Genomic DNA, 57,671 nt, shown 5'->3' with positions numbered 1-57,671 from the left:
GGTCGTAGCCGAGCAGGTACAGAGCGATCACCGAGTACACGGCCGGCGGCTGGATGCCGCCCCAGCAGCCGTCGTTCTCCTGCCGCTCGATGATCCAGCGCGCGGCGGTGTTCATCGCCGCCTGGCGCAGCCGCTTCGGCGCGACCTTGCGGAAGGCGTGCAGGGCCTTGTCCATCCGCTGGAACGCGCCCTCCCAACTGGTGGCCGGGGCAAGGGGTCTGGGCGGATTGGGCACGGCGGGGTCGGTGTGCAGCTCGTCCAGGGCGAAGGGGGCCGGACGCACCGGGCGCTTGGCGGACACGACGGTCAGCGGCACGATGGTCTGCCGGGCCCAGCAGCCGAAGTCGTAGATGTTGAGGGGGAACCACGAGGGGAAGTAGATGAGCTCCGGCGGGAGTTCGGGCAGGTCGTCCCACTTCCACCAGCCGAACAGGGCCAGCCAGATCCGGGTGAAGACGCGGGCGGCGGCGATGCCGCCCTGGTCGCGGATCCAGGCCGAGGCCTTCGCCATGTGCGGTGCCTCGGGCGCGTCGCCGGCCAGGCGCAGGGCGACGTAGGCCTCGACGGTGGCCGACAGGTCGCCGGGACCGCCGTAGAAGGTGGCCCAGGTGCCGTCCTCGCGCTGCTCGCCCCGGATGAACAGCGCGGAGGCGCGCGTGGTGGCCTCGTCGCGGACTCCCAGGAACTGGCGGAGCAGCAGGTCCTCGGCGTCCATCGTCACGTTCGTCTCGAGGTCGCCCTTCCACCAGCCCTGGGCGTCCTGCTGCGCGAGCAGGAACTCGGTGGCGTGCGTCACCGCGCGTCGGGCGGCCTCGGTCGCCCCGGCCGCTTCTTCGGTGTCGGTGTCGCTGGCCGCGGCAGCGCGGGACGGCAGTGCCCCGGTGCTTCCGTCGGTCGTCGCTGTCATGGCTTCCCCTTCATGCAGTCGTGCGAGTCGTGCTGCTACGGGTCCGCCGTCGGCCGGTACCTGTCCGCCGTGGCACCGGCCGGCGACTAAGCGTGGGCTGTTCGACCGATAGTGATCATCTCTTCCGGACGACGACGAAGTCGGCGAGCGCCGTGAACCGTTCCCGCACCTGCTCGGGCATGTCGACCGCGTCCAGGGCCTCGAGGGCGACGGTGTACTGGCGGCGGGCCTCCTCGGCCGTCCACTCGCGGCCGCCGGCCTCCTCGATGAGACGGGCGCGGGTCGCGAACTCCTCCTCGGAGAAGTTCTCGACGTCGCTGCTCCTGACGTCGGCGGCGAGCAGCTCGCCGAGCCGTGCGGCGGCGGGCCCGTCCGCGGCGAGCGCGGCCACCACCGGCAGGGACTTCTTGCGCTGTCGCAGGTCGCTCCAGGTCTGCTTGCCGGTGGACTCCGGGTCCCCCCAGATGCCCAGGAGGTCGTCGACGGCCTGGAAGGCGAGGCCGAGGTGGTAGCCGTACCGTTCCAGCGCGTCGGCGGTGGCGGTGTCGGTGCCGCCGAGCACCGCGCCGATGGAGCTGGCGCAGGCCAGCAGCGCGCCGGTCTTGTTGCCCTCCATCTCCAGGCACTCCTCGACGCTGACGCGGTCGCGGTGCTCGTAGGAGATGTCCTGGGCCTGGCCGTCGATCAGCGCGCGGGTGGCGGATGTCAGACGGCGGGCCGCACGCCCGGCCTCGACGGTGCCGAGCTCCAGCAGCACCTCGTTGGCCAGGGCGAACAGGGCGTCGCCGACCAGGATGGCCTGGGCGGGGCCGTGCACCTTCCACACGGTGTCGCGGTGGCGGCGCTGCTCGTCGCCGTCCATCAGGTCGTCGTGCAGCAGCGAGAAGTTGTGGACGAGCTCGACGGCGACCGCGCCGGGGACACCGGTCTCGGGCCGGGCACCGGTGACCTCGGCGGAGAGCACTGCCAGTGCCGGGCGCACGGCCTTGCCGCCGTCGCCGGAGGTGGGGTTGCCCTGTGCGTCGATCCATCCGAAGTGGTAGGCGGCAACGGTGTCCATGGGAGGCGCCAGGCGGCCGACCGCCGCCCGCAGCACCGGCGTGGCAAGTGTCCGGCCGCGCTCCAGAAGCGCGGTCACGTCCACCGCGGTCCGAGCGGCCGTCGAGGCCGGGGGCACAGTGGGCACAGTCTCTCCTCTTGTTGCGGTACCGGGGGTGCGGAAGCCTGCCGCGCGCGGCTCGTCGAGCATCACGCCGCCTCCTCGAGCGCGAAGAGGTGCCGGGGGCGGGGCCGGCCCAGGGCGCCGAGGGCGGCCTCCGCCGCGCTCACACCGCTGCGGACCGCACTCTCCATGGTCGCGGGCCACCCTGTGGCGGTCCACGCTCCGGCCAGGTACAGGCCGGGGGACTTGGTACGGGCGCCGGGCCGAAGGCGCCCGACGCCGGGGGTGGGGGCGAACGTCGCGGTGCGCTCCCGGGTGACGAAGAAGTCCTTCACCTCGGCACCGCGTGCCCGCGGCAGCAGCCGCCGGAGCTCCGGCAGGTAGCGCTCGCGCAGGACGGCGACCGGGGTGTCGATCTCGTCCTGTGCCGCCGACTGGGACAGGGCCAGGTACTGCCCGCTCGTGAGCCCGGACGCCTCGGTGCGGTCGAACACCCACTGCACGGGGGTGCCGAGGGCGGCGAGGAAGGGGCCGGCCAGCACGGTGCGGTCGTACACGACGTGCACGTTGAGGATCGGCGCGGTGCCGATCTCCAGGAGCCGGCCGGGGGTGTCGAGCGCGCCGGGCGGCAGCAGGTCGTGGGCCTCGCGCTGGGCCACGGCGAGCACGACGGCGTCGGCGGTCAGCGTTTCGCCGGGAACCTGAACGCTCCACCGCCCGTTTTCGTCAAGGGAGAGGGAGGTGGCGCGTGTACGGAGTTCGGTACGGACGCCCGCGGAGTCGAGCGCCTTGCGGGCCAGCCGGTCGTGCAGTTCACCCAGCGGGACGCGCGCCCAGCCGATGTCGGCCGCGCCCGGGTCGGACAGCAGACCGGTCTTGAACACCATCGCGGCGAGCCCCAGCGAGGCGTCGGAGGCGAACGCGTTGAGGGTGGCGACCCCGACCAGGTCCCACAGGGCTTCGACGGCACGCGCCGACTGGCCGTGCGCGGCCAGCCAGCTGCCGAAGTCCTGGGTGTCCAGCGTCGGATCGGCGAGGTCGAGCGCCTTCAGCGCGAGTGCGGCGCGACCGACTCGGGCGCGCTCGGCGAGCGAGAGGTGCGGATAGGTGGCGAGGCTGCGTCCCAGGTGCAGGGGGACGGGCAGCGCGTCGCGCCGCAGCCGGCCCAGCCGGTGCCCCTCGGGCTTGCCGGCGTCCAGAACGGGCACGTCGAGACGGTTCTGCACGGGCGCCAGCGCGGTGCCCTCGATGCGGTCGAGGAACCAGCGGTAGGCGGTGCAGCACCGCAGGTGGACGTGCTGCCCGTTGTCGACGGTCAGGCCGCCGCGCTGGAAGGAGAAGGCCAGGCCGCCCAGCCTGGGCCTGCCCTCCAGCAGGGTGACACGGACGCCGGCGTCCGCGAGGGCCAGTGCGGCGGTGACGCCGGCGAGGCCACCGCCGACCACGACCGCGTCCCGGCCGGAACCTTCCGGGATGCCTGCGAGCGGCCCGTCGGACCGCGTCCCGTCGGTCATCGCGCACCCTCCCCTGCCGGTCCGCCGCGGGACACGAACGCCGCACGGCGGGCCATTGCAGTCAGGGACGCCACGGTACGGCGGAGGGTTGCGTGCCGCATCCCGTCGGGGTCTCCGCCTCGCTCCCGGTCCTCCATCAGGCGCGCCTCCTGAGGGTCTGCCGGGACACGTGCCGGGCGTCCAGCCCCGACAGACCGCGCACGGCAACGTACGCCTTCTCGCGTCCGGGCAGCGAGACCCGGCCGCGCAGCACGGCCTCCGGGTCGCGCTCGATGCGGTCGAGCAGGCGCCGGTAGATGCCGGCCATGGCCGCGACGCAGGCGCCGCTGCGGCGGTCGAGCAGGGGGAGCAGCCGGTAGCCCTCGGCGAAAAGAGCGCGGGCCCGACGCACTTCGAAGTGCACGAGGCCCGCGAAGTCGGAGCCCTCCGGTGGGGTCGGCGCGCCGAAGCCGGCCGAGCAGCCGAATTTGGCCAGGTCGTCGGCGGGCAGATAGGTGCGTCCGCCCTCGGCGTCCTCGCGGACGTCCCGCAGGATGTTGGTCAGCTGCAGCGCGAGCCCGAGGGTGTCGGCGTACTCCGGGGCCCGCTCGGCGCCGCGCGCCCCCGGTTCGGTACCGAACACGCCGAGTGACAGCCTGCCGATGGCGCCGGCGACGCAGCGGCAGTAGACCTTCAGGTCGTCCCAGGTCTCGTAGGTCTCGCCGCGTACGTCCATGAGGACGCCGTCGATCAGCTCGTCCAGCCCGCCCAGCGGGATGGGGAAGTGCTCGGCGGCATGGGCGAGGGCCACCGCGACCGGGTCGGTGTCGTCCTCCTCGACCTCGCCCTGGCGGATCCGGGTCAGTACGGCCCGGGTGCCCTCCAGCCTGGCGATCTTGACCGCGTCGTCCAGCCCGCCGTCGCCGATGTCGTCGACGCGGCGCGAGAACGCGTACAGCGCCGACATCGCGCGGCGCTTGTGCGTGGGCAGCAGCCTGATGCCGTAGGCGAAATTTCGAGCCTGCTGTCCGGTCACGGCCTCGCAGTAGCTGTAGGCGGCGAGTACCGGTGCGGACGCGGGTGGTGGAAGCTCCACGGTCCGGATCACCCCTCTCCTCGCAGAGTCACGCCCACCATGCGCAGCAACTTGATCCTGCCGGGCTTGGGCGGGCCGGGAAGTACGTCGTGTTCAGCGGCGGCGATCGCGTCGACGGCCGCCCTTCCCCCCGCCACGAACCCTGCGAGCAGCAGCTTCAACCTGCCGTGGACGCTACCCACCAGGGGGGCGCCTTCATTCAGCAGATCGCTTGCGCGTTGCGCTTCGTAGGCAACCAGTGCACGTACCGATGCGCTCGCGGTGCTCGCGGCGAGGTCCGCCTCCCGGACGTGAAAGCGCTTCATGTCCGCGGCGGGCAGGTAGACGCGGTCGCGGCGCAGGTCCTCGGCCACGTCCTGGAGGTGCTCGACGATCTGCAGGGCGGTGCAGATCGCGTCGGAGCGGCGGATCCGCTCCGGAGTCGAGGTGCCGGTGACGGCGAGGACGAGGCGGCCGACGGGGTTGGCGGACAGCTCGCAGTAGGCGAGGAGGTCGTCGTAGGTCTCGTAGCGCCGCACGAGCTGGTCCTGCCGGTTGGCCGCGATCAGGCCGAGGAACGGCTCGGGGGTGAGGGCGTGGCGGCGGACGGTGGGCTGCATGCGGCGCAGCAGCGGGTGGCGCGGGGCGCCGTCGAACACCCGCGCGAGGTCGGCCTCGAAGGCGTCCAGGAGGGCGAGCCGGTCTCCGGCCTGCGCGGGGTCCACGCCGAGCAGACGGGCATCGGCCCCGCCGGGCGCGAGGTCGCCGTCGCCGATGTCGTCGACGAGGCGGGCGAAGCCGTAGATCGCCATGAGGTCGGCGCGCCAGGCCCGGGGCAGGAAGAAGGGGGCCACGGGGAAGTTCTCGTCCGCGGCCTTGGCGAGCGTGCCGCGCTCGAGGTCACCGGCGTGCGGCGGCCGGGTCCCTGTCGTTCCCGTCACCGCGCGCTGCCCGGGGCGGGGACGGCACATGCTGCGTTGAGCTGGGGAGTTTCCGTAGCCATTGCCGTCACATCTCCCGTTCTACACTGCCTACGCAATACACTCTATTTCGGACACGCCGCCCGGCGGCTCCGAGGGCTGCGCCGACCAAGGGTGTCGCGCATTATCACCCCACTTGCCGCCTTTGGGGACCGCTACAGCTTACGTTGTACAACGCAGCGTGGTCCGCATGGGTGTCCTGGACATCACAACAACACACCAATCGACTTCAAGATTCCTCACTGAAGCCGGAGTTGACGTTTCCTTTGCAGACGCGGGGCCCCGCCGGAGCAGTTCCGGCGGGGCCCCGGGCGTGTCGGGTCATCTGCCCGTGAACTTCTCGTACTCCCTGAGCACCTCGTCGGTCGGGCCGTCCATGCGCAGCTCGCCCCGCTCCAGCCACAGCACGCGGTCGCAGGTGTCGCGGATGGACTTGTTGCTGTGGCTGACCAGAAACACCGTGCCCGCCTCCTTGCGCAGCTCGCGGATGCGCTCCTCGGACCGCTTCTGGAACTTGGCGTCCCCGGTGGCCAGCGCCTCGTCGATCATCAGGACGTCGTGGTCCTTGGCTGCGGCGATGGAGAACCGCAGGCGGGCGGACATGCCGGAGGAGTACGTGCGCATCGGAAGGGTGATGAAGTCGCCCTTGTCGTTGATCCCGGAGAAGTCGACGATGTCCTGGTAGCGCTCCTTGACCTGCTCTCGGGACATGCCCATGGCGAGGCCGCCGAGGATGACGTTGCGCTCGCCTGTGAGGTCGGTCATCAAGGCCGCGTTGACGCCCAGCAGCGAGGGCTGGCCGTCGGTGTAGACCTTGCCGCTCTCCGGGGGCAGCAGGCCGGCGATGGCCCGCAGCAGGGTGGACTTGCCCGAGCCGTTGGAGCCGATCAGGCCGATGGCCTCGCCGCGGTGGGCGACGAAGGAGACGCCGCGCACGGCGTGGACCTTGCGCACGCCGCGGTCCGCCTCGCCCGAGCCCCGCCTGAGCATGCGGCTCAGGGCCGCGGTGGCGCTGCCCCTGCCGGTCTTGGCACCGTTGACCCGGTAGACGATGTGCACGTCGTCGGCGATGACGGTGGGCACCCGCGGCTCGACGCTCGGCTCAGCCACGGCCGTACCTCTCCTCCGCCTGCCAGAAGTACACGAACCCGCCGACGGCGAAGAGCACGGCCCAGCCGGCGCCGACCGCCCACACGTGCGGGGGGAGGTTCTCGGAGCCGTAGCCCTCGATGAGGGCGAAGCGCATCAGGTCCATGTAGACGGCGGCCGGGTTCCACTGCAGGACGTCCGAGATCCACTGCGGCTTGCCCTCCAGCATGACCCGGATGGAGAACATGACCCCGGAGGCGTACATCCAGGTGCGCATCACGAACGGCATCAGCTGCGCGAGGTCGGGGGTCTTCGCCCCGGCCCGGGCGAAGATCAGCGCCAGGCCCATGTTGAAGAGGAACTGCAGGGCCAGCACGGGGACGGCCAGCGCCCAGGACGCGTCCGGGTAGCTGCCGAAGCCGACCACGATGACGACGAGGACGATCATCGAGTACAGCAGCTGCTGGAGTTGCTGGAAGGCGAAGGAGACCGGCAGTGCCGCGCGTGGGAAGTGCAGGGCCCGCACCAGGCCGAGGTTGCCGGAGATCGCCCGGACCCCGCTCATCACGGAGCTCTGCGTGAACGTGAAGACGAAGATCCCGGTGACCAGGAACGGGATGTAGACGCCCTTGCTCATGCCGCGGTCGGCGCCCAGGATCAGCCCGAAGATCATGAAGTACACGCCCGCGTTCAGCAGCGGCGTGGCGACCTGCCAGAGCTGGCCCAGCCGGGCCTGGCTGTACTGGGCCGTGAGCTTCGCCGAGGAGAAGGCGAGGATGAAGTGGCGCCGGCCCCACAGCTGGCGGACGTACTCCCCGAGGGAGGGCCTGGCGCCGCTCACCGCCAGCCCGTACTTGGCGGCGAGCTCCGCAGCCGCGAGGCCCTCGTCGGGTGACGCGGGAGGACTCAGCAGGACTCCGCCGTCATGGCTTCTCTCACTCACAAGCGGAAACTTTCGTCTACGGTCTGCGGCAGGTGGGGCGGGCACGCCCCGGGGCCACTGTACGGACCCGGACGCCCCAGGGAGGAGCTTGTCAGACGACCGGGGGACGGCCCAGACGGGTCAGCCGCCACACCGTACGCCACTTCATGGGCCGGCGCGGCCCGCACGGCGTCGTCCAGCCCTCCCGGAACCCGCCGAACCACGCCTTCAGCGCGGGCCCCGAGGGCCGGCGCAGCAGTGTGAGCAGCAGCCAGACGCCCAGGTAGGCCGGGACGAGCGGGGCGGGCAGGTTGCGGCGGGCCAGCCAGACGCGGTTGCGGGCGACCAGGCGGTGGTAGACCGCGTGCCGCGAGGGCGCGGTCGTGGGGTGGTGGAGCACCATGTCGGACCGGTAGTCGATCAGCCAGCCCGCGTCGAGGGCCCGCCAGGCCAGGTCGGTCTCCTCGTGGGCGTAGAAGAACGCCTCCGGCAGCCCGCCGACCTCGGTGAAGACCGTCGTCCGGGTGGCGTTGGCCCCGCCGAGGAACGTGGTGACCCGTGAGGAGCGCATCGGGTCGGCGGCACGCAGCCGCGGCACGTGGCGGCGCTGGGTGGCACCGGTGTCCGGGTCGGCGATGCGGAAGCTGATGATGCCCAGTCGCGGGTCGGCGGCGAACGCCGCCCGGCACAGCTCCGCGGTGTCGGTGCGGGCGAGCAGACCGTCGTCGTCGAGGAACAGCAGGAGGTCGACGTCCCGGCCGCCGGGCCCGAACGCCTCGATGCCGACGTTGCGGCCCCCGGGGATGCCGAGGTTCTCCGGCAGTTCGATGGTGCGCACGCCGTCCGGTACGTCGGGGACCGGGGAGCCGTTGCCGACGACGACCACCTCGACGGGGTCGCCGTCCTGCTTGGCGACGGAGTCGAGCAGTGCCCTGAGCTCGTCCGGGCGGTTGCCCATGGTGATGACGACCGCGCCGACCTTCATGCTGCTCACTTCAGCCTGCTGGAGGCGAGGATGGACACCAGGTGCAGCAGTGTCTGCACCATCGCGATCCCGGCGAGCACGGCCGTGCCCAGCCGGGTGAAGAACAGGTCGCCCCGGGCCTGGTCCGCTATCGCGAGGACCAGGATGAGCAGGGACGCCTCGATCCCGAGGATCAGCCGGTGGAACTTCAGCGCCGACGCGGCCCGCCGGGCCAGCGCCATGCCGGAGGACCGCGGCTCCGACGCGGCCTCCTTCACCGGCGGCAGTCCGCCCTGGTGCCGGGCGACCCCGACCAGGTCGGTCTCGGCCTTGATCAGGATCGCGCCGAGGGCGGCCAGGGTGCCGAGGAAGGCCCACAGCCAGTCGATGCGCCCGCTGCCCCACAGGTCGGCGGCGCGCAGCCCGAGACCCACGAGGACCGCCGCGTCGGTCAGGTAGGCACCCACCCGGTCCAGGTAGACCCCGCCGAGCGAGAACTGCTTCTTCCAGCGCGCGACCTCGCCGTCGACGCAGTCGAGCAGCAGGTACAGCTGGACCATGACCACGCCGAGCACGGCCCCCCAGATCCCCGGCACCAGCAGGGCCGGGGCCGCGAGGACGCCGCAGAGGGTCATCAGGTAGGTGAGCTGGTTGGGCGTGACCCGGGTGGTCACCAGGTAGCGGTCGACGCGCAGGGACACCTCGCGCATGTAGAGGCGTCCCGCCCAGTGCTCACCGCTGCGCCGGTCCTTCACCCCGGCGGGGTGGACGACCGGACGGAGTTCAGCTACCGATGGCCTTGACATAGTCGGCGTACGTGTCCTTGATCTGTTCGGTCGTGAGGTCGAGGTGTTCGAGGATGGTGTAGCGGCCGGGCCGGGTCTGCGGGGCGAACTCGACGACCTCGACGAACTCCTGCGCGGTGAAGCCGATGTCCTCGGCCAGCACCGGCAGCCCGTGCCGGCGCAGCACCTCGGCCATGAACGCCGACTCCTCCGGGGCGCCGCGCAGCCACATCGCGAACGCCGCGCCGAGACCGCACTGCTCGCCGTGGGCGGCCGCCCGCTTGGGGTGCAGCAGGTCGAAGGCGTGGTTGATCTCGTGGCAGGCGCCGGAGGACGGCCGGGAGTCACCGGAGACCGACATGGCGATGCCACTGAGCACCAGGGCCTCGGCGAGCACCTGGAGGAAACCGTTGTCGCCGATGCCGCCCGGGTGCCGGAGGACCGCCTCGCCGGCCTGCCGGGCCATCGCCGCGGCCAGTCCGTCGATCTTCTCCCCGTTGACCCTGTTGGCCAGCTCCCAGTCGCGGATCGCTGAGATGTTGGAGATCGCGTCGCCGATCCCGGCCCGTACGAAGCGCACCGGCGCCTCGCGGATGACGTCGAGGTCGATCACCACGGCGATCGGGTTGGGCACGCCGTAGGAGCCTCGGCCCGCGTCGTTGTCCAGGGTGGCCACCGGGGAGCACAGGCCGTCGTGGGCCAGGTTGGTGGGAACCGCGACCAGCGGCAGGCCGACGCGCGCCGAGGCGAACTTGGCGCAGTCGATGATCTTCCCGCCCCCCAGACCGACCACGGCGTCGTAGTGACCGGCCTTCATCTCGCCGGCCAGCCTGATCGCGTCGTCGAGCGTGCCGCCGCCGACCTCGTACCAGGTGGCGCCGGGCAGCGAGGGGGCGATCCGCTCGCGCAGCCGGGCGCCGGAGCCGCCGCTGACGGCCACGGCGAGCTTGCCCGAGTGCGAGATCCGCTCGTCGGCCAGCACGTGGCCGAGGTCGTCCAGGGCGCCGGGACGGATGTCCACGACGACCGGCGACGGGATGAGGCGGGTCAGTAGAGGCACGCGATCTCCCGTCCGCGTGCGAGGTCGTCGTGGTTGTCGATCTCGACCCACCGGACGTCACCGATCGGGGCGACGTCGATCCGGAAGCCGCGGTTGACCAGCTCCTGGTAGCCGTGCTCGTAGAACTGCTGCGGGTCGGCCTCCCACACCGTCTTCAGCGCGTCCACGAGCTCGGGCGCGGCGTCGCCCTCGATGAGCGTGACGCCGATGTACTCGCCGGTGGCCTCGGTGGGGTCCATCAGCTTGGTGATCTTCTGGACGCCCTTGCCGGAGTCGACGACGACCTTCATCTCCTCGTCGGCAAGGTTCTTCACCGTGTCGAGGGCGAGGATGATGCGCTTGCCGTCGCCGCGGGCGGCCAGCAGCGTCTTCTCGACGGAGACCGGGTGGACGGTGTCGCCGTTGGCGAGGATCACGCCGTCCTTGAGGGCGTCACGGCCGCACCACAGGGAGTAGGCGTTGTTCCACTCCTCGGCCTTGTCGTTGTCGATGAGGGTGAGCTTGAGACCGTACTTCTGCTCCAGGGCCTCCTTGCGCTCGTACACGGCCTCCTTGCGGTAGCCGACGATGACCGCGACCTCCGTCAGCCCGATCTCGGCGAAGTTGCCGAGGGTGAGGTCGAGCACGGTGATGCTGTCCTCCATGCCTGCGGGCCCCACCGGCACCAGCGCCTTGGGCAGGGTGTCGGTGTAGGGGCGCAGGCGCCGTCCGGCGCCTGCCGCCAGCACGAGGCCGATCATGCGGTTTCTCCTTCGTCGTGTACGGCGGGCGCGCCGCCCTTGTGGGCGGCCACCCAGAAGCGGATGCTCTCGGCGAGCACCAGCAGGCCGACGGCCACGGCCAGGACCGTGAGCGCGACCTTGAACTGCGAGGCGGTGAGCAGTGCGGCCAGGACGGTGACGAGCAGCGTCCGGCCCTCGTGCCCCCCGGTGGCGCGGATGAGCCAGGCGGGGGGTGCTCCGGCGTTGCCGCGGATGCGGTACACCGTGTCGTAGTGATGGTAGGCGACTGCGGCCACCAGCCCGAAAGCCGCCGGAAGCACACCGTTCACGCCGGAGTCGGCGCTCGCCTTCGCGGCCAGCAGCAGCACGGTGCCGTACTCGGCGGCCCGGAAGAGCGGCGGCACCAGCCAGTCCAGGACGCCCTTGAGCGGGCGGGCCACGGCGAGGCCGGAAAGGGCGGTGTAGAGGGCGGCGCCGGCTGCGGTGGCCCAGGCGGGGCCCCACAGAGCGGCGGGGAGCAGCACCACGAGCGCGCCGGTCGCGGCGGCGAGCAGTGCGGGGACGCGGAACCGTTCGCCCAGGTCTCGGGCGGCGGCCTGGGCGAGGGGCCCACTGTCGGCGAGGTCGGCGAGCGCCCCGGCGGCGCGGTCGGTGCGGCGCGCGCGACGGGTGACGGAACGCAGGACGCGCCCCGCGGTGGTGTAGGCGGTGGCGAAGGCCATCCAGACCAGCAGCGCGACGAAGGTGACGCGGGGGGTGGCCACCGCGGTCAGGACGGCGATCATGGCCCAGCGCTCGCCGATCGGCAGGATGATCACGCGTCGCACCCACACGGTCCAGCCGACGCCGTCGAGGCGGTCGGACAGGGCGGCGGTGGGCTCCGCGGAGGAGCCGGCGGCGGCGTCCTGCTGGGCCTCGATGAAGGCGAAGTCCACCATGTGCCGGCAGGTCTGCAGGATCATCGCGCCGAGGGCGAGCGCCCACACGTCGTCCCCGCCGCGGGCGGCGCCGAGGGCGAGTCCGGCGTAGAACGCGAACTCCTTGGCCCGGTCGAAGGTGGCGTCCAGCCAGGCGCCGAGCGTGGAGTACTGCAGGGAGTAGCGGGCGAGCTGCCCGTCGGCGCAGTCCAGCACGAAGGAGGCGATGAGCAGCACGCCCGCGGCGACGAACCCGACCCGGGTGCCGGTGGCCGCGCAGGCCGCCGCGACGAGGGCGGTGAGCAGGGAGGCGGTGGTGACGAGGTTCGGGGTCAGGCCGCGCCGCGCGCACCAGCGGGCGACATAGCGCGAATAGGGGCTGATGCAGTACGTGGTGAACAGGCCGTCGCCGGACTTCACGGCCGACTTCAGGCGGACGGCTTCCTCGTCCACGGAGGCGACGGCCTGCCGTGCCTCGTTGCGGGCCTGGGGGTCGGCGGGGACGGCGGCGACGAGGCTGCCGAGGGCGGGGCGGTGGACGTCGGCGCCGTCGGCGTCGAGGGCGGCCGTGACGCGGTCGGCGAGGTCGTCGACGACCACGGCGCTGCCGCCGCCGGCGGCGGCGGCGGCGGGGTTCTCATGGCTGCCGTTCTCGCGGGCCATCGCGCGCGAGAGGGCCGCGCGGCCGGCCGCGCGCGCCGACACGGCGCCGGGGATCGCCGCGAGGGCGAAGCGCGGGTCGGCCAGGCCCAGCCGGAGGGCGTGCAGATGGCCGACGAAGCGGGCGTCGACCACGGCGACCCGCTGGTCCGCGGGCACCTGGGCGAGCAGCGTCTCGGCGTGCGCGGTGTCGGTGGCGACGTGCACCTCGAATCCCAGTGCCCGCAGATCGCCCTCGATCGACGAGCCGGGGACCGGCTGACCGGTCAGGATGGCGGTCGACAACCGAACTCACTTCCCTGGGTGCCGGCGCGCTGCGCGCCGGTCATGAGCATGGTGGGACGCCCCCTTGGCTGCGCCAGTCGGGCGGCATGTCGGCAGAGGCTATCCGATGCCGGGAGGGCGGCGTTCACCGCCCGTTCACGGGCCGATCGGCGGGACTGCACCCGCCTTCGCCGAGATCATCATCGGCGATGCCCCGTCCCCGGGACAAACCGCGTCCCGCACAGCCGACATCCAGGACATCCCGTCCGGTCCGACCGGTCCGGGCGCGGCGTACGGCGGATGGGCGCCGGATCGGCCGTACCGACGAGCCGGACCCGTCGGGTGCGCACGCACGCTGACCTGCGCAACGCCTCCGCATCGCACGACGGGTCGCGTTTCCGCAGCTCACAGCAGATGACAACGGTGTTCAGTGCCGCGTTGCCCCATACCCCCCACCCGTAGTTCACTGAGGCCCGGAGGGGTACCGGACACACGACGGAAAGGCGGGGCATGGGGGCTGGGCACGATCACGGGCACGCGCACGCGGCACCGGTGGGCGGTACCGCCGCGGCGGCCCACCGCGGCCGACTGCGGACGGCTCTGGGGATCACCATCGGCATCATGCTGCTGGAGATCGTCGGCGGGCTGCTCGCCGACTCGCTCGCGCTGATCGCGGACGCGGCCCACATGGCGACGGACGCCCTCGGCCTGGGGATGGCGCTGCTCGCCATCCACTTCGCCAACCGCCCGGCCGGCGCGAACCGCACCTTCGGCTACGCCCGCGCGGAGATCCTCGCCGCCCTGGCGAACTGCATGCTGCTGCTCGGAGTGGGCGGCTACGTCCTGTACGAGGCGGTGCAGCGATTCCTCTCCCCCGCTTCCACCGAGGGCGGGCTGATGATCGTCTTCGGTGCCATCGGCCTGGCCGCCAACACCGTCTCGCTGCTCCTGCTGATGCGGGGCCAGCAGGAGAGCCTGAACGTGCGCGGGGCGTTCCTGGAGGTCGCGGCGGACGCGCTGGGGTCGGTGGCGGTGATCGTCTCCGCCACGGTGATCCTGACCACCGGCTGGCAGGCCGCGGACCCGATCGCCTCGATCCTGATCGGCCTGATGATCGTGCCCCGGACGCTGAAACTGCTGCGCGAGACCCTCGACGTGCTGCTGGAGGCGGCACCCAAGGGGGTCGACATGGACGAGGTACGGGCGCACATCCTCGCCCTGGACGGCGTCGAGGACGTGCACGACCTGCACGCCTGGACCATCACCTCCGGCATGCCGGTGCTGTCGGCGCACGTCGTGGTGCGCTCGGACGTCCTGAGCGCCATCGGGCACGAGAAGATGCTGCACGAGCTCCAGGAGTGCCTGGGCGGCCACTTCGACGTGGAGCACTGCACCTTCCAGCTCGAACCGGGCGGGCACGCGGAACACGAGGCGCGACTCTGCTACTGACACCCGGCGCGGCGGCGCGCGGCCGTCCGGCCCCATACGGCGTCCTCGCCGGTGCGGGCCCGCCGTTCGCACGATTGTCCGGAGATTCCCGGCTCACGGCACGGGGGACGATCACCTATCGGGCCCCGCTTCCGGCCGCCGTGGCGTGCCGGGAGTGTCTGAGGTGTACGGCAGACTTGGGGGGCGAGGACCGATGCGAAGGATGGGTATGCCGATCACACCTGCCACCGCGGCGCACAGTTCGTCGTCGAACGGCACCGCGGAAGCGATTTTGCTGGAACTGGTCGACGAGAACGGCGTGACGATCGGCACCGCGGAGAAGCTCGCCGCCCACCAGCCTCCGGGGCAGCTGCACCGGGCGTTCTCGGTGTTCCTCTTCGACGCCCACGGCCGACTGCTGCTGCAGCAGCGGGCCCTGGGCAAGTACCACTCGCCCGGTGTGTGGTCCAACACCTGCTGCGGCCACCCGTACCCGGGCGAGGCGCCGTTCGCCGCGGCGGCCCGCCGGACGTACGAGGAGCTGGGTGTCTCGCCGTCCCTCCTCGCGGAGGCCGGGACCGTCCGCTACAACCACCCCGACCCGGCCTCGGGTCTGGTGGAGCAGGAGTTCAACCACCTCTTCGTGGGCCTGGTCCAGACACCGCCGCGGCCCGATCCCGAGGAGGTCGGGGCGACCGCGTTCGTGACCGCCGCCGAACTGGCGGAGCGGCACGCGCGGGACACCTTCTCGTCGTGGTTCATGACCGTGCTGGACGCCGCCCGCCCGGCGGTCAGGGAGCTGACGGGCCCGTCGGCCGGCTGGTGAGCACGATGACGGCCGTCCGCGGGACCCCGACGGCGCGCGGGACCGCCGCCCGCTCCGGGGACGCGGCCGGGTCCGGGGCCGTCACCCCGAGCGGGGCCGCCACCGTCCCGCCGTCCCCCGCTACGACAGCAGGGCGGGCTTGAGCGGCACGGCGACCCAGACGATCTTCCCGCCGCCGGCGGTGTGCTCGACGTCGCACACCCCGCCCGCCTCCCTGGCGATCTCGCGGACGAGCAGCAGTCCGCGGCCGCCGACCTGTCCGTGGTCGGCCTCCAGGGCGGTAGGGCGGTAGGGGTGGTTGTCCTCGACCGACACCCGCACCCACTCGGCGCCGACGGCCACCTCCACGGCGACCGTGGGCGAGAGCAGCGCCGCGTGCTTGACCGCGTTCGTCACCAGCTCGGACACGATCAGCAGCAGCCCCTGCACCAGGTCGTCCGACACCGGTACACCCTGGTGGTACAGCAGGTCCCGCACGGCGTGCCGTGCCTGCGGGACGGAGGAGTCGGCGGCGGGAGCGGTGAACCGCCAGACGCCCTCGTACGGCAGCGGCTCCGGCGTGTCGGCCTCGTACGATGCGTCGGCTCCGCCCGCTGGGCGTGGGCCGGGCCCGCGCCCGTGGTTGTCCATGGTCCGGTCGCCACCCTCGCGCTCGATTGTCACCACAGGACGAGTGTTGGTAACGAAGCGCTCCACCCCGGATGACTGAACACAAGTCAGCAACTATCGAGCGTTTCCGACCGTTGGCGTATGACACGGTCAGATGTGGGACTGCTCCTGTCCCGGCCGCACCGTCTTCGCGAACTCTTCGGGTTGTACGGGTTCGGTGAGGTCGCCGCCCGGCGCACTCCCCGTCCCGCCCGGGCGCGGGAGAAGCGACGCGGGCGCTGGACTGGAGCAGAGGCGTGGCGAAGCCGATCCGGTCGGCGCTCCCGCCCGGTGCGGTACGGCTTCCCCAGCCGGTGCCACCACCCGGGGCCGCTCCGCGCCGGGGGCCTCCGCGCCCCGTGCCGTGGGTCTCACCCGCCCGGTGCCGTGGGTCTCACCCCGGTCGCCGGGTGATCGGCAGGATGTGCGGGGCGGATAGCATCCGCCGCATGGAACCGCAGCTGCTGCACAGCGTGACCGACTCGGTCGCCACGGTCGTCGTACGCCATCCGGCCCGGCGCAATGCGATGACGGCCGCGATGTGGCGGGCGCTGCCTCCGCTGCTGGGCGCGCTGGCCGCCGACGGCGGTGTGCGGGCGCTGGTCCTGACCGGGGACGGCGGCACGTTCTGCGCCGGAGCCGACATCACCACGCTGCGCGAGTCGCCGGAGCGGGCGCAGCACCTGGCGGTGCGCGCGGAGGAGGCGCTGGCAGCGTTCCCGAAGCCGACGCTGGCCGCTGTGCGCGGGCACTGCGTGGGCGGGGGCACGCAGCTGGCCGCAGCCTGCGACCTGCGGTTCGCCGAGGAGGACGCGCTGTTCGGAGTGACACCGGCGAAGCTCGGGATCGTCTACCCGGCCGCCTCCACCCGGCGGCTCGTGTCGCTGGTCGGCCCGGCCACCACCAAGTACCTGCTCTTCTCGGGCGAGCTGATCGACGCGGGCCGGGCACTGCGCAGCGGACTGGCCGACGAGGTGCTGCCGCGGGGCGAGCTCGGCAAGCGCGTCGCGGAGTTCACCCGCATCCTGGTCTCCCGCTCGCAGCTGACGCAGGCCGCGGCCAAGGAGTTCGCCGACGGGCGCACCGACCGGGAAGCCCACTGGACCGGGCAGGCACGCGCCAGCGGCGACACCGCCGAGGGCGTCGCCGCGTTCCTGGAGCGCAGGCAGCCCCGCTTCACCTGGACCGTGCAGGGGTGAACCGGGCACGCATCCGGTCGACCAGGTCGCCGGGCGCCTTGTGCGGCGCGCCGGCGTCGTAGGGCGGCTGCGGATCGTACTCGGTCATCAGCTGGACGGCCCGGGCGTACGCGTCGCCGGCGATGCGGCCGAGCAGGGTGAGCCCCATGTCGATGCCGGCGGACACCCCGGCGGCGGTGACGTACTTTCCGTCGAGGACGACGCGGTCGCCGGTGGGCCGGGCCCCGTACGGCGTGAGGCCGTCCAGGGACAGCCAGTGGGAGGCGGCACGGCGGCCCCGCAGGAGTCCTGCGGCGGCCAGCAGCAGCGAGCCGGTGCACACCGATGTCGTCCAGGTGCTTGCGGCGTCGGCGGTGCGCAGCCACTCCAGCAGGGCCTCGTTCCGTGTCGGCAGGGTCTGCTCGGGTCCGCCCGGGACGACCACGATGTCGGGCCGGGGCACGTCCGCGAGGGTCCGGTCGGCGATGAGGGCGAGCTGCCCGGTGTCGGCGCGCACGGGCCCGGTCCGCTCCGCGACGAAGACGGTCTCGGCGCCCGGCAGGCGGCCCAGCATCTCGTAGGGGCCGACGGCGTCGAGGGCGGTGAACCGGTCATGAAGGACGATCGCTGTCTGCACGGTGTTCCCTTTCGCGGGTGGGTTGTGGGCGGGTGACGGATGTCGGGGGCAGGGGGCGGCTGTCAGCCGGCGGCTGCGGGGCGGAACCGGCTGCGGTACTCCGCCGGCGAGGCTCCCAGGGCCCTGAGGAAGGCGCGGCGCATGGCCTCCGGGGTGCCGTAGCCGCTGGCGCGGGAGACCTCCTCCACTCCGGCCGGAGTCCTCCAGCAGGCGGCGCGCGTGCTCCAGGCGGACCTGGTCGACATAGCGGCCCGGGGTCGTGCCGGTCTCGGCCCGGAAGGCGCGGGCGAAGTGGCGGGGCGAGAGCAGGGCACGGGCGGCCAGCGCCTCGATCGTCAGGTCCTCGGCCGGGTGCTCGGTGATCCACCGCTGGACCTCGCGCAGGGGCTCGCGGCGCGCGGTCTGGGCGGCGAGCTGCGCGCTGAACTGGGCCTGGTTGCCCGGCCGCCGCAGGAACACCACCAGATGGCGGGCGACGGCGAGGGCAGTCTCCCGGTCCAGGTCCTCCTCGACGAGGGCGAGTGCCAGGTCGATGCCGCTGGTCACTCCGGCGGAGGTGACGACGGGCCCGTCGCGGACGTAGATCGGGTCGGGATCCACCTCGACGGTCTCGTACCGGCGGGCGAGGGTGTCGCAGTACGCCCAGTGGGTCGTCGCGCGCCGCCCGTCCAGCAGGCCCGCCTCCGCCAGCCGGAAGGCGCCGGTGCAGACCGAGACGAGCCGTTCGGCGCGCGGGCCGTGGCCGCGCAGCCAGTCGGTCAGGGCCGGATCGGGGTCGCGGGTGCCGTCCCCGCCCGGGACGATCAGGGTGTGCGGGTGGGCCTCGCCGGTGAGGGCCCCGTCCGGGGTCAGGGTGAGCCCGGACGAGGTGCGCACCGGCGTGCCGTCCACGGAAGCGGTGCGGGTCCGGTACGACCCCGGGGTGTGCCGCTCGGCACCGGCGAAGACCTCCAGGGGGCCGGTGACGTCGAGGCTCTGGACGCCGTCGAAGAGCACGAGGAGAACGGTTCGCTGCGCCATGCTGCGATTCTTCGCGCCTGGTACCGAGGCAGCAATGACCGGTTCCCCACCTTTCCTGCCACTCCGGGAGCCCGTCCCACCGGGGCCTGGAGTCAGTACCGACCGGTCGGTAACGTGCGGGCATGACTACTGCCGTCCTTGAGCCGCGCGCCGGGCGCCGCTGCCACAACGCGCTCAACTCCCTGCACGCCACCCACTACTTCGCGCCCGAGCTGGGCAAGGAGCTGGGTGCGATCGGGATCGCCGACCCCCGTGCCGTCAACTTCGCGGTGCGGTCCGCCGCACTGGGGCCGGTCGGTGCCGGTACCGTCGCGGCGGCCTTCTACAACTACACGTACGAGCTGGTGGCACGGCACGTGCCCGCCGTGTGGGAGATCGCGGGGCCCGCGGACGTCCTCGCGGCACGCACGCGTGCCGTCGACGCCTCGCTGCGGCGGCTGCTGGGGGCCGAGCTGCTCGCGTCGGCCGAGATGGCCGAGGCCGCGGGTCTTGCGCTGAAGGCCTCCGAGGCCTGCTCGCGGGCCGGACGGCCGCTGTACGCGGGACACGCCGACCTGCCGGTGCCCGAGGAGCCGCACCTGGCGTACTGGCATGCCGCGACGCTGCTGCGCGAACACCGCGGCGACGGGCACGTCGCCATGCTGGTGTCGGCCGGCCTCGACGGGCTGGAGGCCCTGGTGACGCACACCGCCACCGGCAAGGGCATGACGCCCAAGTGGGTGTTCACCACCCGCGGCTGGACCCGGCAGGAGTGGGACGCGGCGGTCGCACGACTGCACGAGCGCGGCCTGCTGGACGCCGACGGCGAGCTGACCGAGCAGGGCGCCGCCCTGCGCCAGGAGATCGAGGCCGAGACCGACCGCCTGGACCGGGCGCCGTACGAGCACCTGGGTGCCGAGGACGTCGCCCGGCTGACCGAGCTCGCCGGCGGGTTCGCCCGCACCGCCCTGTCGGCCGGCGCCTTCCCGGCGGATCTGCTCGGCAAGCAGTGAAGCGGTCGCCCGGGACGGACGGATCCGCCGGCGCGGCGGACTCCGGCGGCAACGGCCCGGGACCCGGACACCGGAGGGCCGGGCTCGGCGGACGGACCCGGGGGCGCCGGGCACCGGAGCCGGTCGAGGACCGCACCGCCGTCGGCCCGTGACCCCCGGCCGCGAGCCGGGGGGGGCCGAGCGGACCGGCGGCCGTCGTCCGGTGGGGCGGCGGTGCCGGTCGTGCGGGCCGTCCCCGGGACCCGCCGCGGGCGGCGTCCGCCTCGCCGGGGCCGTGCCCTGATCCCCGGATGTCGGCACCACCTGCCACAATTGCCGCGCAACCCGATGTGGAGAAGGCGGTACGGCTCGTGACGACACCCGGGTCCCTCGAAGCAGGGTCCATCGAAGGCAGGATCGCCGCAGAGCTCGGCGTACGGGAGCGGCAGGTGAAGGCCGCGGTCGACTTGCTCGACGGCGGTTCGACGGTGCCCTTCATCGCCCGCTACCGCAAGGAGGCGACCGAGACGCTCGACGACGCGCAGCTGCGCACGATCGAGGAGCGGCTGCGCTACCTGCGGGAGCTGGAGGAGCGTCGGACGGCGATCCTGGAGTCGGTGCGCGAACAGGGCAAGCTCACCGACGAGCTGGAGGCGCGGATCCGCGGCGCCGAGACCAAGGCGCGGCTGGAGGACATCTACCTGCCGTACAAGCCCAAGCGGCGGACCAAGGCGCAGATCGCGCGCGAGGCGGGGCTGGAGCCGCTGGCGGAGGGGCTCCTCGGCGACCCGACCGTCGAACCGGCGGCTGCCGCCGCGGCCTTCGTCGACGCGGACAAGGGGGTCGCCGACGCGCAGGCCGCGCTCGACGGCGCCCGCGCGATCCTCACCGAGCGTTTCTCGGAGGACGCCGACCTGATCGGCGAGCTGCGCGAGCGCATGTGGGTGCGCGGCCGACTGGCCGCCAAGGTCCGGGAGGGCAAGGAGGAGGCGGGGGCCAAGTTCGCCGACTACTTCGACTTCGCCGAGCCGTTCACCGACCTGCCCTCGCACCGCGTGCTGGCGATGCTGCGCGGCGAGAAGGAGGAGGTCCTCGACCTGGTCCTGGAGCCCGAGGAGCCGACGGAGGGCCCGTCGTCGTACGAGGCGATCGTCGCCGGGAGGTTCGGCATCGCCGAGCGCGGGCGCCCGGCGGACAAGTGGCTGTCGGACACGGTGCGCTGGGCGTGGCGGACCCGGCTCCTCGTGCACCTCGGCATCGATCTGCGGCTGCGGCTGCGCACGGCCGCCGAGGACGACGCGGTCGGCGTCTTCGCCGCCAACCTCCGCGATCTGCTGCTCGCGGCTCCGGCCGGCACCCGGACGACGCTGGGCCTCGACCCCGGTTTCCGCACCGGCGTGAAGGTGGCCGTCGTGGACGCCACCGGCAAGGTCGTCGCCACCGACACGATCTACCCGCACGTCCCGCAGAACCGCTGGGACGAGGCGATCGCAGGGCTGGCCCGCCTCGCCCGGGAGCACGCCGTCGAGCTGATCGCCATCGGCAACGGCACCGCCTCCCGCGAGACGGACCGGCTCGCCGCTGAACTGATCGCCAAGCACCCCGAGTTGAAGCTGACGAAGGTGATGGTGTCGGAGGCGGGCGCCTCCGTGTACTCGGCCTCCGCATTCGCCTCGCAGGAGCTGCCCGGCCTGGACGTGTCGCTGCGCGGCGCCGTCTCCATCGCTCGGCGGCTGCAGGATCCGCTGGCCGAGCTGGTGAAGATCGACCCGAAGTCGATCGGGGTCGGCCAGTATCAGCACGACCTGTCCGAGGTGAAGCTGTCGCGCTCGCTGGACGCGGTGGTGGAGGACTGCGTGAACGGCGTCGGGGTCGACGTGAACACCGCGTCAGCACCACTGCTGGCCCGGGTCTCCGGCATCACCTCCGGGCTCGCCGAGAACATCGTGGCGCACCGGGACGCCAACGGGCCGTTCCGGTCCCGGACGGGGCTGAAGAAGGTGCAGCGGCTCGGCCCGAAGGCCTACGAGCAGTGCGCGGGCTTCCTGCGGATCCGGGGCGGGGACGACCCGCTGGACGCGTCCAGCGTGCACCCGGAGGCGTACCCGGTGGTCCGCCGCATGGTGACGACCAGCGGGCAGGAGGTCGGCGCGCTCATCGGCAACTCCGGCGCGCTGCGCTCGCTGAGGCCGCAGGACTTCGTCGACGACACCTTCGGCCTGCCGACCGTGACGGACATCCTCAAGGAGTTGGAGAAGCCGGGACGCGACCCGCGGCCGGCGTTCCGCACCGCGACCTTCAAGGACGGCGTGGAGAAGATCTCCGATCTGTCCTCCGGGATGGTCCTGGAGGGCGTCGTGACGAATGTGGCGGCGTTCGGCGCCTTCGTCGACGTCGGTGTGCACCAGGACGGCCTGGTCCATGTCTCGGCGATGTCGAAGAACTTCGTCAAGGACCCGCGGGAGGTCGTCAAGCCCGGCGACATCGTGAAGGTGAAGGTCCTCGACGTCGACATCCCGCGCAAGCGGATCTCGCTGACGCTGCGTCTGGACGACGAGGCCGCGCCGCAGGAGCGGTCCGCGTCCGGCGGGGGCCGGCAGCGCGGCGGGCGCCCGCCGCAGCAGCGGCAGGGTCGCGGAGGCGGCGGAGGTCGGCAGGCTCCGCCCCCGGCCAACAGTGCCATGGCCGACGCGCTGCGCCGCGCCGGCCTGCTCGACCCGAAGAAGGGCGGCCGGCGCTGACCGGCGGGGCCCGGCCCCGGCCCGGGTCGGGCTCCGGACCGCTTCCGCGAGGAGTGGTCCGCTCGTCCGCCCTTCCCGTCCGCGGCATCGCCGTCCACGGCCTCGCCGGTCGAGACGACGGGGCAGGTCGGGCGACGTCGACCGCGGTTCGGCAGCGCCACCGAGGGGCGCGGGGAGCCGCGCGGCCGGCCACGACGGCGCCGCGGTCGGCCGACGTCGCACCGCGGCACTTCCGGCGGAGCGCTCAGCGCTCGGTCAGCTTGCCGTCGGCGACCTCCAGGCGACGGGTGACGCGGACCGCGTCGAGCATGCGGCGGTCGTGGCTGACCAGCAGCAATGTGCCGTCGTAGGCGTCGAGGGCGGACTCCAACTGCTCGATCGCGGGAAGGTCGAGGTGGTTGGTCGGCTCGTCGAGGACGAGGAGGTTGACGCCGCGGCCCTGGAGAAGCGCCAGGGCCGCGCGGGTCCGCTCGCCCGGTGACAGGGTCGCCGCCGGGCGCAGCACATGGGCCGCCTTCAGGCCGAACTTGGCGAGCAGGGTGCGCACGTCGGCCGGCTCGCTGTCCCGGACCGCCGCGCAGAACGCGTCCAGGAGGGTCTCGGGGCCGTGGAACAGGCCGCGTGCCTGGTCCACCTCGCCGACCAGCACGCCCGGACCGAGCGCGGCATGCCCGGCGTCCAGCGGCACCCGGCCGAGCAGCGCGCCCAGCAGGGTCGACTTGCCCGCGCCGTTCGCGCCGGTGACCGCGACCCGATCGGCCCAGTCGATCTGGAGGGAGACGGGACCGAGGCGGAAGTCGCCGCGGTGGACCTCGGCGTCGCGCAGGGTGGCAACGACCGCGCCGGAACGCGGGGCCGCCGCGATCTCCATGCGCAGCTCCCACTCCTTGCGCGGTTCCTCGACGACGTCCAGGCGTTCGATCATGCGCTGGGTCTGCCGCGCCTTGGCGGCCTGCTTCTCGCTGGACTCGCTGCGGAACTTGCGGCCGATCTTGTCGTTGTCGCCGGCCTTGCGGCGGGCGTTCTTCACGCCCTTGTCCATCCAGCCCCGCTGCATCCGGGCGCGGTCCTCCAGCGCGGCCCGCTTGTCGGCGAACTCCTCGTACTCGTCCCGCGCGTGCCGGCGGGCGACCGCGCGCTCCTCCAGGTAGGCCTCGTAGCCGCCGCCGTAGAGGTTGGTCTGCCGCTGTGCGAGGTCGAGTTCGAGGACCTTGGTGACGGTGCGGGTGAGGAACTCGCGGTCGTGGCTGACGACGACGGTGCCGGCGCGCAGGCCGGTCACGAAGCGCTCCAGGCGCTCCAGTCCGTCCAGGTCGAGGTCGTTGGTCGGTTCGTCGAGGAGGAAGACGTCGTACCGGGACAGCAGCAGGGAGGCGAGTCCGGCGCGGGCCGCCTGGCCGCCGGACAGGGAGGTCGTCGGCTGGTCGAGGCCGACGGCGAGGCCGAGCGAGTCGGTGACCTCCTCGGCTCGCTCCTCCAGGTCGGCGCCGCCCAGGTCCAGCCAGCGCTCCAGGCTGACCGCATAGGCGTCGTCGGCGCCCGGGGCCCCGTCGACGAGCGCCTGGGTGGCTTCGTCCATGGCTCGCTGGGCGGCGGCGACGCCCGTACGGCGGGCGAGGAAGGCGCGGACGGTCTCGCCCGGCCTGCGCTCCGGCTCCTGGGGGAGATGGCCGACGGCCGCGGTCGGCGGGGAGAACCTGATCTCCCCCTGCTCCGGTGCGGTGAGTCCTGCGAGCAGCTTCAGCAGGGTGGACTTGCCGGCGCCGTTGGCGCCGACCAGCCCGATCACGTCACCGGGTGCGACGACGAGATCGAGCCCGCCGAACAGGGTGCGGTCGCCGTGCCCGGCGCAGAGGTTCTTGGCGACGAGGGTTGCAGTCATCAGAGCGCCGATTCTAGGGGGCTCCGCCATCGGTCCGTGCCGCCCTTCCTCAGGGGTCCGCCGTCTCCACCAGCACCTCCGAGGACGTCCTGGCGACGAGGTGGGAGCGGCCCCTGACCACCCGGGCGTCCAGGGGGATGCGGTGGAGTCCCGCGTCGAGGACGCCGTCGAAGACGTCCCGCGCCCGGGTGCGGGAGAGCCGGTCGAGTCGGTAGGCGGTGAGGCGGACCCGGCAGGGCGCGACGACCTCGATCCGCGCCTCGCCGTCCGCGGTCACCAGCCGGGCCAGCCGGCGCTGCTCCGTGGGGCTGCGGTCCAGGGCGTGCTCGATCCGGGCGACCAGGAGCGGCACGATGGGGACGCGCGCGTCGACGTAGCCGACCTCCAGGCCGGCCCCGTCGAACGCCGCGCGCACGGCGGCGCGTTCGGCCTCGCCGACCGTGTGGCCGAAGGCGACGGCACCGTAGCGGCGCAGTTCGTCGGCGGGCACGCCGTGCGCGTCCCGGGTGATGTCGGCGCCGACGCCGATGGTCCGCAGGGCGGCGGCGAGCCGGGCGAGCAGGGCGACGCGTGCACCGATCAGCAGGACCCGGCGGCGCGCCGGTCCCGGTTCGGGTCCCTCCAGCAGCGAGCGCAGCACGGCCCGGTACTCCTCGCCGCGGAAGCGGAAGGGCCCGGTGCCGCGGTAGCCGTTGCGCTCCAGGTCGACGTCCTCGGACGTCTGCCAGGCGAAGTCCCGCCAGACATAGTCGTCGCCGTCCCGCTCGATGAGCGCGGTGACCGCCCCGCAGCCGGGGTCGGCGCACTCGGGGCAGCCGTAGAGTACGTACCGCCCGCCGGGCAGGGGCGCCTCGCCTTCCAGCAGCAGGCTGTGGACCTGCTCGGTGAATATGGTGGGCGGCAGGTCGGAGGCGAGCGGGGAGACGGCGTCCAGGTCGGACAGTTGCAGCAGCAGTGGACGGCCGTCCACGACGAAGTCGAGGAAGTCCCGGTGGATCTGGTAGCCACCGTCGGCGAGCACCGAACCGGCGCGCATCGCCGGGGCGAGGCCGAAGGTCGCATACGCGGCAGACATACGGTGAGTATCCCCGGCAAAGGGAAAGATGAGCACGGCACGGCTCGAGGGGTCGGGGGCCGGTGCGTGCGGGGCGCGCGGGCGCGGGTGCGCTCCTGCGCCGGTCTTCCGCCGGTCTCCCCCACGGTCTTCCTCGGCCGACCCCCGGGCGCTCCCCCAGAACCCGCCTCGGCGGACTCGGCAGGCCGGCTCCGGCGGGCGCCGCGGGCGGCGCACTGATGGTCGAAGGGGCACGGCCGGTACGGCGCTGGACGGGTGCGTGGAACGAGGGGACCGGAGCGCGTCGGGCCGGTGGCGGAGCGGGCCGCCTCCGGCGGGGCGGCAGGGGCGTATGCGCGAGGTTCGGTCACGGCGGCCGGATGACGATCGTGTGGCCGAGGGGGCCGTGGACATGCTCCGGGGCACAGGGATTCCATAGGCGCCGACGGACACCGTGCTTCTACCCCTTGGAGCTCTCGTGCACCGCAGAATCATCGCGCCGGGCGCACTCGCCGCGGCATCGGTCCTGCTGGCGATCCCGGCATCGGCCGCGAGTTACTCCCCCGGCGCGCCGGGCATCGGCGACCCCTACTACCCGGCGTACGGCAACGGCGGATACGACGTCTCCCACTACGACCTGCGGCTGAAGTACCAGCCGGCCACGGACGAGCTGGAGGGCACGGCGACGATCCTGGCGAGGACCACGCAGGATCTGTCGCGCTTCGACCTGGACTTCCTGCTCGACGTGAGCGAGGTCCGCGTCAACGGCGCCGCCGCGTCGTTCGCGTCGTCCGGCGAGCACGAGCTGGCGATCACCCCGAAGAGGCCGCTGCCCAAGGGCACGGCCGTCACCGTCGTCGTCCGCTATCGCGGCGTGCCCTCCGCGAAGCAGGCGTACGGGTTCACCAGTTGGCACCGCACGCCGGACGGCGGCATCGGCGCCAACGAGCCCGAGGCCGCCTGGTGGTGGTTCCCCAGCAACGACCACCCCCTGGACAAAGCCACCTACGACGTGTCGGTGCTGGTGCCCGACGGTGTTCAGGCCCTCTCCAACGGCGTTCTGAGGTCGACGCGTTCGCGGCTCGGCTGGACGCGCTGGAACTGGCGGCAGGACAAACCGCAGACCACGTATCTGGCCACGCTGGCGGTGGGCCGGTTCGACATCACGCGCAGCACGTCCGAGGGCGGCATCCCCGTCATCAACGCCTACAGCCGGGATCTGGGCGAGAACGACGGGGCGGCCCGGGCGAGCGTCGAACGCACCGGCGAGATCGTGGACTGGCTCAGCACGTACTTCGGGCCCTATCCGTTCGCCACGGCGGGCGGCTACGTGCCCGACACCACCACCGGGTACGCCCTGGAGACGCAGACCCGCGTGTACTACAGCCCGCGGCAGTTCTCGAACGGCTCCAACACCTCGGTGGTGGTGCACGAGTTGGCCCACCAGTGGTGGGGCGACAGCGTCTCGGTCAAGGGCTGGAAGGACATCTGGATCAACGAGGGCTTCGCGCGGTACGCGCAGTGGCTGTGGTCCGAGCACGAGGGGGAGGGCACGGCACAGCAGCTCGCCGACTACGTGTACGCCTCGCACCCGGCCGGCGACCCCTTCTGGACGGTGCTGCCCGGTGATCCGGGCCCGGACCACCAGTTCGACATCGCCGTGTACGACCGGGGCGCCCTCGCCATCCAGGCGCTGCGCAACGAGATCGGCGACAAGGCCTTCTTCGCGCTCCTGAAGGACTGGACGCGACGGTACCGGTACGGCAACGCCTCCGTCGCCGACTTCCGGCGTCTGGCGGAGAAGGTCTCCGGCAAGCCGCTGGCCGCGCTGTTCGACACCTGGCTGTTCCAGCCGGTCAGGCCGGGCGCCCCGGCGGCGCACGCGGCGTCCGTGGCGGTGCGGGCGGCGGGTGCCCCGGTGCCGCCGAGGTCCTGGAAGAAGATCGCGGCGACGAACGGGGTGCACGGGCACTCCGGCTGACCGGCCCTCAGGGCACCGGCGGCGCCGACTGCGCCCCGGCCGCGCGGGCGAGCAACTCGGCGCGGCCGATGGCGGCGGTCCGGGTCGACGGCACCGTGCAGGCGTGGGCGCCGGCGATCGCGCCCTGACGGGCGCACCGCGCGGGCGGTTCCCCGTGCAGCAGACCGTGGAGGAAGGCCGCCGCGAAGGCGTCGCCGGCCCCGTTGGAGTCCACCACCGGGGCGGGCGGCGCCACCGCCGGTATGCCGGTCAGCTCACCGTCGGCCAGCAGATGCGCGCCCTCGGCGCCGGCCGTGGCGACGACGATGCGGGCCCGGCCCCGTGCGGCGATGCGGCGCATCGCCGGTTCGGGGTCGCCCAGCCCGGCGGCCGACAGGAAGACGACGTCCGCGTCGTGGGCGAACGGCTCGTGATAGGGGTTCTCGCCGTCCCAGTCGTGGAGGTCGGTGGAGACCGTGACGCCGGCCTCCCGCAGCAGGGGCAGCGCCTGGGCGCACGGCTGGGTGATGCAGACGTGGACGTGCCGGGCACGCGCGGCGAGCGCGCGCACGGTGTCCTCGGGCAGCCGGTCGTCGTCGCGGGTGCGGCTGGTGTCGTACAGGGACAGGCGCCGGCCGTCGGGCCCCACCAGGTTGACCGCGCGTCTGGTGCCGGCCGGCTGCGGGACCGTGGTGAGGCCGATGCCGTGGTCGCGGTGGAGCGCGCGGACCAGGTCGCCCTCGGGGTCGTCGCCGAGCAGGTCCAGGTGGTGGGTACGCAGGCCGAGCGCGGCCAGGCCCACGGCGACGAAGTCGCCGGTCTGCCCGGCGCGGGTGCGGATCCCGGAGTCGATCATGTAGCTGTCGGCGTACGGGAGCGGCAGCCGCGGCACGTACACGATGGTGTCCACGCCCGCCCCGCCCAGGACGAGGACGTCGATGTCCCGGCTCACCGCTGCTCCTCCCCGTGGTCGTACACCGTCACGGGGATCCCCCTCGCGACCGGTCTGCCCACGACGAGCGGCTGGATCGAGGACCATCGGCCGCCCGCCGGTCGATCACCTGGACGCCCCGTCCCGACGGCGCGGTGGCGTCACCCCGAACGTACGTGATCTCAGGCATGACGTCACCGTAGGCGATGCCACCGACAGTGGCCCCGGACCGCCTGCACGGCCGCCGCGCGGGCTCGCCCGGCTCGTCCTCGTCGTGCCGAGTGCCCCGGCGCCCTCACACAGTGCCACCTGCCGGTTTCCCAGGGTCTTCCGCCGGCGTTCCGGTGTCACAGCATCGGTGAGACAGCGATACTGCTGCACATGACGACCGACACCGAGCAGCCGACGGGGCCGACCCTCACCATCGACGAGCTGGCCGCGCACGCGGGCGTCACGGTGCGCACCGTGCGGTTCTACGGGACGAAGGGGCTGCTGCCGCCGCCGGTCATCGGTCCTCGGCGGGTGGGTCGCTACGGGCCGGAGCATCTGGCGCGGCTCGCGCTCATCGAGGAGCTCCAGCACCAGGGGATGACCCTGGCCGCGATCGAGCGGTACCTCGGGCAGCTGCCGCCGGATCTGGGTGCCCGGGAACTCGCGCTGCACCGGGCGGTGGTGGCGTCGTGGGCACCGGACACGGTCGAGGCGCTGACCCGTGAGGAGCTGGGACGGCGCGCCGGCCGGCCGCTCACCGACGCGGACGTGGAACGGCTGGCGGCCATGGACGTCGTCGTGCCGGAGGGCGGCGCGTTCCGCGTGGACGCCGGGTTGCTGCGGCTCGGCGTCGAACTGCTGGACGTACCGCTGTCGCAGGAGACGGTCCTGGCGGCCCGTTCCGCCCTGATCGAACACTCGCGGGCCGCCGCGCACGCGCTGTCGGACCTGCTGCGTGCCGCGGTCGGCGACCGCGGCACGCGGGATGTGAAGTCCCTGTCCGCCCATATGCACCCACTGGTCGTGCAGGCCCTGCTCACCACGTTCCAGCGGTCGCTGCGGGACGAGCTGCGCCAGTGGCTCGACGCCGAAGCCGACCGGACCGCCGCACAGGCCGCCTCGGGCGGCGCGGAGCGGTCCGGCGCGCGGCCGGACCGCTGAGCGGCGCGTCGGCCTCCTCCCCGAGCGGCCGGCGGCTCAGCGCGCGTCGGTGAAGGTCTCGCCCTTCTCCGCCTTCTCCACCAGCAGCGCGGGCGGGGTGAAGCGGTCACCGTAGCGGTCGGCGAGTTCCCGGGCACGTGCCACGAAGCCGGCCGGGCCGCCGTCGTAGCCGTTGATGTACTGCAGGACACCGCCGGTCCAGCCGGGGAAGCCGATCCCGAGGATCGAGCCGATGTTGGCGTCGGCGACGGAGGTCAGCACGCCTTCCTCCAGCAGCCGGACGGTGTCCAGCGCCTCGGAGAAGAGCATGCGCTCCTGCATGTCCTCGAACGGGATCCGGTGGCCCGGCCGCGTGAAGTGCTCGCGCAGGCCCGGCCACAGACCCAGGCGCTTGCCGTCGTCACCGTACTCGTAGAAGCCCGCGCCGCCGCTGCGGCCGGTGCGGCCGAACTCGTCGACCATGCGGTCCACGACGGCCTCGGCCGGGTGCGGCGTCCAGGTGCCGCCGGACTCCTCCACAGCCCGCTTCGACTCGCCCCGGATCTTGCGCGGCAGGGTGAGCGTGAGGTCGTCCATCAGGGAGAGGACCTTGGCCGGGTAGCCGGCCTGGGCTGCGGCCTGCTCCACCGAGGCGGGCTCGACGCCCTCGCCGACCATCGCGACGCCCTCGTTGATGAAGTGCCCGATGACGCGGGAGGTGAAGAAGCCGCGCGAGTCGTTGACGACGATCGGCGTCTTGTTGATCTGCCGCACCAGGTCGAAGGCGCGTGCCAGGGCCTCGTCGCCGGTGCGCTCGCCCTTGATGATCTCCACCAGGGGCATCTTGTCGACGGGCGAGAAGAAGTGCAGCCCGATGAAGTCGGTCTGCCTCCGGACGCCCTCGGCGAGCACGGTGATCGGCAGCGTGGAGGTGTTGGAGCACAGCAGCGCGTCCGGCGCGACGACGTCCTGGATCTCCTGGAACACCTTGTGCTTGAGCGCGGTGTCCTCGAAGACGGCCTCGATGACGGCGTCGCAGCCCGCGAGGTCGGCGGCCTCGGCGGTGGGCGTGATGCGGGCGAGGAGCGCGTCGGCCTTCTCCTGGGACGTGCGGCCCTTGGCGACGGCCTTGGCACACAGCTTCTCGGAGTAGCCCTTGCCCTTGGCGGCGGCCTCGGCGGAGACGTCCTTCAGGACGACGTCGATGCCGGCGCGGGCGCAGGAGTAGGCGATGCCCGCGCCCATCATCCCGGCGCCGAGCACGGCCACCTTGCGGACCGGACGGGGCTCTATGCCCTTCGGCCGGTTTGCGCCGGAGTTGACCGCCTGGAGGTCGAAGAAGAAGGCCTGGATCATGTTCTTCGAGGTCTGGCCCGCCGCCAGCTCCACGAAGTAACGGGCCTCGATGACCTGGGCGGTCTCGAAGTCGACCTGGGCGCCCTCGACGGCGGCGGCGAGGATGCTGCGCGGCGCGGGGTAGGGGGCGCCGTGGGTCTGCTTGCGCAGGGTGGCCGGGAAGGCGGGCAGGTTGGCCGCGAACTTCGGGTTCGACGGCGTGCCGCCCGGGATCCGGTACCCGGGCCGGTCCCAGGGCTGCTGCGACTCGGGGTGGGCGTCGATGAAGGCACGCGCCCGGGCGATCAGTTCCTCCCGGGTCGTGACGACCTCGTCGACCAGGCCGTTGTCCAGCGCGCGCCGCGGGTTGTACTGGGTGCCCTGGAGGAGGACCTTCAGCAGGGCGTCGGCGATGCCGAGCAGGCGGACCGTGCGCACGACGCCGCCGCCCCCGGGCAGCAGGCCGAGGGTGACCTCCGGGCAGCCGATCTTCGAACCGGGGGCGTCGAGCGCGATGCGGTGGTGACAGGCCAGCGCGATCTCGTAGCCGCCGCCCAGGGCGGCGCCGTTCAGCGCGGCGACGACCGGCTTGCCGAGGGTCTCGATGCGGCGCAGGTTGCGCTTGATGGCGAGGCCGCCGGCGAACAGGTCCTGCGCGGTCTCGGGGGCCGCGCGGATGAGGTCGCGCAGGTCGCCGCCGGCGAAGAAGGTCTTCTTGGCCGAGGTGACGATGATGCCGCGGATGCCGTCCTTCTCGGCCTCCAGGCGGTCGGTGACCGCGGCGAGGGAGTCGCGGAACGCCTGGTTCATGGTGTTCGCGGACTGGTCGGGGTCGTCCAGTACGAGGGTGACGACACCGGTGTCGTCCTGCTCCCAGCGGATGGCGGTGGGCTCAGTGCTCATGGAATGTGGCTCCGTGGGTGATCCGTGGTGATCCGTTGGGAGGAGGTCAGATGCGCTCGACGACGGTGGCGATGCCCATGCCGCCGCCGACGCACAGCGTGGCGAGTCCGTAGCGCTTGTCCTGGCGCTCCAGTTCGTCGACGAGCGTGCCGAGGATCATCGCGCCGGTGGCGCCCAGCGGGTGCCCCAGGGCGATGGCGCCGCCGTTGACGTTGACCTTGTCCAGGCTGAGGCCCATGTCCTTGACGAAGCGCAGGACGACCGCGGCGAACGCCTCGTTGATCTCGACGAGGTCGATGTCGTCGATGGTCAGCCCGGCCTTGGCGAGGGCCTTGCGGGTGGCGGGCGCGGGCCCGGTGAGCATGATGGTCGGCTCGGAGCCGGAGACGGCGGCGGAGACGATCCGCGCGCGGGGGGTCAGCCCGTGTCGCTCGCCGACCTCCTTGGAGCCGATCGCGACGAGGGAGGCACCGTCGACGATGCCGGAGGAGTTGCCGGCGTGGTGGACGTGGTCGATCTTCTCGACCCAGTGGTACTGCTGCAGGGCGACGGCGTCGAAGCCGCCGAGTTCGCCGATGTCCGCGAACGACGGCTTGAGTCCGGCCAGGGAGTCGGCGGTGGTGCCGGGGCGCGGGTGCTCGTCGTGGTCGAGGACGACCAGGCCGCTGCGGTCCTTCACGGGGACCACGGACCGCTCGAAGCGGCCTTCCTTCCAGGCGGTGGCCGCCCGCTCCTGGGACAGCGCCGCGTACTCGTCGACGTCCCGCCGGGAGAAGCCCTCGATGGTGGCGATGAGGTCGGCGCCGATGCCCTGCGGGACGAAGTTGACCGCGAGGTTGGTCATGGGGTCGTTGAACCAGGCACCGCCGTCGGAGGCCATGGGCACCCGCGACATCGACTCGACGCCGCCCGCGAGGATCAGGTCCTCCCAGCCGGAACGGACCTTGGCGGCGGCCAGGTTGACGGCCTCCAGGCCCGAGGCACAGAAGCGGTTCTCCTGCACACCCGCGACCGAGTCCGGCAGGCCGGCGGCGATCGCGGCGATGCGGGCGATGTCGGAGCCCTGGTCGCCCACGGGGCCGACGACACCGAGCACGATGTCGTCGATCGCCGCCGGGTCCAGGCCCGGGAAGCGGTCGCGCAGTTCGTGGATCAGGCCGACGACCAGGTCGATGGGCTTGGTGCCGTGCAGGGCGCCGTCTGCCTTGCCGCGTCCGCGCGGGGTGCGGATCGCGTCGTACACGTACGCTTCGGTGCTCACGAGGAGGCCTTTCGCTGAGGGTGACCGGGCGTGGTTCCCGGGTCGGGGTTCGCGGCCGGGTTTCCGGGCGGGGGAAGCAGGTGGGGTACGTCCCAGTCGCGGGCCACGTCCGCCGTGTCGGCGCCGGGCCGGGCGGGACCGGTCCGGACGGCGGTCGGGGTCGCGGAGAAGCGGGGTGCGGGGGCCGGCTGGGTGAGGCCGCCGTGGTCGGTGAAGGTGCCGCGGGCCGCCAGGTGCGGGTGGTGCGGGGCCTCCCGCAGGGACAGTACGGGGGCCACGCACGCGTCGGATCCCTCGAACAGGACGGTCCACTCGTCCCGGGTGCGGGTCCTGAACCGGGCGGCGACCTCCTCGCGCAGGGCGCCCCAGCGGGAGAGGTCCCCGTGGGCCCGGGCCCGGTCCCCGATGCCGAGGATGCGGACGAATTCCTCGTAGAACTGCGGTTCCAGCGCACCGACGGCCATGTACTGCCCGTCGGAGGTGGCGTAGGTGCCGTAGTACGGGCAGCCGCCGTCCAGGAGGTTGGCGCCGCGCCGGTCCTGCCAGGCGCCGGCCCCGAGCATGCCGTGGATCATGGAGGCGAGGTGGGCGGCGCCGTCGACGATGGCGGCGTCGACGACCTGCCCGGTGCCGCCCGCGCGTGCGTGGTGGAGGGCGGCGAGGACGCCGACGACGAGGTAGAGGGAGCCGCCCGCGTAGTCGCCGACCAGGTTGGCGGGGACGGCCGGCGGCTGGTCGGCGCGGCCGATCATGCCGAGGGTTCCGGTGACGGCGAGGTAGCCGATGTCGTGGCCGGCCCGCTGGGCGAGCGGCCCCTGCTGGCCCCATCCGGTCATGCGGCCGTAGACGAGGCGGGGGTTGCGGGCGTGGCAGTCGGCGGGGCCGACGCCGAGGCGTTCGGCGACGCCGGGGCGGTAGCCCTCGACGAGGATGTCGGCGCGGGCGGCGAGGTCGAGGACCCGCGCCGCGCCGTCGGCGGCCTTCAGGTCGACCACCACCGAGCGCTTGTTGCGGTTGGTGACGTCGAAGGCGGGGTCGATGCCGAGTCCGGGTCCGCCGGGGCGGTCCACACGGACGACGTCGGCGCCGAGATCCGCCAGCAGCATGGCGGCGAAGGGGCCCGGACCGATCCCGGCCAGCTCCACCACACGCACGCCGCTGAGGGGGCCCTGCCCCGCTGTCGGTGCCGCTGTCATCCAGCCCCCTTGCCGTGACACAAACGATGTAACACCAGTGATGCTAAGAACGTGTTCCAGCGGGCACAAGACCCGGACGAGCAAGCGCTTAGCCAATTATGGATGCGGGGACGGCCGCCCGGGGAGCGCCGGGCCGGGCGTGGCGCGGTGCGGTCGCAGCGGGGGCGCCCGCAGCGCGGCCGTGCCCCCGCGCTAGCCTCGGCCCCCGACAGCGGCCGGCGCAGGAGCGAGAGGTGTCATGAGCAGGCTGAAAAAAACGGATCGCCCGTACGACATCGTGCTCTTCGGGGCCACCGGCTTCGTCGGGACACTGACCGCGGAGTACCTCGCCGCGCACGCGCCCGAGGACCTGCGCTGGGCGATCGCCGGCCGCAGCGAGCGGAAGCTTGCGGAACTGCGGGAGCGGCTGCCCGGCGGCGAGAGGGCGGGGGTGCTGACGGCGGACGTCTCCGACCCCGCCTCCGTACGCGCGCTCGCCGAGCAGGCGCGTGTGGTGGCGACGACCGTCGGTCCCTACATCCGGTACGGCGAGCAACTCGTCGCCGCCTGCGCCGACACCGGCGCGGACTACGTCGACCTGACCGGCGAGCCGGAGTTCGTGGACCTGATGTACGTCCGCCACGACGCACGCGCACGTGAGACGGGCGCCCGCCTGGTGCACGCCTGCGGGTTCGACTCCGTCCCCCACGACCTGGGCGCCCTGTACACCGTGCGGCACCTGCCCGAGGGGGTGCCGCTGACGGTGGACGGCTTCGTGAGCGTCGACGCGACGTTCTCCGGCGGCACCTTCGCCTCGGCGCTGAACCAGTTCGCGCGCGGCCCGCAGCTCCTGGCCGCGGCGCGGGAGCGCAGGCGGCACGAGCCGCGGCTGCTCGGCCGCCGGGCGCAGGCCCCGTCGGGGGTGCCCCGGTTCGCCAAGGAGGTGGGCGCCTGGGCGCTGCCCCTGCCGACCATCGACCCGAAGATCGTGCGCCGCTCGGCCAAGGCGCTCACGGCCTACGGCCCCGACTTCCGCTACCGCCACTACGCCGCGGTACGGCATCTGCCCATGGCCCTGGGCGGGGTCGCGGCCGTCGGGGCGCTGTTCGCCGCGGCGCAGGTGCCGCCCGCCCGGCGCTGGCTGTCGGACCGGCTGAAGCCGGGCGAGGGGCCGGACGCCGAGAAGCGGGCGCGGAGCCGGTTCGCGGTGCGCTTCGTCGGAGAGGGCGGCGGCCGGCGGGTCCTCACCGAGGTCTCTGGCGGCGACCCCGGCTACGGCGAGACGGCGAAGATGCTCGCCGAGTCGGCGCTCTGCCTGGCCTTCGACGACCTGCCGCCGACAGCGGGGCAGGTGACCACGGCGGTGGCGATGGGCGGCGTGCTCATCGAGCGGCTGCGGGCGGCCGGCATCCGGTTCCGGGTGGCGGCGCAGCGCTGACGAAGTCACCCCGGAAGAAGGTACGTCGGGAGCCGTCCCGGCGAGCGGGCCCGGCGGGGGCCGGCGGATGCGGGGCGGCGGCACCCGTCCGCACCCGCCGCCACGGGTGGTGACGCGGAGAGCTATCCGCCGGCTCCCCTGGGCGCGGGCGCGTGGCGGGTCGTCGTCTCCTGGAGGGCGCGGCGGCACAGGGAGTCCGCCCGGCGGGTCGTCTCCGGCAGCCGGTAGGCCGGGGTGAGCGCGAGGACATGGGCGCAGGCGTTGTCGAGGGCGACGCGGTGCCCCACGGACACGAAGACCGGCTTGACCCCGTCCCGGGTGCGCAGCGCCCGGCCGACCTCCTCCTCGCCCGCGAGCAGCGGCGCGGAGGAGCCGCGCCGGGGACCGGGATCGTCGTACGTGAAGGTGAACGGGTTCTTGGCCACCCCGATCACCGGCAGGCCGGTGAGGACGCCGAGGTGGCTGGCCAGGCCGAAGCGGCGCGGGTGGGCGAGGCCGTAGCCGTCGCACACGACCAGGCCGGGCGGGCAGGGCAGGGCGTCCAGCGCCGCGAGCACCGCGGGAATCTCCCGGAAGGCGAGCAGGCCGGGCACGTAGGGGAAGGACACCCGGCCGGCGGCGGTGGCCTCGGCCACGACGTCGAGGCTCGCCGCGTCCAGGACGACGGCCGCCGCCACGACGACGTCCCGTTCGTCGTCGTAGGCGACGTCGACACCGGTGACGTGCCCCGTCCCCGGTACCGGTCCCGGCTCGTCGATCACCACTCGGGCCCGCAGCTCGTCCTGGACGGCGCGGGCCTCCTCCTCGGTCGCGGGCCATCCCGCGGGAGTGCGTACGGTCGTCATGATGGAACGAGCGTACGGGGCGCCGCCCGGACGCCGTAAGCTCGCGATCATGTTCGTACTGGAGCTGAACTACACCGCCCCGCTCGACGCCGTGGACGCTCTGCTCGACGCGCATGTGGCCTGGCTCGACGGGCACTACACCCGGGGTACCTTCCTGGCCTCGGGCCGCAAGGAGCCCCGCGAGGGCGGGATCGTCCTCGCCGTCGCCGAGAGCCGGGCACAGGTCGAGGAGCTCACCGCCGGCGACCCGTTCGTCGTCGCGGGGGTCTGCACCTACCGGATCACCGAGTTCATCGCCACCAGGACGGCCCCCGAGCTGGCCGCCTTCCGGGAGACGCTCGCCTGAGACCGACGGGCCGCGGGCCGGGGCCTGCCGGGCCGCCGCGGCTGACGCGCGCTCAGGCCGCTCCGCCCTCCGGTGCCGCGCCCCGCTCGCGCGGCCGCTCGTCTCGCCCCGCCGCCGTCGTCCGAGGGGGCCGGCGCTTTCCGGGATCCCCCGGAACCCTCACGGGCCACGCCGGAATGAGCCGCCCTGCCACGGCTGTGCATGAATGCGGTGACAGAGGTCACTCGGCTCCGGGGTGCACGCGGGGGCCGGTTCCTACGTCTGTGGAAGTGCCGGTGCCATCCACCCGTTCATGGCCGAGCCGTCACAAGGGAGCAAGGCGTTGTCCACCGTCATCGCGCAGCCCGTCGAGGCGCGGCTCGTCGCCGCCGCGCCACGCATGCCGACCATCCCCGCCACACTGCACTACGACCGGCGGGACCCCTTCGCGGTCCGCATGACCTTCCCCGCCCCGGCCACCCTGGAGGGTGTGGAGGTCTGCTGGACCTTCGCCCGTGAGCTGCTCGCGGCCGGCCTCGACGGCCCGGAGGGCCAGGGCGACGTCCGGGTCTGGCCGTACGGGTTCGACCGCACGGTCCTGGAGTTCCACGCACCGGAGGGCACCGCGGTCGTCCACGTCCACTCCTCCGACATCCGCCGGTTCCTCGAAGCGACCGGCGCCCTGGTGCCCGCCGGTCTGGAGCACGTCCAGCTCGACCTGGACCACCACCTAGCGGAGTTGATGCGCGACGCCCGCTGACGGGCCGCGTCGAGCTCGCCGTGGTCGAGGCCACCGGCCAGGGCCCGCACGGCCCCGCGTCCGGCAGCTCCCCTGTGACGCGACACCCCAGACGTCGGGCAGGACCGGCGGGCGGCCGGGAACGCGCGGCACGCGGACGGCGTGGCCGGGGGGCGATGCCGTGTTCGTGTGCGTCATGCGGAACACCTGAGCATTCCATGACCGTTCGGCAGCCGGCTGAGATCCGCCGCGCGCGTACGCCCTCGCCGGGCCCGCGCAGCACGGCCCGGTGGGCCCGTCCGAAAATGCTTTGACGCCCCACGGGGCCCTTCGTACGGTGATCCCGGTCCTGTTGCCGTCGATTGGAGAAGGACGTTGCTCGTCTGAGGTCCTGAGACACCGCGTCACACACGTGCAGTGTGTCTACGTGGCGTGCGACCTCGGCGTCCGAGCCGTCCTCCGGCGCAGGGCCTTTCCGTGCCCTCTGCCTCCAGGACCCGCCTCCCTCGTGGTGGCCGCCGTGCGGTGTCTCGACATGCGTTCGCCCCCCGACCCGCACCGAGGCACCTGCGAGGCCCTATGTCCGCGTCTCCGTCCCTGTCCATCATCTGCACGTCCCTGTCCTTCGCCTGGCCCGACGGCACCGCCGTCTTCGACGGCCTCGACACCGCCTTCGGCCCCGGCCGGACCGGACTGGTCGGCGTCAACGGCTCCGGCAAGTCGACCCTGTTGAAGCTGATCGCCGGGGAACTCACGCCGACCGGAGGCACCGTCCGGGTCACCGGAGAGGTCGGGTGGCTGCCGCAGAACGTCACGCTCGACACCGCCCTCCGGGTCGACGAGGCGCTCGGCATCGCCGCGCAGCGGGCCGCCCTGCATGCCATCGAGTCCGGCGACGTCGGCGAGGAGCACTTCGAGATCGTCGGCGACGACTGGGACGTGGAGGAGCGAGCCCTGGCCGCCCTGGGCGAACTCGGCCTCGGCCACGTCGGCCTGGACCGCACCATCGGCGAGCTGTCGGGGGGCGAGTCCGTGCTGCTGCGGCTGGCCGCGCTGCTGCTGCGCCGTCCGGACGTGCTGCTCCTCGACGAGCCCACCAACAACCTCGACCTGTACGCCCGCAGGCGGCTGTACGCCGCGCTGGAGGCGTGGTCCGGGGTCCTCGTCGTGGTCAGCCACGACCGCGAACTGCTCGGCCTGGTCGACCAGATCGCCGACCTGCGCACCGGGGAGATCACCTGGTACGGCGGCAACCTCCCCGACTACGAGGAGACACTCGCCGTCGAACAGGACGCGGCCGAGCGGATGGTCCGGGTCGCCGAGGCGGACCTGAGGAAGCAGAAGCGCGAACTGGTCGAGGCCCACTCCAGGCTGGCGCAGCGCAGGCGCTACGCCGACAAGATGTACGAGACCAAGCGTGAGCCCCGGGCCGTGATGAAGCTGAAGAGACGCGCGGCCCAGGTCTCCGCCGGCAAGCACCGCCTGCTGCACGAGGACCGGCTGGCGGGGGCCAGGCAACGGCTCGACGAGGCGGTGGAGGCGGTCCGGGACGACGACGAGATCCGCGTCGACCTGCCGTACACCGCGGTGCCGCCGGGCCGATCGGTCCTCACGCTGCAGGATCTGTCCCTGGTGCACGGCGGCCGTCTCCGCGGCGGGCTGGAACTGCGCGGCCCGGAACGGATCGCGCTGATCGGCCGCAACGGGGCGGGCAAGACGACCCTGCTGCGCACGATCGCCGGGGAGTTGGAGCCGGTGTCGGGCGAGGTGGAGGTGCACGTCCCGCTGCGTTTCCTGCCGCAGCGGCTCGACATCCTCGACGGTGAGCTGACCGTCGCGGAGAACGTGGCCCGGTTCGCGCCGGACGCCACCGACAACCGGATCCGGGCGCGCCTCGCCCGGTTCCTGTTCCGGGGCGCCCGCGCCGACCGGACGGCGGCCACGCTGTCGGGCGGGGAGCGTTTCCGGGCGGCGCTGGCGGCGCTGATGCTGGCGGAGCCGGCCCCGCAGCTGCTGATGCTGGACGAGCCGACGAACAACCTCGACATGGCCAGCGTCCGGCAGCTGACCACGGCTCTGGAGTCGTACGAGGGGGCGCTGATCGTGGCCGGCCACGACCTGCCGTTCCTGGAGTCGATCGGCATCACCCGCTGGCTGGTGCTGGAGGAGGGCGAGCTGAGGCAGGCGGACGAGGACCATCTCGGCAGGGCCACGGGCTGACCGTGCAGGCCGACGGCGTCGGCCGGGCCCCCGCGGGCCCGGCCTGCGCGCCGGCCCACCGGTGCCGCATCATGGGTGCGGAGACCTGCCCGCCGATCCGGAGGCCACCTCGTGCCCAGCAAGAAGGCCCTCGTCCGCCGCCCCGGCCCCCGCCTCGCCGAAGGCCTGGTGACGCACAGGGAGCGGGAGAAGGTCGATGCGGAGCTGGCCGCCGAGCAGTGGGAGGCCTACGTCGCCGCTCTGCACGGGCACGGCTGGGAGACCTTCGAGGTGGAGCCCGCCGACGACTGCCCGGACTCCGTGTTCGTCGAGGACACGGTGGTCATGTACCGGAACGTGGCGCTGATCACCCGGCCGGGCGCCGAGTCCCGGCGGGAGGAGACCGCGGGCGTCGAGGAGGCGGTGGCCGCGCTGGGCTGCTCGGTCAATTGGATCTGGGAGCCGGGCACGCTGGACGGCGGTGACGTGCTCAAGGTCGGCGACACGATCTACGTCGGCCGGGGCGGCCGGACCAACGCGGCCGGGGTGCAGCAGCTGCGGGCCGTCCTCGAGCCGCTCGGGGCGCGGGTCGTCGCCGTGCCGGTGAGCAGGGTGCTGCACCTGAAGTCGGCGGTCACCGCGCTGCCGGACGGGACGGTGATCGGGCACATCCCCCACGTGGACCGGCCGGCGCTGTTCCCGCGGTTCCTGGCCGTGCCGGAGGAGCCCGGCGCGCACGTGGTGCTGCTCGGCGGCAGCACGCTGCTGATGTCGGCGAGCGCGCCGAAGACCGCGGAGCTGCTGACCGACCTCGGCTTCGAGGTGGTCCCGGTGGACATCAGCGAGTTCGAGAAGCTCGAAGGCTGTGTGACGTGCCTCTCGGTGCGCCTGCGGGGGCTGTACGCCTGACGAGTGACGCCCTCCCTCGTTCAGCCCTGGGACCTGCGGGTCCTGGGGCTGTTCTGCATGCCCGTGCCAGCCTCGGCCGCCCTGGCTGATCAGCGATCTTTACGCGGATCTTAACCTACGGCTTCGTAACCTACGGACTCGTAGCCTACGATCCCGTAGGTTCCGGCACCGCTCGCCGGACGCTTCCGCTCCGTTTTGCCGTTCCACCTCTCCTGGAGTCCCCGTGACGCTCACCTCTCCGCACCTCGGCAGCCCTGCCGGCTGGACCGACGCCCGGCTGCTGTACGCACTGGAGGAAGTGGTCGAGAAGGAGCTGAACCGTCACCTCAAGGCGGCCAAGGACTGGATGCCACACGAGTACGTGCCCTGGAGCGACGGCCGCAACTTCCCCGGCGTCTTCGAGGACGGCGAGGCCTGGGACAAGGCGCAGTCGAAGGTCACCGACATCGGCAGGATCGCTCTCGTGGTGAACCTGCTGACCGAGGACAACCTGCCCAGCTACCACCACGAGATCGCCAGCCTCTTCGGCCGCGACGGAGCCTGGGGCACCTGGGTGCACCGCTGGACCGCCGAGGAGGGCCGGCACGGCATCGTCATGCGGGACTACCTGCTGGCCTCCCGGGCCGTGGATCCGGACGAGCTGGAACGTTTCCGTATGGCACACATGAGCGAGGGCTTCGAGTCCGACAACCGGCACTCGATGCTCCACTCCGTCGCCTACGTCGCCTTCCAGGAACTGGCCACCCGCATCTCGCACCGCAACACCGGCCACCAGTCGGGCGACCCCGTCTGCGACCGCATGCTGGCCCGCATCGCGACCGACGAGAACCTGCACATGGTCTTCTACCGGAACCTGCTGAAGGCCGCCTTCGAGATCGCCCCCGACCCGACCATGCAGGCCGTGCGGGACGTGGTCGTCAACTTCCGGATGCCCGGCCACGGCATTCCCGGCTTCGAGCGGGCCGCTGCGCAGATGGCGATCGGTGAGGTCTACAACCTGCGCATCCACCACGACGACGTGATCCAGCCGGTGCTGCGCTTCCTGAGGATCCTGGACATCGACGGCCTCGGCCCCGAGGGGCTGCAGGCGCAGGAGGAGCTGGGTCTGTTCATGGGCGGGCTGGACGCCGAGGCCACGAAGTTCGACGAGCGGCTCGCCGCCCGCAAGGCCCGGATGGCCGCGCGCGCCGGCCGCTGACGCGACGCCCCGGAGGCGCACCGCGGGCCGCGGCAGGCCCGCGAGACGGTGTGGCGCGGCACGGGGGCCGCGACGCGCCTGCGAGCCCCGTGAGGCCCGTGGACCCCGTACACGCAAGCAGCGGCGATCCGTGCGACCGGCAGGGGCGCCCGGCACCCCCGGCACCGCGGGGGGACGCCTCCTCCCTCGCCGCCGGTGCCACCGGCTCCCGGTCCTCACCCGGCCGCCGTCGAGCGGCCCGCGGGCCGGGGAGGACAGGCGGCCCGCCACCCTGCGCCCGCGCCGGGCCGCAGGAGGGCCGCCTTCCCGGACCGGGGAGCGGCCCGCACGCCGGGCAGCGGCGCCCGACCCGAGGCCTGCCGTGCTCCGAGAGCGGGCCGCCGGACACGCCGCCCGTCGCGCCCCACAGGCTCTCGCGCCGCGCCGGGCGCGGTTTTTGTCCGCCGTGCGGCGTTCAGCGTGCGGTGCGCCGCAGCGCCAGGCGCTCCTTCTCGGAGAGGCCGCCCCAGACGCCGAAGCGCTCGTCGTGCTCCAGGGCGTACTCCAGGCACGCCGACCGGATGGGGCACAGACCGCAGATCCGCTTCGCCTCGCGCACGGAGCTGCCGGGCTCGGGGAAGAAGAAGTCGCCCCCGGTCTGCGCGCACAGCGCCTCCTGCTGCCAGGCAGGGTCGGCGGGCGCGGGAATCGTGTCGATGTGCATGGCCGTGAGCCTCGCCGACGGCACAAAACGTTCGCTCAACGGATGATCAACGCGAGGGGAGCGCCGCCCCGGGGCTCCTTCGCCGGGTCGATGATGCCGACGGCGCGGGGCCCCGCGCACGGCGGCGCGCCGACGTGTTGCGGCGGCGGCTGTCAGTGGGCGGTGCAAGACTCGGCAGAGCAGGCAACGCGATCCCTTCGAAGGAGAGGGAGGGCGAACATGCTCACCAATCGATTCGTCGACGGCGCGCCGAACTGGGTCGACGTCGGCACCTCCGACATCGAGGGCGCCACCCGTTTCTACGGCGCGCTCTTCGGCTGGCGGTTCGTGTCCGGGGGCCCGGAGGCCGGCGGCTACGGTTTCTTCCAGCTCGACGGGAAGACCGCGGCGGGCGGGATGCAGACCACGACGGAACAAGGCCCGCCGGCCTGGACCGTGTACTTCCAGAGCCCCGACGCACAGGCGACGGCCAAGGCCGCCGAGGAGGCGCACGGCCGTGTGCTGATGCAGCCCATGGACGTGATGGAAGAGGGCCGCATGGCGCTCCTGGCCGACCAGGCGGGCGTGCCGTTCGGGATCTGGCAACCCGGGCGGACCAAGGGCGTCGACGTGGCCGGCGTTCCGGGTTCGCTGCGCTGGGTCGAGCTGTACACGCCGGACATCGCCGCCGCCGCGGCCTTCTACCGTGCGGCACTGGGGCTGGAGACCTCGGCGGTGCCGTTCCCCGGCGGCACCTACACGTGCGTCAATCCGGCCGGGGGCGGACAGGACTCCATGTTCGGCGGGTTCGTCCCGCTGGCCGACGACCCGTCGGAACCGGACGCGTACTGGCTGCCGTACTTCGAGGTACCGGACCCGGACGGCGTCGTGGCCACGGCGCGGGAGCTGGGCGGCACGGTCCGGATGCAGCCCACCGACATCGAGAGCGTCGGCCGTGTCGCGAAGCTGGCCGACCCGTACGGCGCCCGCTTCGCGGTGATCAGGATCGCGTCGCCGCAGGAGTGAGCGGGGCTCAGCCCAGCAGGTCCACCCGGCTCCCCACCTGGTCCCGCTCGGCCCGCTGGTACGCCGCCCATGCCAGGGCGAGATCCTGCCAGGGCAGGCCGACAGGGGCGTAGACCGTGCGGGTGGCGGGGCCGGTACGGCCCGGGTGTTCGCCCCGCAGCACCTCGGCGAGGGTGGCGGCAGCGGCAGACGCCGGCAGACCCGCCGCCGCCGGCGCACCGGTCCGCGCGGCCAGGTCGCGGTCGTCGACGACGAGGAGCCCGGCGGCCAGCAGGTCGGCGGCGAGTTCCTGCTTGCCCGGCTCGTCGGCCCCCAGACTCGTGAAGTGCTGCCCCGGCCGGGTGTCCGCCAGGCGCAGCAGCGGCTCGCGCGACCAGGTGGCCAGGAGCACGGTGTCCGCCGCCGCGGCGACCGCGGCCGCCGAGTCCGTTGCCCGCCCGCGGTGGCGGGCGGCGAACGCCGCGGCCCGCTCCGCGTCGCTGTCGTGGACCACGAGGTCGCGCCACGGCCGCAGCACGGCCAGCCCCCGCAGCATCAGCTCGGCCTGCGCCCCCGTGCCGACCACCCCGAGGCGTTCCGATGCACCGGCCAGGACGGCCGTACCCAGCGCCGCCGCGAGTCCCGTGCGCCACGCGGTGACCGTGGCGGAGTCCAGCAGCGCGAGCAACTCCCCGTCGCGCCCGCTGTGCAGGCAGATGACACCGCGCAACGCGGGCTGTGCGCCGGGGAACTTGGCGTTGACCTTGACCGTGTAGGCCTCGATCCCGGGCAGCAGGCCGGGGATCAGGGCGGTCGCGGTGCCGGGGAACGGCAGGTCGGTGCGGATCCGCCGGCCCGGGAGGCCGGATTCGCCGGCGCGGTCGAAGCCGTCGCGCAGCGCGGCGATGCAGGCGGCGGGGTCGAGGAGGGATTCGAGATCGCTGCGGGTCAGTACACGGGTCACACCCTCATGATCCACCGGCCGCCGGCTTTTCCTGCTTGGCCCTGCTGGGCTGCACCCGCTTCGGCTCGCCCGGCATCTTCGGGTACTCGGGCGGATAGGGCAGATCCCCCAGTCCGTGGTCGCGTTCGTCCTTGGCGGCCAGTTCGAGCAGGGCGTCCAGGTGGAAGCGGTGGTCGTCCATGTCGGCGTGGACGTCGCCCAGTTCGGCGAAGCGCACGGGCATGGTGGCGAGGTCGAAGTCGCGGGGGTGGGCGTCGTCGACCTCGTCCCAGCGCAGGGGTGCGGAGACCGGGGCGTGCGGGTGGGGGCGTACGGAGTAGGCGGAGGCGATGGTGCGGTCCCGCGCGGTCTGGTTGTAGTCCACGAAGATCTTCTCGCCCCGTTCCTCCTTCCACCACCTGGTCGTGACCCGGTCCGGCATGCGCCGTTCCAGCTCCCGTCCCACCGCGATGGCGGCCCGGCGGACCTGCGTGAAGGTCCAGCGCGGCTCGATCGGCACGAAGACGTGCAGGCCGCGTCCCCCGGACGTCTTGGGCCAGCCCCGCAGGCCGCCGAACTCCTCCAGGATGGCTCGCAGTTCACCGGTGGCGTGGACGGCGTCGGCGTACTCGGTGCCGGGCTGCGGGTCCAGGTCGATGCGGAGCTCGTCGGGCCGGTCGACGTCGGCGCGGCGCACCGGCCAGGGGTGGAAGGTGAGGGTGCCGTACTGGGCGGCCCACACGACGGCGGCCTCCTCCGTCGGACACATCTCGTCGGCACTGCGACCGCTGGGAAAGGTGATGTGTGCGGTGGGGATCCAGTCGGGCATGTGCTTCGGGGCCCGTTTCTGGAAGAACCACTCGCCGGTGACGCCTTCGGGATGGCGCTCCAGGGTGGTGGGCCGGTCGCGCAGGGCCCGCAGGATGCCCGGCCCGACGGCCAGGTAGTACCGCGCGAGGTCCAGCTTGGTGTAGCCGCGCTCCGGGAAGTAGACCCTGTCCGGATGGGACAGCCGCACCGTCCGGCCGCCCGCCTCCAGTTCCACCGCGTCACCCATGCGGCCACGGTAGGCGTACCCCGTACACCTCGCACACCGGGCTCACGCCGCCCTATGGGGGCACAGTCGGCGCACGGGCCTGCGGCACATCGCGCAAGAGCATATGATGTGCCATTGCGGCTGATCCTCTCCTGCGCCACTCACGCGATGTCGCGCCCCGGCGCGTGCCGGCCGACGGGTGCGGCAGCCGCCGGACGAAGATCCGGCTCCGGAGGGGCTGCGCGACAACCCGGCACGGTGGCACTGCTGGTCGACGACGCCGGCGTCGAGGGGCCGTTCAGGCCACTGAGGGATGCGACACGGCTGCAGCGGTCGGGCTCCTGCCGGAGGACTCGGCTCCATGACCTCCCACCCCGCCGCCCCCGCCTTGCCGAGGGGCCGCCCCCCCGACAAGGCGGCACTTCCTCCACGTGGAGCGGTCGCCCGGCTCCTGGGCCCCTGGACGCCGGGGGTGCTGACCTGGGCCGCGTCCCACACGGTCCGGCCGTCGGACGACGGAACAGCCGCAGGAAGAGCGTGTCCGCCGGACGAAACAGGTGCCGTGCGGACGCCATGGACGACTCGTACAGTCGGAGGATGGATCTGCCGGTGATGCCGCCCGTGAAGCCGATGCTCGCCAAGTCGGTGGCGAAGATCCCACCGGGCATGCAGTACGAGGCCAAGTGGGACGGGTTCCGCGCGATCGTGTTCCGCGACGGCGCGGAGGTGGAACTCGGCAGCCGCACCGGCAAGCCGCTGACCAGGTACTTTCCGGAGCTGGTGGCGGCGCTGGCGGAGCGGGTGCCGACGCGCTGCGTGCTGGACGGGGAGATCGTGATCGCCCGGGACGGGCACCTGGACTTCGACGCGCTCACCGAGCGCATCCACCCCGCCGACTCCCGCGTGCGGACCCTCGCGGAGCGGACCCCGGCGTCCTTCGTCGCCTTCGACCTGCTGGCGCTCGGCGACGAGTCCCTTCTCGATCTGCCGCTGACCGACCGGCGGGCCCTGCTGACCCGGGCGCTCGACGCGGTCGCGCCTCCGGTGCACGTGGCTCCGGCGACCACCGACATCGACGAGGCACAGCACTGGTTCGAGCAGTTCGAGGGTGCCGGGCTCGACGGCGTGATCGCCAAGCCGCTCACGCTGCGCTACCGCCAGGACGAGCGCGCCATGTTCAAGATCAAGCACGAGCGCACGGCGGACGTGGTCGTCGCGGGATACCGCTTCCACAAGTCCGGCCCGGTGGTCGGTTCCCTGCTGCTCGGCCTGTACGACGAGCGGGGCGCGCTCCAGCACGTCGGCGTGTCGGCGGCGTTCCCGATGAGGAAGCGCGCCGAGCTGGTAGAGGAACTGGAGCCGATGCGGATGGGCGACGTGACGGGCCATCCGTGGGCGGCCTGGTCGGAGGAGGCCGCCCACGAGCGGGCCCGCCTGCCGGGGGCGCCGAGCCGCTGGTCGGGCAAGAAGGACCTGTCATGGGTGGCGTTGCGCCCGGAGCGGGTGGCCGAGGTGGCGTACGACCACATGGAGAACGGCGTCCGCTTCCGGCACACGGCCCGTTTCCGCCGCTGGCGTCCCGACCGCACCCCGCAGAGCTGCACCTACGGGCAGTTGGACGAGCCGGTGCGCTACGACCTGGCGGAGGTGCTGGGCTCCGGCGCCTGAGGCGCGGCTCGTCTCCGCATCGGCGGGGCCCCGCCGATGCGCTCGCACGGGGACGGTCGCCGGCGAGGCCGGTCCGGCGGCCTCACGGCTTCAGCAGCACCTTCACCGCGCCGTCCTGCTTGCGCTGGAACATCTCGTAGGCGTGCGGGGCCTCGTCCAGGGGCAGCCGGTGGGTGGCGAAGTCGTCGACCCCGAGCGGGTCCTCGTCGGTGAGGTGGGGCAGGATCTCGTCGCTCCAGCGGCGCACGTTGGCCTGACCCATGCGGATCTGGATCTGCTTGTCGAACATGGTGAGCAGCGGCAGCGGGTCGGCCGTGCCGCCGTACACGCCGATCAGGGAGAGCGTGCCACCGCGGCGCACCAGGTCGATGGCGGTGTGCAGGGCGGCGAGCCGGTCGACGCTGAAGTGCTCCGCGAGCGGACCGCCGATCCTCCGGGGCAGGATCGAGGCGGCCTGCTGGGCCAGGCGGGCCGCCGCACTGCCGTGGGCCTCGGTACCGACGGCGTCGATCACGGCGTCCGGTCCCCGGCCGTCGGTCTCGTCCCGGATCGCGGTGACCAGTTCCTTCTCGCTGTCGAAGTTCCTGAGGTCGAACGTCTCGACGCCCCGCTCGCGTGCCCGGTCCAGCCGCTCGGGCACCAGGTCGACGCCGAGCACCCGCCCGGCACCGCGCATCCGGGCCACACGGCAGGCCATGTCTCCGATCGGTCCGAGGCCGAGGACGGCCACGCTGCCGCCTCGGGGCACGTCCGCGTAGGCGACCGCCTGCCAGGCCGTGGGCAGCACGTCGGAGAGGTAGACGAACCGGTCGTCGGGCGGTCCGTCGGGGATCTTGATGGGGCCGAACTGCGCCTGCGGGACGCGCAGGTACTCCGCCTGGGCGCCCGGTACGGCGCCGTACAGGCGGGTGTAGCCGAACAGGGCGGCGCCCATGCCCTCACCGGCGACCTGGGTGGTCTCGCACTGGGTGGGCAGCCCGTTCAGGCACATCCAGCAGTCGCCGCAGGCGATCTGGAAGGGAACGACCACCCGGTCGCCCGCCGCGAGGTCGGGCACGCCCGCGCCGACCTCCTCCACGACGCCGATGGGCTCGTGCCCGAGGATGTCGCCCGGTGTCATGAATGCCGTCAGGACCTCGTACAGGTGCAGGTCGGAGCCGCACAGTCCGCTGGAGGTGACCCTGATGACGGCATCCGTCGGCTCCTCGATCCTCGGATCGGGTACGTTCTCGACGCGCACGTCCCGCCTGCCCTGCCACGTCACTGCCCTCATCTGCCCGCTCCTCAGCCGTGTCCGTGTCGTCGGCCGTTGCCGGGTCACCGGATCCGGCCGTGCCGCCGGGTACCCCCGGACCCGCACGCGAACCTCCGACCCGGCCTCGGACACGGACCGCCGGTCCGGTCCCGGAGACCGGCGACGGAGGTCCGGCCACGGCCGTCGGAGCCCTTCGGCGGGTTACCGCACATGTCTCTCATCTCGGTCATGCCCATGAATGGCTCGAATCATCCGATGAGCGCACAATCGATGACGACACACGACTGGACGGGCAACCGTGGGCATGAGACGAGGAGCGCGCACCCCGCGCGCAGGAACGACAGCGGCGGCGCTGCTGGCCGCGTCGCTGACGATGTCGCTGGCGGCGGCCTGCACCTCGCCGCACCGCACGTCCGACGACGGGCACGCGCCGGTCCCCTCCCCCACGGAGGACCGGTCCACCGGCCGCGGCTCCGTGCTCGCCGTGAAGATCGACAACGTGCCGGCCGCCCGGCCGCAGGCGGGCCTGGACTCCGCGGACGTCGTGTACGCAGAGCAGGTCGAGGGCGGGCTGAGCCGGCTGATGGCGGTGTACGCGAAGCAACTGCCCTCGGCGATCGGTCCGGTGCGCAGCGCGCGTGAGTCCGACCTGGAACTGCTGCGCCAGTTCGAGGAGCCGACGCTCGCGTTCTCCGGGGCACAGAGCAAGCTGCTGCCGCTGATCGACAAGGCACCGTTGCGGGCGGAGACCCCGGGCAAGGCGTCCGGGGCCTTCTACCGCAGCGGTGACAAGCCGGCACCGCACAACCTGTATCTGCGGCCGGACCGGCTGATGTCGTCCGCCCCCGGCGGATCCGCCCTGACGACCGGCTTCCGCTACGGCGACAGGCCGTCCGGGGGCACGGACGCGACCACACGCACCGTCCGCTATCCTGCCGCCCGCTTCACCTTCACCTGGTCCGGGGACCGCCACCGCTACCTGGTCGCCATGGACGGCACGCCCACCCTGACGCCCGAGGGCCGCCGGGTGGCCGCCTCGACGGTGGTGGTGCAGTACGTGGAGATGCGCAGCTCGCGCTTCCACGACTTCCTCGGCAACCGCACGCCGTACACGCGGACGGTCGGCTCCGGGAAGGCCGAGGTACTGCGGGACGGCCGCGCCTACGACGTCACCTGGAAGCGGGCGGAGGCCACGGACGGCACGGAGTTCACCACGAAGGACGGCAATCCGATGACCTTCGCCGACGGACAGGTCTGGGTGGTCTTCGCGCCGGCTCCCTGACCCGGTCCGGACAGCACACCGCTCTCCGGACGGGAACGGGAACGCGGGTGTGCGTCCGAGGCGCCCGAGCCGATCGAGGCGGGCGCTCCTGCCGGGTACGGTACGTCAGGAGCGCCCGGAGCGGACTGGACCGCCGCGCGTCAGACCGGGTGGTGGCCCGTGCCCAGCTCCTGTTGGGCACGGGCGACGAGACCGTCCGCGCCGCACGAGCGGGCCAGGGCCAGACCGCGCCGGAGCTCGGCGTCGGAGCGGGCGGCGATGCCGTACTCGACGCGGGCCGCGGCGTGTTCGTACTGGCAGGGCGAGGTCTCCAGGTAGGTGACGGCCTGTTCGGCGAGACGGACCGCGCGCTGGCCGGTCTCCAGCGCGGCGGCACAACGCAGGGCCTCGCCGATGGCGGTGTCGGTGCCGAAGCGCTCGGCCTGGCTGCGGGCGTCGGTGGCCAGCCGGGCGGCCCGGGTGGGATCCTCGGCGGCCAGGGCACGGGCGAGGTCGACCACCCAGGGGACCATCACCGGGTTGTGGTGGCCACGCGTACCCGCCGCCTTCTCGGCGGCCTCCAGTTCGTTGATGCCCTCCTTGGTGCGGCCGACGGCGAGCAGCAGCCTGCCGCGCACCGACTGCGGGTCGGGCAGGACGATCGTGGACGGGTACGGCGGGCCGAAGCCGTACCGCTCGGCCACCGACCAGGCCTCCTCGACATGGCCGCGGGCGAGGAGGGTGTCGACGAGGTTGCAGGTCGCCGACCAGTACAGGGGAAGGCCGCGGCCGACGCGCTCGGCGAGCCGCAGTGACTCGCGCAGCGAGGCCTCGGCCTCCTTGAGCCGGCCGCGACGGCGGTGACCGAGACCGAGGTAGGCGTGGGCCAGAGCGAGGTGGCCGCCGCTCCAGCCCGCGCTCTCGTAGGTGCGCAGGGCGTCCGTGAAGAGGGCCTCGGCCCGGTCCAGGCGGTCGGTGTAGGCGTAGGAACTGGCGAGCATCATCGGCAGTTCGATGCCCCACTCGGTGTCGGTCCAGCCGAGACCGGGCGCGAGCCGGCCGTTGACGAGGGTGCGGTCGCACACCTCGACGACCTCCTCCGCGTTCTCGCCGCGGCTCATGGCGTCGAAGCCGCGCAGGATGAGCAGGGCGCGTTCGGAGTTGTCGCGCCCGGTACAGGTGCGGGCGAGATCAACGAGGCGCTCGGAGCGGCCCGGGGAGGCGGACTCCCCGGCATGGATGCCCTCCCACATGTACTGGACTGCCTGCAGGCGCATCCTGGCCGGACCGTCGGGGTGGCGGGCGGCCTCCGCCTCGACGGTGCGGACGGCCTCCTCCAACTGGTTGTTGTGGAGGAGGGCCTGGGAGAGGCGGAAGACGGCGTCGACACGTTCGGCGCTGTCCAGACCGGGCATGGCGAGCGCGGCCTGGAGGTGACCGATCGTCTTGGCGGGCGCGGTGAGCAGGGTGGCGCAGCCGAGTTCGTACAGCACATGCGCGTGGACCTCGGGCAGCGGTGGTTCCACCAGCGCGCGCTCCAGGCAGCGGCGTGCGGCGTCGGGAGCGCCGACGGCGAGGTGCTCGCGGGCGGCCTCACGCAACTGCTCGACCAGTTCCTGGTCGTCGTCGGGGTGCACCTGCAGGAGGTGGCGGGAAGCGGCCGCTGCGCCCAGGTGGCTGTCGGTGACGACCTGGGCGGCCACGCCGTGCCAGGCGCGCCGCAGCGCGTCGGGGATGGAGTTGTAGACGGCGGTGGCGATCAGCGGGTGGACGAACTCCAGTGCGTCGGCGCCGGTGGATCCGGTCGCCGGGTCGGGCGCGGTGAGGATGCGGGAGGCCTTCAGCAGGTCTGCGCAGCGCTCGGCGTCCTCACGGCTCATCGTGGCGAGCCGGGCCACCAGGTCGACCGTGATGCCGTCACCGAGGATGGCCGCGGCCCAGGCCAACCGGGTGGCGTCGATGCCGAGTTCCTCCAGGCGGGCGACGAGGCCGCCGCCGCGGGCGGAGCGGTTCAGGGCGCGCAGTTCACCGGCCGAGGACTCGGTCGGATCGAGTTCGCTGTCGTGCACCTTGGCAAGGAGTTCGACGGTCTCGTAGGGGTTGCCGCCGGTGACGGCCCACACCTCACGGCAGAAGGGGGCGTCGGCGTGCTCGCCCAGGGTGGCGCGGGTCAGGCCGGCGACCGCGTCCGGGGTGAGAGCGCTCAGGGAGCTGATGGTGTGGCCGGATGTGGTGACCGCCTCCAGCATGGGCGCGCCCTCGCCGCGCATCTCGCCGGGCCTGCGGGCGACGACGACCAGGACGGACAGGTCGTGGAGGCGGTCGGCGAAGGCGGCGAGGAAGCGCAGGGTCTCCTGGTCGGCCCAGTGGGCGTCGTCGACGAGGAGGACGAGCGGCCAGTCGCGCTTGGCCAGCCGGCGCACGGCCGCGACGAGTCCGTCGCACACACCCTGCGGGTCGGCCGGGCGTTCGCTCGGCTCAGCTATGCCGAGGGCGGGGCCGGCGATGTCGTACCAGTCTCCGAGGTACTCGCGGGCCTCCTCCGGCATCAGCGACACGAGCGCCGGCTGCAGCAACTGGCGCACCACGTTGAACGGCACGGAGCGAAGGGTCTCTCCGCTGCGGGCCGACCAGACGGTGCAGCCGCGCGCCTCGGCCAGGCGGCGCGTCCGGGTCAGCAGCGCCGTCTTGCCGAGGCCCGCCTCACCCTGGAACACCAGCACGGCACCCGAGGAGGACTGATCGGCGCACAGGGCGTCGATCGCCCGCGCGACCACGGCGACTTCCTGGTCGCGCTCCCACAGGGAAGCCGAGGCGGCCTGCATGGGCCGAACCTCCGTCATCCCGCTACCTCCCCAAGTCGCCCGAACCACGTGCAGGCTCGAGCGTAGTCCCCCGGTGCCCCGGACGGAGGCCGGTCGGCACAGCAGTTGCCGTAACGGATGAAAGGGAGTAAGGGGAGCAAGCGGTAGGGCTCGGGCGCCGCACGGGCGACAGCGGCTGGCAACATTCCTTGTCCCGAGCCGAGTTGACGGTCGTTCGGCCGGAGATCGACTCGGTGTGCGGGAGCGGGCGAACGCACCCGCCGGCGCACCGGTGAGGCTCTCGGACGCACGGCAGAAGCCGCGACCGGGGGTCGGGCAGGCCGACGGGACGACCTGATCCCGGCGCTCGGCCGGAACCGGGGCGACGGCGACGCGACGGCCGGACCCGGGAGCGGGCGGGACGTCCGCGACCGGGGTCGTGGCCCCGGTCGGCCAGGTGTGACGGCCCCGCGGGCGCGGCGGCCCCGGCCCGATCGGGCGCGCCGCGCGACCGGGTGGGACCGGGGAGGGGCGGCCGGTCCCGCGGCGACGGAGGGGCCGGATCCGCGGCGCCGCGACCCGTCGGGGCCGGGTCGCGGGCCTCGGTGATCGACGGGAGGCGCCCCCTCTCATGTCGCTCTCACAGATGCCTCATACGGTTGACCCATGACGCAGGTGACTCCCCCCGGGTGGTACCCCGACCCGGGACAGACAAGTGACGGTCCCGCCACCGAGCGCTGGTGGGACGGCAAGGCGTGGACGGACCGGACGCGCCCCGCGGGGTCCGCCGCAGCATGGGGGCCGCCGCAGCAGCCGGCCGGCGGACCGCCGCCGGCCGCGACGGAGCAGCGCGGAGTGGCCGGGGCACCGGATCAGCCGGGCGCCGCCGGGGCTCCGGGGCCCTTCGGGCAGCACGCGTACGACGGGCAACCACCCTTCGGCGGGCAACCCGGGTACGGCGGGCAGCCCGGGTACGGCGGGCAGCCGTCGTTCGGCGGGCAGCCGGGCTATCCGGTCCACCCGGGGTACCCCGGTCAACCGGTGGCATCCGGCGGACGGCGCGGGGTTCGGGTCGGGATAGCGGTGGCCGCGGCCGTCGCGGTCCTGGCGAGCATCGGGGTCGGCGTGTGGGCACTGGCCAAGGACGACGGCGGGGGCCGCGACGACGCCCGGCAGGGACAGGGCGGGCCCGGCGGCGGCCCCGGGGGCCGCGACGGCGGGGCGGCGCCCTCGCCGAACCGGTCGGAGCCGCCGCGGATCGAGAGCGGCTCGGTGACCGACGCGGCCGACGGCATCAGCCTCCCCGTCCCCGAGGGCTGGTACGGGCAGCAGGGCGCCGGCGGTGCGGCCGTGACCTCGAACGACAGTTACCCCTGCCCGGGCGACACCAGCAAGACCTGCACCAAGGGCGGCGCCTTCGCGGCACCGGCGGGCGCGGGCGCCCGCGGCGCCACGGCCGAGGAGGTCGCCAAGGCGGACATCGCGGCCAACGCGGAGGAGTCCTACGGCGGCACGACCTACGGCGGCATCACCTCGCACCAGGAACTGGCCTCCAAGGCCGTCACCGTGGCCGGGCAGAAGGGCTACCGGGTCCGCTGGAAGGCCGTCACCAGCAAGGGTGCCGACGGCTGGGTCGAGTCGCTGGCGTTCCCCTCCCCGGCCGACCCGCGGCACATGGTCGTGGTCCGCTTCGGCGTCGACACCGACCAGGACGCGTCCGTGATCGACGAGATCACCCGGGGCATCAAGGTGGCCCGCGGCGGCGGCAGCGGCCAGGACGTCTGAGCCCGGATCCACCGGCTTACTTCGTGAGTGATCGTTTTCGTTGATCGGGGTGCTGGGTCTGGCGGCGGGCATGGAGTGGTCGCTGGTCTGCATGAGCACGATGTCCACCGCTCCCGTCCCCGCCGTCGCCGACGGCACGAAGGGCTCGCCCGCGGCGGCCGCCCGGGGCGCCGCCCGGCGGCGGGTGGCCCGGGTCTGGGTGGGCCGCGTCGGCCTGGCGGTCTTCGTGATCGGCGGCTGGCAGGCGTCACCACCTGGGGGCTCGTCGACCCGTTCTTCTTCGGGCAGCCCTCGGGCATCGCCAGGCGCCTGATCGAACTCTTCCAGGACGGCACCGGATTCGGGTCCTTCTACTCGAACATCTGGACCACCATCCAGGAGGCGCTCCTCGGCTTCGTCGTGGGCTCCCTCACCGGAGTCGTCTTCGGCGTCGCGCTCGGCCAGAGCCGCTACCTCGCCGACGTGCTGGGCCCGTACATCAAGATGGTCAACGCGATCCCGCGCATCGTCCTCGGCTCGATCTTCATCGTCGCCTTCGGCATCGGCGTGACCCCGAAGATCCTGCTCGCCGCGGTGCTGGTGTTCTTCATCGTCTTCTTCAACGCCTTCCAGGGCGTGCGCGAGGTCGACCGCAACATCCTCGCCAACGCCCGGGTGCTCGGCGCCTCCCAGCTCCAGATCATCCGGCACGTCGTCGTGCCCTCCGCGCTCACCTGGATCATCGCCAGCCTGCACAGCGCCTTCGGCTTCGCCATCGTCGGCGCGCTCGTCGGCGAGGTGCTCGGCGCGCAGAGCGGACTGGGCCTGGTCATCAAGACCGCGCAGAACAACTTCGACCCCAACGGCGTGTTCGCCACGATGCTCGTCATCTCGGTGATCGTGCTCGGTGCGGAGTGGCTGATCGGCAAGCTCGAACGCCGGCTCCTGTCCTGGCGTCCGCCGTCCCCCTCCGAGGCAGCCGGCCTCTGAGCCGCACCGCCCCCACCCCCGCGGCCGTCTCCGCCCCACGGCTCAACCCCATAGCCGCTCAGCCCAGCGGCCCACTGCCCCGCGGCCCACTTCCCCGCGGCCCACTTCCCCGCGGCCCACTTCCCCGCGGCCCGCTGTCCACCCCCCTCGCGCCCCCCTCGCACCCTCCCCTGCTCGCCCCCTCCTCCGCGCGCGCCCACCGAGCCGGACCCGAGTCGGACCCGAGCAAGACCCGAAAGGAATGAGCCGCCATGCTCAAGAGAGCACTCACCGCATCGATCGCCACCGTTCTGACCCTCGGCGCGGCCACCGCGTGTTCCAGCGGTTCCGCGGACACCGGTTCGGGCGGCTCCGGCGGGACGCCGACCGTCAAGCTGATGGTCGGCGGCATCGACAAGCAGATCTACCTGCCCTACCAGCTCGCCGAGAGCCTCGGCTTCTACAAGAAGTACGGCGTCAAGGTCGAGCTCAGCAACGAGGCGAACGGCGGTGTCGGCGCCGACACCGCGATGGCCTCGGGGCAGGTCGACATGGCGGGGGCGTGGTACGTGCACGCCATCGACTTCGTGGCCAAGGGCAAGGGCGTCGAGTCGATCGTCCAGTTGTCCGGAGCGCCGGGCGAGCGGGAGATGTGCTCGACCGGGAGCGGCGTGAAGTCGCCCGCCGACTTCAAGGGCAAGACGCTGGGCGTCACCGACATCGGCTCGGGCACGGACACCCTGACCAAGTTCATGGCCGGGCAGAACGGCGTCAAGGACGACCAGTTCCACCGCATCGCGGTCGGCGCGGGCTCCACCGCGATCGCCGCGCTGCAGAACGGCAAGGCCGACTGTGTCATCACGACGCAGCCGACCGTCTCCGCGATCGAGAAGAAGGGGGTCGGCGCCTCCGCAATCAACCTGGCCACCACCGACGGCGCCAAGGAGACGCTGGGCGGCGCCTGGCCTGCGGCGAGCGTCCTGGCCCGCACCGACTGGGTGAACTCGCACAAGGACACCGTGCAGAAGGTCGTCGACGCCCTCGTGGCCACCATGCACTGGATGGACACGCATAGCGCGGCCGACATCGCGAACAAGCTGCCGTCGTCGTTCACGGAGAACGAGTTGGTGACCAAGGACGACTACATCAAGGCGCTGGAGGAGGACAAGGGCCAGTTCCTGCCGGACGGGATCATGCCGGCCGGCGGTCCGAAGACCGTGCTGGCGACCGAGGTGACGGTCGGCAAGGCGACCTCGTCGCTGGACCTCGGCAAGACGTTCACCAACGAGTTCGCCCTTGCGGCCAACAAGAAGCTGGGCTTCACCCCCAAGACGACCCCGGCCGGGTCCGACGGCTGAGGCCCACGCGGCTGAGGCTCCGGCGGCTCGGGCTCCGGCGGCTGAAGCTGCCACCGCCGAGGCTTCCGGCGGCCGAGAGCCTGCGCCTACTAGGCCTTCCGGGCGCCCCCCCCCGCCCGGGAGGCCTCTGCCGCGTGCGCGGTCGTCGGCCGCGTGCGCCGTCGTCGGCCGCCGCCGGTGGGCGGCGGTTCGGTGCGGCTCACTGGCGCTGGGTGTGGCACCAGGCGACTATCTCGGCACGGGAGGTGAAGCCGAGCTTGGTGAGGAGATGCGCCACGTGCGTCTCGGCGGTCCGGCGGGAGATGACGAGCCGGGTGGCTATCTCCTTGTTGCTCAGTCCCTGTGCGATCAGTGCCGCCACCTCGCGCTCGCGCCTCGTGGGGGTGTCCGCGCCCCTCGGCCGGGTCTCGGCGGTCGAGACCGGCGGTGCGGGTGCCCGCTCACCGAGGGCGTAGGCGCAGGACTGCTCGAACGACATCGCCTCACCCGCGGCGAGGGCCTCGGTGAACACCGCTTCGCCCAGCGCACGGCGTGCCTGCGCCTGGCAGTGCTCGTGGCTCGCGATGTCGGGGGAGGCCCAGTAGGAGACCGAGGCCTGCATGTTGTGCAGCAGGGACTTGGTCGCGCCCAGCAGCCGTGCCGCCCGCCCGTGATCGCCCTCCTGGCCGGCGCTCCACGCCAGTACGTCGAGGCAGGAGGCGCATCCCGACCGGTCGCCGAAGGTACGGGCCGCTTGCAGTCCTTCCCTCAACAGGGCCGTCGCCCGGCGTGTGTCGCCCTGCCGGAGCAGCTCCCGGCTCATGAACCGCAGCACGTAGCACTTGACCCAGCTGCTGTGTTCCTTCCTGCACAGAGCCAGTGCTTCCTCGCCGATGGTGAGTGAGCGCCGGTCGCCCAGGAGGCTCAGGTTCCCGCCCAGAGCCACCAGGGCGATCAGGACGCCCTTGGGGTCGTCCAGTTCCCTCTGCCTCCGGAGGGCTTCGTCGGCGAGGGCGAGTCCGTCGGTCACGTCGTCCAGCATGGTGGCCATGGCGGTCCACAGGGCGTTCCAGGCGAGAGCGGATCGGTCGTCCAGTCGTGCGGCCACCTCCCTGCCCTCGGCGAGTCTGCGGAGGGACTCGTTCTGTTCGCCCTGCAGCACGGCGAACAGGCCGCTGATCCACAGTGCCTTGGCGCGTTCCGGGCTGTCCTC

The 57,671-nt window shown here is 73.0% G+C and carries 46 protein-coding genes and 3 pseudogenes (1 of these 49 running past the window's edge); 19 read left to right on the top strand and 30 right to left on the bottom strand.

The window, feature by feature from the left end:
- The 13 genes from shc to JS756_RS31975 form a co-directional block, all read right to left on the bottom strand.
- Positions 1–907: the beginning of a squalene--hopene cyclase gene (gene shc, locus JS756_RS32030; RefSeq protein WP_205386772.1), read on the bottom strand. The gene continues 1,088 nt to the left of window position 1, outside the view; the window shows 907 of its 1,995 coding nt (coding positions 1–907); the start codon lies at positions 905–907; the stop codon falls past the left edge of the window.
- A 115-nt stretch (positions 908–1,022) separates the two neighbouring features.
- Positions 1,023–2,156 carry a polyprenyl synthetase family protein gene (locus tag JS756_RS32025; protein WP_205386778.1) on the bottom strand — a complete coding sequence of 378 codons (1,134 nt, stop codon included), beginning with the start codon at positions 2,154–2,156 and terminating at the stop codon, positions 1,023–1,025.
- Entirely contained in the window at positions 2,156–3,583 is a 1,428-nt protein-coding gene (hpnE, locus tag JS756_RS32020) for a hydroxysqualene dehydroxylase HpnE (protein ID WP_205386771.1), read from the bottom strand. The genes JS756_RS32025 and hpnE overlap by 1 nt, the downstream gene beginning before the upstream one ends.
- Entirely contained in the window at positions 3,580–3,684 is a 105-nt protein-coding gene (locus JS756_RS38140) for a DUF6380 family protein (protein WP_368861127.1), read from the bottom strand. Before JS756_RS38140 ends, hpnE begins: the two co-directional genes overlap by 4 nt.
- 35 nt (positions 3,685–3,719) lie before the next feature.
- Entirely contained in the window at positions 3,720–4,670 is a 951-nt protein-coding gene (gene hpnD, locus JS756_RS32015) for a presqualene diphosphate synthase HpnD (RefSeq protein WP_205386770.1), read from the bottom strand.
- Positions 4,667–5,608, bottom strand: coding sequence for a squalene synthase HpnC (gene hpnC, locus JS756_RS32010; protein ID WP_205386769.1), 942 nt, complete (start codon positions 5,606–5,608; stop codon positions 4,667–4,669). The genes hpnD and hpnC overlap by 4 nt, the downstream gene beginning before the upstream one ends.
- A 330-nt stretch (positions 5,609–5,938) precedes the next feature.
- Positions 5,939–6,727, bottom strand: a complete 789-nt coding sequence (locus JS756_RS32005) for an ABC transporter ATP-binding protein (RefSeq protein ID WP_205386768.1) — start codon at positions 6,725–6,727, stop codon at positions 5,939–5,941.
- Complete coding sequence (locus JS756_RS32000; protein ID WP_205386767.1) at positions 6,720–7,649, bottom strand: ABC transporter permease; 930 nt, start codon at positions 7,647–7,649, stop codon at positions 6,720–6,722. The genes JS756_RS32005 and JS756_RS32000 overlap by 8 nt, the downstream gene beginning before the upstream one ends.
- A 91-nt stretch (positions 7,650–7,740) precedes the next feature.
- On the bottom strand, positions 7,741–8,613 hold the full coding sequence (locus JS756_RS31995) for a glycosyltransferase family 2 protein (RefSeq protein WP_205386777.1): 873 nt from the start codon (positions 8,611–8,613) through the stop codon (positions 7,741–7,743).
- A gap of 5 nt (positions 8,614–8,618) precedes the next feature.
- Positions 8,619–9,398 (bottom strand): CDP-alcohol phosphatidyltransferase family protein, encoded by a 780-nt coding sequence (locus JS756_RS31990; protein ID WP_205386766.1) that lies wholly within the window; start codon positions 9,396–9,398, stop codon positions 8,619–8,621.
- Complete coding sequence (locus JS756_RS31985; protein WP_205386765.1) at positions 9,376–10,437, bottom strand: iron-containing alcohol dehydrogenase family protein; 1,062 nt, start codon at positions 10,435–10,437, stop codon at positions 9,376–9,378. Before JS756_RS31985 ends, JS756_RS31990 begins: the two co-directional genes overlap by 23 nt.
- Positions 10,425–11,177, bottom strand: coding sequence for a phosphocholine cytidylyltransferase family protein (locus JS756_RS31980; protein ID WP_205386764.1), 753 nt, complete (start codon positions 11,175–11,177; stop codon positions 10,425–10,427). Before JS756_RS31980 ends, JS756_RS31985 begins: the two co-directional genes overlap by 13 nt.
- Positions 11,174–13,021 carry a DUF5941 domain-containing protein gene (locus JS756_RS31975; protein WP_205386763.1) on the bottom strand — a complete coding sequence of 616 codons (1,848 nt, stop codon included), beginning with the start codon at positions 13,019–13,021 and terminating at the stop codon, positions 11,174–11,176. Before JS756_RS31975 ends, JS756_RS31980 begins: the two co-directional genes overlap by 4 nt.
- A gap of 489 nt (positions 13,022–13,510) precedes the next feature.
- On the opposite strand from JS756_RS31975, the gene JS756_RS31970 reads away from it, so the two are divergent.
- Positions 13,511–14,449: a cation diffusion facilitator family transporter gene (locus JS756_RS31970; RefSeq protein ID WP_205386762.1), complete on the top strand. Its 939-nt coding sequence runs from the start codon at positions 13,511–13,513 to the stop codon at positions 14,447–14,449.
- Between the two features lie 208 nt (positions 14,450–14,657).
- Positions 14,658–15,254 carry an isopentenyl-diphosphate Delta-isomerase gene (gene idi / locus JS756_RS31965; protein ID WP_205386761.1) on the top strand — a complete coding sequence of 199 codons (597 nt, stop codon included), beginning with the start codon at positions 14,658–14,660 and terminating at the stop codon, positions 15,252–15,254.
- Positions 15,255–15,374: 120 nt separating this feature from the next.
- Here the strand turns inward: idi and JS756_RS31960 are convergent, their stop codons facing one another.
- Entirely contained in the window at positions 15,375–15,884 is a 510-nt protein-coding gene (locus tag JS756_RS31960; RefSeq protein WP_205386776.1) for an ATP-binding protein, read from the bottom strand.
- A gap of 467 nt (positions 15,885–16,351) precedes the next feature.
- Here JS756_RS31960 and JS756_RS31955 point away from each other — a divergent pair, with 467 nt between their 5' ends.
- Positions 16,352–17,101, top strand: coding sequence for an enoyl-CoA hydratase/isomerase family protein (locus JS756_RS31955; protein WP_205386760.1), 750 nt, complete (start codon positions 16,352–16,354; stop codon positions 17,099–17,101).
- Here the strand turns inward: JS756_RS31955 and JS756_RS31950 are convergent.
- Both JS756_RS31950 and JS756_RS31945 read right to left on the bottom strand, forming a co-directional pair.
- A pseudogene (locus tag JS756_RS31950) lies at positions 17,079–17,696 on the bottom strand (DJ-1/PfpI family protein); the annotation flags it as partial. The gene JS756_RS31955 and the pseudogene JS756_RS31950 overlap by 23 nt on opposite strands.
- A gap of 83 nt (positions 17,697–17,779) precedes the next feature.
- Positions 17,780–18,737: pseudogene (locus tag JS756_RS31945) on the bottom strand (GlxA family transcriptional regulator).
- Positions 18,738–18,859: 122 nt separating this feature from the next.
- Here JS756_RS31945 and JS756_RS31940 point away from each other — a divergent pair.
- Both JS756_RS31940 and JS756_RS31935 read left to right on the top strand, forming a co-directional pair.
- Complete coding sequence (locus tag JS756_RS31940) at positions 18,860–19,729, top strand: SCO6745 family protein (RefSeq protein WP_205386758.1); 870 nt, start codon at positions 18,860–18,862, stop codon at positions 19,727–19,729.
- A 350-nt stretch (positions 19,730–20,079) separates the two neighbouring features.
- Positions 20,080–22,449 carry a Tex family protein gene (locus JS756_RS31935; protein ID WP_205386757.1) on the top strand — a complete coding sequence of 790 codons (2,370 nt, stop codon included), beginning with the start codon at positions 20,080–20,082 and terminating at the stop codon, positions 22,447–22,449.
- Positions 22,450–22,693: 244 nt separating this feature from the next.
- Here JS756_RS31935 and JS756_RS31930 read toward each other — a convergent pair whose 3' ends face one another.
- Positions 22,694–24,331 (bottom strand): ABC-F family ATP-binding cassette domain-containing protein, encoded by a 1,638-nt coding sequence (locus JS756_RS31930; protein ID WP_205386756.1) that lies wholly within the window; start codon positions 24,329–24,331, stop codon positions 22,694–22,696.
- 49 nt (positions 24,332–24,380) lie between these two features.
- Complete coding sequence (locus JS756_RS31925; protein WP_205386755.1) at positions 24,381–25,406, bottom strand: oxidoreductase; 1,026 nt, start codon at positions 25,404–25,406, stop codon at positions 24,381–24,383.
- A gap of 457 nt (positions 25,407–25,863) precedes the next feature.
- Here JS756_RS31925 and JS756_RS31920 point away from each other — a divergent pair, with 457 nt between their 5' ends.
- Positions 25,864–27,366, top strand: a complete 1,503-nt coding sequence (locus tag JS756_RS31920; RefSeq protein ID WP_205386754.1) for a M1 family metallopeptidase — start codon at positions 25,864–25,866, stop codon at positions 27,364–27,366.
- Positions 27,367–27,373: 7 nt separating this feature from the next.
- Here JS756_RS31920 and JS756_RS31915 read toward each other — a convergent pair whose 3' ends face one another.
- Positions 27,374–28,297, bottom strand: a complete 924-nt coding sequence (locus JS756_RS31915) for a PfkB family carbohydrate kinase (RefSeq protein ID WP_205386753.1) — start codon at positions 28,295–28,297, stop codon at positions 27,374–27,376.
- A pseudogene (locus tag JS756_RS37265) lies at positions 28,294–28,395 on the bottom strand (Appr-1-p processing protein); the annotation flags it as partial. The pseudogene JS756_RS37265 and the gene JS756_RS31915, both read right to left, overlap by 4 nt.
- A gap of 262 nt (positions 28,396–28,657) precedes the next feature.
- Here JS756_RS37265 and JS756_RS31910 point away from each other — a divergent pair.
- Entirely contained in the window at positions 28,658–29,428 is a 771-nt protein-coding gene (locus JS756_RS31910; protein WP_205386752.1) for a MerR family transcriptional regulator, read from the top strand.
- Positions 29,429–29,464: 36 nt separating this feature from the next.
- On the opposite strand, the gene JS756_RS31905 is transcribed toward JS756_RS31910, so the two are convergent.
- The 3 genes from JS756_RS31905 to JS756_RS31895 are packed head-to-tail and all read right to left on the bottom strand — an operon-like array spanning position 29,465 to position 34,102.
- Positions 29,465–31,645 carry a 3-hydroxyacyl-CoA dehydrogenase NAD-binding domain-containing protein gene (locus JS756_RS31905; RefSeq protein ID WP_205386751.1) on the bottom strand — a complete coding sequence of 727 codons (2,181 nt, stop codon included), beginning with the start codon at positions 31,643–31,645 and terminating at the stop codon, positions 29,465–29,467.
- A gap of 46 nt (positions 31,646–31,691) precedes the next feature.
- The gene (locus JS756_RS31900) at positions 31,692–32,906 is read right to left on the bottom strand and encodes an acetyl-CoA C-acetyltransferase (protein WP_205386750.1); all 1,215 of its coding nucleotides are present in this window, start codon (positions 32,904–32,906) and stop codon (positions 31,692–31,694) included.
- Positions 32,903–34,102 carry a CaiB/BaiF CoA transferase family protein gene (locus JS756_RS31895; protein WP_205386749.1) on the bottom strand — a complete coding sequence of 400 codons (1,200 nt, stop codon included), beginning with the start codon at positions 34,100–34,102 and terminating at the stop codon, positions 32,903–32,905. The genes JS756_RS31900 and JS756_RS31895 overlap by 4 nt, the downstream gene beginning before the upstream one ends.
- 238 nt (positions 34,103–34,340) lie before the next feature.
- Between JS756_RS31895 and JS756_RS31890 the strand changes: the two genes are divergently transcribed.
- Positions 34,341–35,519 carry a saccharopine dehydrogenase family protein gene (locus JS756_RS31890; RefSeq protein ID WP_205386748.1) on the top strand — a complete coding sequence of 393 codons (1,179 nt, stop codon included), beginning with the start codon at positions 34,341–34,343 and terminating at the stop codon, positions 35,517–35,519.
- 122 nt (positions 35,520–35,641) lie between these two features.
- Here the strand turns inward: JS756_RS31890 and JS756_RS31885 are convergent, their stop codons facing one another.
- Positions 35,642–36,364, bottom strand: coding sequence for an endonuclease V (locus tag JS756_RS31885; RefSeq protein WP_205386747.1), 723 nt, complete (start codon positions 36,362–36,364; stop codon positions 35,642–35,644).
- A gap of 49 nt (positions 36,365–36,413) precedes the next feature.
- Here JS756_RS31885 and JS756_RS31880 point away from each other — a divergent pair, with 49 nt between their 5' ends.
- The 5 genes from JS756_RS31880 (at position 36,414) to JS756_RS31860 (ending at position 41,734) form a co-directional block, all read left to right on the top strand.
- A complete protein-coding gene (locus tag JS756_RS31880) occupies positions 36,414–36,710 on the top strand; it encodes a YciI family protein (protein ID WP_205386746.1) in 297 nt (98 codons plus the stop codon).
- Between the two features lie 322 nt (positions 36,711–37,032).
- Positions 37,033–37,449, top strand: coding sequence for a spore wall synthesis regulator SsgD (gene ssgD / locus JS756_RS31875; protein WP_205386745.1), 417 nt, complete (start codon positions 37,033–37,035; stop codon positions 37,447–37,449).
- Between the two features lie 558 nt (positions 37,450–38,007).
- A complete protein-coding gene (locus JS756_RS31870; RefSeq protein WP_205386744.1) occupies positions 38,008–39,648 on the top strand; it encodes an ABC-F family ATP-binding cassette domain-containing protein in 1,641 nt (546 codons plus the stop codon).
- A 111-nt stretch (positions 39,649–39,759) separates the two neighbouring features.
- Positions 39,760–40,536, top strand: a complete 777-nt coding sequence (gene ddaH, locus JS756_RS31865) for a dimethylargininase (protein ID WP_205386743.1) — start codon at positions 39,760–39,762, stop codon at positions 40,534–40,536.
- A gap of 223 nt (positions 40,537–40,759) precedes the next feature.
- The gene (locus JS756_RS31860) at positions 40,760–41,734 is read left to right on the top strand and encodes an acyl-ACP desaturase (protein WP_205386742.1); all 975 of its coding nucleotides are present in this window, start codon (positions 40,760–40,762) and stop codon (positions 41,732–41,734) included.
- A gap of 454 nt (positions 41,735–42,188) precedes the next feature.
- Here JS756_RS31860 and JS756_RS31855 read toward each other — a convergent pair whose 3' ends face one another.
- Positions 42,189–42,437, bottom strand: coding sequence for a WhiB family transcriptional regulator (locus tag JS756_RS31855; protein WP_205386741.1), 249 nt, complete (start codon positions 42,435–42,437; stop codon positions 42,189–42,191).
- A 219-nt stretch (positions 42,438–42,656) separates the two neighbouring features.
- On the opposite strand from JS756_RS31855, the gene JS756_RS31850 reads away from it, so the two are divergent.
- Positions 42,657–43,442 (top strand): VOC family protein, encoded by a 786-nt coding sequence (locus tag JS756_RS31850; protein WP_205386740.1) that lies wholly within the window; start codon positions 42,657–42,659, stop codon positions 43,440–43,442.
- 7 nt (positions 43,443–43,449) lie between these two features.
- On the opposite strand, the gene JS756_RS31845 is transcribed toward JS756_RS31850, so the two are convergent.
- Both JS756_RS31845 and ligD read right to left on the bottom strand, forming a co-directional pair.
- Positions 43,450–44,385 carry an ornithine cyclodeaminase family protein gene (locus JS756_RS31845; RefSeq protein ID WP_205386739.1) on the bottom strand — a complete coding sequence of 312 codons (936 nt, stop codon included), beginning with the start codon at positions 44,383–44,385 and terminating at the stop codon, positions 43,450–43,452.
- 4 nt (positions 44,386–44,389) lie between these two features.
- The gene (gene ligD / locus JS756_RS31840; RefSeq protein WP_205386738.1) at positions 44,390–45,421 is read right to left on the bottom strand and encodes a non-homologous end-joining DNA ligase; all 1,032 of its coding nucleotides are present in this window, start codon (positions 45,419–45,421) and stop codon (positions 44,390–44,392) included.
- A 576-nt stretch (positions 45,422–45,997) separates the two neighbouring features.
- On the opposite strand from ligD, the gene JS756_RS31835 reads away from it, so the two are divergent.
- Positions 45,998–47,068: an ATP-dependent DNA ligase gene (locus JS756_RS31835; protein WP_205386737.1), complete on the top strand. Its 1,071-nt coding sequence runs from the start codon at positions 45,998–46,000 to the stop codon at positions 47,066–47,068.
- Between the two features lie 82 nt (positions 47,069–47,150).
- Here JS756_RS31835 and JS756_RS31830 read toward each other — a convergent pair whose 3' ends face one another.
- Positions 47,151–48,341 carry a zinc-dependent alcohol dehydrogenase gene (locus JS756_RS31830; RefSeq protein ID WP_205386736.1) on the bottom strand — a complete coding sequence of 397 codons (1,191 nt, stop codon included), beginning with the start codon at positions 48,339–48,341 and terminating at the stop codon, positions 47,151–47,153.
- A 286-nt stretch (positions 48,342–48,627) separates the two neighbouring features.
- On the opposite strand from JS756_RS31830, the gene JS756_RS31825 reads away from it, so the two are divergent.
- On the top strand, positions 48,628–49,605 hold the full coding sequence (locus JS756_RS31825; protein ID WP_205386735.1) for a DUF3048 domain-containing protein: 978 nt from the start codon (positions 48,628–48,630) through the stop codon (positions 49,603–49,605).
- Positions 49,606–49,745: 140 nt separating this feature from the next.
- On the opposite strand, the gene JS756_RS31820 is transcribed toward JS756_RS31825, so the two are convergent.
- The gene (locus tag JS756_RS31820; RefSeq protein WP_205386734.1) at positions 49,746–52,427 is read right to left on the bottom strand and encodes an ATP-binding protein; all 2,682 of its coding nucleotides are present in this window, start codon (positions 52,425–52,427) and stop codon (positions 49,746–49,748) included.
- 627 nt (positions 52,428–53,054) lie between these two features.
- On the opposite strand from JS756_RS31820, the gene JS756_RS31815 reads away from it, so the two are divergent.
- The 3 genes from JS756_RS31815 (at position 53,055) to JS756_RS31805 (ending at position 56,479) form a co-directional block, all read left to right on the top strand.
- Entirely contained in the window at positions 53,055–54,173 is a 1,119-nt protein-coding gene (locus JS756_RS31815) for a DUF2510 domain-containing protein (RefSeq protein WP_205386733.1), read from the top strand.
- A 75-nt stretch (positions 54,174–54,248) separates the two neighbouring features.
- Complete coding sequence (locus tag JS756_RS37950) at positions 54,249–55,142, top strand: ABC transporter permease (protein WP_307791271.1); 894 nt, start codon at positions 54,249–54,251, stop codon at positions 55,140–55,142.
- Positions 55,143–55,393: 251 nt separating this feature from the next.
- Positions 55,394–56,479 (top strand): ABC transporter substrate-binding protein, encoded by a 1,086-nt coding sequence (locus JS756_RS31805; RefSeq protein WP_205386732.1) that lies wholly within the window; start codon positions 55,394–55,396, stop codon positions 56,477–56,479.
- A gap of 199 nt (positions 56,480–56,678) precedes the next feature.
- Here the strand turns inward: JS756_RS31805 and JS756_RS31800 are convergent.
- Positions 56,679–57,671, bottom strand: a 993-nt coding sequence (locus tag JS756_RS31800; RefSeq protein ID WP_240204668.1) for a helix-turn-helix transcriptional regulator, incomplete at its 5' end; no start/stop codon positions are given.

This window comes from Streptomyces actuosus (assembly GCF_016921115.1).
GTDB lineage: Bacteria > Actinomycetota > Actinomycetes > Streptomycetales > Streptomycetaceae > Streptomyces > Streptomyces actuosus_A.
The sequence above is the reverse complement of the archived record's forward strand: the minus strand, read 5'-3'. Positions and strand labels throughout refer to the sequence as shown.

Excerpts from the sequence above, each read along its gene's own strand:
- JS756_RS31885 (WP_205386747.1), bottom strand. The coding sequence starts at position 36,364 with ATGACGACCGTACGCACTCCCGCGGGATGGCCCGCGACCGAGGAGGAG.
- JS756_RS31880 (WP_205386746.1), top strand. The coding sequence starts at position 36,414 with ATGTTCGTACTGGAGCTGAACTACACCGCCCCGCTCGACGCCGTGGAC.
- hpnC (WP_205386769.1), bottom strand. The coding sequence starts at position 5,608 with ATGTGCCGTCCCCGCCCCGGGCAGCGCGCGGTGACGGGAACGACAGGG.
- ligD (WP_205386738.1), bottom strand. The coding sequence starts at position 45,421 with ATGGGTGACGCGGTGGAACTGGAGGCGGGCGGCCGGACGGTGCGGCTG.
- JS756_RS31825 (WP_205386735.1), top strand. The coding sequence starts at position 48,628 with ATGAGACGAGGAGCGCGCACCCCGCGCGCAGGAACGACAGCGGCGGCG.
- JS756_RS31980 (WP_205386764.1), bottom strand. The coding sequence starts at position 11,177 with ATGATCGGCCTCGTGCTGGCGGCAGGCGCCGGACGGCGCCTGCGCCCC.
- JS756_RS32025 (WP_205386778.1), bottom strand. The coding sequence starts at position 2,156 with ATGCTCGACGAGCCGCGCGCGGCAGGCTTCCGCACCCCCGGTACCGCA.
- JS756_RS38140 (WP_368861127.1), bottom strand. The coding sequence starts at position 3,684 with ATGCGGCACGCAACCCTCCGCCGTACCGTGGCGTCCCTGACTGCAATG.
- idi (WP_205386761.1), top strand. The coding sequence starts at position 14,658 with ATGCCGATCACACCTGCCACCGCGGCGCACAGTTCGTCGTCGAACGGC.
- JS756_RS31910 (WP_205386752.1), top strand. The coding sequence starts at position 28,658 with ATGACGACCGACACCGAGCAGCCGACGGGGCCGACCCTCACCATCGAC.
- JS756_RS31815 (WP_205386733.1), top strand. The coding sequence starts at position 53,055 with ATGACGCAGGTGACTCCCCCCGGGTGGTACCCCGACCCGGGACAGACA.
- JS756_RS31940 (WP_205386758.1), top strand. The coding sequence starts at position 18,860 with ATGACTACTGCCGTCCTTGAGCCGCGCGCCGGGCGCCGCTGCCACAAC.
- JS756_RS31850 (WP_205386740.1), top strand. The coding sequence starts at position 42,657 with ATGCTCACCAATCGATTCGTCGACGGCGCGCCGAACTGGGTCGACGTC.
- JS756_RS31820 (WP_205386734.1), bottom strand. The coding sequence starts at position 52,427 with ATGACGGAGGTTCGGCCCATGCAGGCCGCCTCGGCTTCCCTGTGGGAG.
- JS756_RS31995 (WP_205386777.1), bottom strand. The coding sequence starts at position 8,613 with ATGAAGGTCGGCGCGGTCGTCATCACCATGGGCAACCGCCCGGACGAG.
- JS756_RS31890 (WP_205386748.1), top strand. The coding sequence starts at position 34,341 with ATGAGCAGGCTGAAAAAAACGGATCGCCCGTACGACATCGTGCTCTTC.
- JS756_RS31830 (WP_205386736.1), bottom strand. The coding sequence starts at position 48,341 with ATGAGGGCAGTGACGTGGCAGGGCAGGCGGGACGTGCGCGTCGAGAAC.
- JS756_RS31805 (WP_205386732.1), top strand. The coding sequence starts at position 55,394 with ATGCTCAAGAGAGCACTCACCGCATCGATCGCCACCGTTCTGACCCTC.
- JS756_RS31905 (WP_205386751.1), bottom strand. The coding sequence starts at position 31,645 with ATGAGCACTGAGCCCACCGCCATCCGCTGGGAGCAGGACGACACCGGT.
- JS756_RS31930 (WP_205386756.1), bottom strand. The coding sequence starts at position 24,331 with ATGACTGCAACCCTCGTCGCCAAGAACCTCTGCGCCGGGCACGGCGAC.
- JS756_RS31970 (WP_205386762.1), top strand. The coding sequence starts at position 13,511 with ATGGGGGCTGGGCACGATCACGGGCACGCGCACGCGGCACCGGTGGGC.
- JS756_RS31855 (WP_205386741.1), bottom strand. The coding sequence starts at position 42,437 with ATGCACATCGACACGATTCCCGCGCCCGCCGACCCTGCCTGGCAGCAG.
- JS756_RS31960 (WP_205386776.1), bottom strand. The coding sequence starts at position 15,884 with ATGGACAACCACGGGCGCGGGCCCGGCCCACGCCCAGCGGGCGGAGCC.
- JS756_RS31895 (WP_205386749.1), bottom strand. The coding sequence starts at position 34,102 with ATGACAGCGGCACCGACAGCGGGGCAGGGCCCCCTCAGCGGCGTGCGT.
- hpnE (WP_205386771.1), bottom strand. The coding sequence starts at position 3,583 with ATGACCGACGGGACGCGGTCCGACGGGCCGCTCGCAGGCATCCCGGAA.
- JS756_RS31955 (WP_205386760.1), top strand. The coding sequence starts at position 16,352 with ATGGAACCGCAGCTGCTGCACAGCGTGACCGACTCGGTCGCCACGGTC.
- JS756_RS31925 (WP_205386755.1), bottom strand. The coding sequence starts at position 25,406 with ATGTCTGCCGCGTATGCGACCTTCGGCCTCGCCCCGGCGATGCGCGCC.
- JS756_RS31990 (WP_205386766.1), bottom strand. The coding sequence starts at position 9,398 with ATGTCAAGGCCATCGGTAGCTGAACTCCGTCCGGTCGTCCACCCCGCC.
- JS756_RS31835 (WP_205386737.1), top strand. The coding sequence starts at position 45,998 with ATGGATCTGCCGGTGATGCCGCCCGTGAAGCCGATGCTCGCCAAGTCG.
- JS756_RS31870 (WP_205386744.1), top strand. The coding sequence starts at position 38,008 with ATGTCCGCGTCTCCGTCCCTGTCCATCATCTGCACGTCCCTGTCCTTC.